Here is a 57,671-nt window from a genome sequence, read left to right as displayed (position 1 = left end):
TCCCGATAGATCGTTGCGGTCGTTTCCGTGCCGTCCCGTTCGCTGCGGTCCATACCCTTCACCTCGGAATCGAAAATCCGGTCAGCGCGCCCTCTGTCCGATCTCTCCGTGCTCACTGAGAAGACGACACGACCTAGGTCCGCAGCAGCCCTGCGGCCCGCGCCCAGCGGTACTTCGCGCCGAGCACCGCCACCGGCTTCTCGGTCGTATAGGGATAGGCGACCACCCCGCGCGCGAAGAGCCGGGCCGCCGCCTCCTCGACCTCAGTGTCGCCGGCCAACGACGCCACCACCGGTTTTTCGATCCCGCGCGCCCGGAACTCCGCCACCACCCGCCCGGTCAGCTCGGCGAAGACCGCCGGCGGGGTGACGATGGTGTGCCAGTAGCCCAGCACCAGGGCATGGATCCGGGGATCCGACAGGCCCAGCCGGAGCGCCGCCTCGTAGGTGGCCGGCGGCTCCCCGCCGGTGATGTCGATCGGGTTGCCGGCCGACCCGAACGGCGGGATCAGCCGGCGGAACGCCGCGTCGAGGTCGGGCGGGACGTCCATCAGCCGCAGCCCGTTGTCGACCAGCGCGTCCGACAGCAGCACCCCGGAGCCGCCGGCGCCGGTGATCACCACCACGTTGTCACCCCGGGGGACGGGCAGTACGGGCAGCGCCCGGGCGTACTCCAGCAGGTCGTTCAGGCCCGGCGCCCGGATCACCCCGGCCTGCCGCAGGATGTCGTCGTAGACCGCGTCGTCGCCGGCCAGTGCGCCGGTGTGCGACCCCGCGGCCCGCGCCCCGGCACCGGTCCGGCCCGCCTTGAGCACCACCACCGGCTTCTTCGGCACCGTCTCCCGGGCCGCCGCGACGAACGCCCGGCCGTCCTTGAGGTCCTCAAGGTGCATCGCGATGCAGTCGGTGTGCGGGTCCTCGGCGAAGTAGGTGAGGAGGTCGTCCTCGTCCACGTCCGCCTTGTTGCCGAGCCCGACGATCGCCGAGACGCCGGTCCGGGTGGTCCGGGCGAAGCCCAGGATCGCCATCCCGATGCCGCCGGACTGCGAGGTCAGCGCCACCCCGCCCTTGACGTCGTACGGGGTGCAGAACGTCGCGCACAGGTCCTGCCAGGTGGAGTAGTAGCCGTAGATGTTGGGCCCGAGCAGCCGGATGCCCCACTCGGTCCCGATCGCCACGATCCGCTGCTGCAGGGCGTGTTCACCGGTCTCGGCGAAACCGGACGGGATCAGCACCGCGTTCGGGACGCCCTTGCGACCGGCCTCCTCCAGCGCCGCGGGCACCAGCGGCGCGGGGATGGCGAACACCGCCACGTCCACCTCGCCCGGCACGTCCCGCACCGAGCGGTACGCCTTGCGGCCGAGGATGTCGTCGGCGGTGGGAGTCCTGCGCCTGCCAGATCGTCAGGGGAAGCTGCAAATCGGCCGGATTAACCTCAGTGTAGATCTATTCGCCATGCAACCTTGTTGTTATTATTATTATTATTGCTTATTGTATTATTGTATTATTGTAGTGACGTAATATTAATATTGTATTATTAATATTATTGTGTATTATTGTTATGTTATTATTGATATTATTATTGTAGTAGTAGTGATGGGACATAAATGTGTGCTGCATGTAAACAACTTCACCATATGTACTGTACCGTGCCTCTTTCTCACCATTCTCTCCTTTATTCATTATATTCATGGGTCTGTAATTCTCTTAACAGGATCCTTTCGCAATGGCGTGAAAATGATGCACCTCTTACAAGAGCTGTTTTTGGGTTTCAGGACTTCCTCAACGTCCGAAGTATTTCGGTGGAAGGTATTTTTGGGAAAACGTTTGTTGGTTGGCTCAGGATCTGTTCTGGTGTCAGACACCGCGCGAGCGCATCTGCGCCTGCCGCCTTGTGGAGTGACACGTAGCGGCAGGCGGCGGCAGCGCGCGCGCGGCGTCGCTACCTCAGCCGGAAGACCGGCGCAGACGGAGGTGTCTGGCAGCATATGAGCACCTCATTAGGATGCGCCCAGCCAGGCGCGCGCCGATGCCAGACGTCGGATCGGTGACCTTGATGCCTCTACCTGCTCGGCAAATCTGCTGCAGCCGCGCGCTGCGCGCCGCCGCAGATCGGTCGGATAATGGTGGTGAACACTAACACCTCGACGCCGCCAGACCAGGCTGATCACTAGAAATGATCTCTTAAGTGGCGATCTGAGGAGCGAAAGATCAGTCATGACCATCTGATGATCTTCCTCAGTCCCTCCGCGGGCTGGATCGTCACTGGGTAGATGTAAGCAGTAGATAACCTTAGGCGGAAAACGGCATTGGCGGTGATCCATATCTCACGGATCATCAGCTCATCCAGATATGAACATATATATGGGCAGATGGCCCTCGATCTTAGTCAGATAATCAGAAGTACAGATGCAAACAGAGTCAAGGAGAGAGCTTCAGCGAAGCTGGCAATCAGTGTCTGGTGAAAATTACCGCTGGATGTGCTCTCTGACCTCAAACCTGCCGTCGGCGGCCAGTGAGGATCCTCATTAGTTTGATGATCTCAGCCAAGTCAGCCTGCACGGGGATGACCACAGGGAGATGTCTGTGGGCGAGTTATTACTCTAAAACACCTCCGCCACGGGCGGCGGCGTTATTCACTCCTTATCGATATTTGCTTCATTGTATACAGCAGCCTTTTATTAATGGCATGGGCGAAATATCCGTCCGCGATCCGGATTAATCATTATTGGCTCAGGTGATGTCAGTGAGCAGCGCCAGCCGACCGGCTGCACGATCACATAGACGTAGTCGTTGGGGAGCGCATCTGCACCTTGCCGACTGCCCTGCTGCCGGCGTTGCCGCCGCTGCCGCGCACACCTCGTCGCCGAAGCCCTCGTTCGGATACTCCGTCAACGGCCCATGCGCAAGCCGCTGTTGGTCCCGCAGTTTCACCCGGCACAGGTTGAGCACCGCATGCTGCATGGCGACGTTGACCCGCTGGCCGCGGCCGGTACGGGTGCGTTGGAAGAGCGCGGCGAGGACGCCGGCGACGCAGTGCACCCCGGTGCCCGAGTCGCCGATCTGCGCGCCGGTCGCCAGCGGCGGCCCGTCCTCGAACCCGGTGGTCGCCATCGCCCCGCCCATGGCCTGGGCCACCACTTCGTACGCCTTGAAGCCGGTGTACGGGCCCTCGCCGAAGCCCTTGATGCTGGCGTAGACGATCCGCGGGTTGATCTCGCGGATGCGTTCCCAGGTGAACCCCATCCGGTCGACCGCGCCGGGCCCGAAGTTCTCCACCAGGACGTCGCTGCGGCCGATCAGCTCGGTCAGCAGCTCCTTCCCCCGCGGTGTCTTGGTGTTCAGGGTGATGCTCCGCTTGTTGCAGTTGAGCATCGTGAAGTAGAGCGAGTCGGCGTCCGGTACGTCCCGCAACTGACGGCGTGTGATGTCGCCGCCGACCGACTCCAGCTTGATCACGTCCGCCCCGAGCCAGGCGAGCAACTGTGTTGCGGACGGCCCGGACTGAACATGCGTCATATCGAGGACGCGAATGCCGTCGAGTGCCTTGGACACGGCCGACTCCCTCCTACTTGTACATGGTCTGGTTCATCGTTCCGGGGGCGTAGGCGTCCGGATCGATCCACACGTTGATCAGCGAGGGCTTCCCCGACTCCCGCGCCCGCCGCAGCGCCGGCCCGATGTCCGCCGGGTCCCGGACCTCCTCGCCGTACCCCCCGAGCAACTGCGCGAACTTGTCGTAGGGCACATCGCCGAGGGTGTTCCCGACCCGCTCCCGCTCGGCGCCGTACTTGGCCCGCTGCCCGTAACGGATCTGGTTCATCGAGGAGTTGTTGCCGACGACGCCGACGAACGGCAGGTCGTAGCGGACCAGCGTCTCGAAGTCCCACCCGGTCAGGCTGAACGCGCCGTCACCGAAGAGCGCGACCACTTCCTTCTCCGGCCTGGCCTGCTTGGCCGCGAGCACGAAGGGGATCCCGACGCCGAGCGTGCCGAGCGGCCCGGGATCCATCCAGTGCCCGGGCGCCTTGGGCTGGACGACCTGACCGGAGAAGGTGACCACGTCCCCGCCGTCCCCGACGTAGATCGAATCCTCGGTCAGGAACTCGTTGATCTCGCTCACCAACCGGTACGGATGGATCGGACAGGCATCCGACCGCAACTGCGGCAACCGCTTCTCGACCGCCGCCTGCTCGGCCGCCCGTAGCTCGTCCAGCCACTCCTTGCGCTTGCCGGCACCCCCGTTGATCCGCCCGGACGCGGCCTCGGCGACCGCCTTCAGCACCAGCCCCGCGTCACCCACGATCCCCAGATCGACGTCCCGGTTCTTCCCCACCGTCCGGTAGTCCAGGTCGATCTGGACCACCGTCGCGTCCGGCGACAGCCGCCTGCCGTACCCCATCCGGAAGTCGAACGGCGTCCCCACGATCACGATCACATCGGCGTTGGCGAACGCGTACCGCCGCGACAGCTGGAAGTGGTGCGGATCGCCGGGCGGCAGCGTCCCGCGCCCGGCCCCGTTCATATACGCCGGGACGTTCAGCGCCCGGACGAGCTCCACCGCGGCCTCGTTCCCGCGCGTCGTCCACACCTGGCTCCCCAGCAGGATCGCCGGCTTCTCCGCGCGGACCAGCAGATCGGCCAGCCGCTGGACGTCGTCGGGGTCGCCGGCCGAGCGGGTCGAGGCGCGGTAGTGCCCGGCCCGCGGGACCCGGGCCGCGTCGGCCGGCACCTCGGCGTCCAGCACATCGCGCGGGATCTCCAGGAACGACGGGCCGGGCGCACCGTGGAAGCACTCCCGGAACGCCATCGAGACCATGTCCGCGGCCCGCGCGGTGTCCGGCACGGTGGCCGCGAACTTGGTGATCGGCGTCATCATCTCGACGTGCGGCAGGTCCTGGAGCGACCCCATCTTGTGCTGGGTGCGCGCCCCTTGGCCACCGATCAACAGCATCGGTGACTCGGCCCGGAAGGCGTTGGCGACGCCGGTCACCGCGTCCGTCGTACCGGGCCCTGCGGTGACCACCGCACACCCGGGCCGCCCGGTGATCCGCGCATACCCGTCCGCAGCATGCGCGGCGACCTGCTCGTGCCGCACGTCGACCACGTCGATCCCCTCGTCGACGCACCCGTCGTAGATGTCGATGATGTGCCCCCGCAAAGGGTGTAGATCACCTCCACCCCCTCCGCCTTGAGCGCCTTGGCAACCAAGTGCCCACCGGAAACGAGACCGGGTCCGCCGCTCCCGACCCCCCGGGCACCCCCGCCCTCCCGCCTACCCCGAGCGAGACCCGCGTCCTGACCGTCCTCCGCCATGTACATCGCTTCCCTTCGACTCAACTCTCCGTCGCGCTGATCACCTGCATGCGCACTCCGTGCAACTGCTGCGGTGTGTGAGGTGCATGCGGCGCATGTGACGCGTGAACTGCTGTGACTTGTGTGGCGCGTGAACTGCTGTGATTTGTGTGGCGCGTGAGGCTGATACGACTCGTGCGGTTTGTCCTGCTCCTCCCGCGCCTCCCACACCTCCCGTCTCTCCTACTCCTCCATCTATCTGCATCTGCATCTGCGCCGATCGTCGCTCATGCATACAGAACTCGGAAGACTGTATACAGTCGTCAGTCGACAAAGCTGCATGAACCCGTTATCCCGCATCCCCCGACCGTTGTCCAGGGGAAGCGCGGGGAAGTGCGAGGAACGGCAACGATCACGCCATCCGCCCGCCGGCCGGCCAGCCTCCGCTCCGCCTTCGCGTCGCCCGCCCTGCCCCTGCTTGTGTCGCCTCCGGGTGCGGGTCCGCCGCGGGCGCACTCTCGCGACCCAACCGCCTCGTCCGCCCGTCCCTCATCACCCATAAACGCGCCTTATGTCCGGTGTGGATACGCAGGTGAAGGGCACTCCGAAACCTTGGTATTGTTGTCCATGTCGCCGCGGGGAACGCCCCGCGAAGACCACCTGAGTCCGGGTGGCGGAATGGCAGACGCGCTAGCTTGAGGTGCTAGTGCCCTTTATCGGGCGTGGGGGTTCAAGTCCCCCCTCGGACACACACGCAAAATGCCTGGTCAGCGCGCTGACCAGGCATTTTGCGTGTGGAGACCAGATGGGTGGTCGAAATGGGGTGCGCGGGCTCTTGGCAGAGCGGTGCACTGACCTGGGGTTTCTTCCGAATTCAGGCATGGGGGTTCGTGTCGGGTGCATGTGAAGATCGTGTGCGCTCGGGACTTGCTTTCTCGCGAGGCAGGGCCCTGACCTGCACGCTTATCAGCGTGCGACGTGGGGGTTCGTGTCGGTACGTTGAGGGGTGCGAGTCGCATCCGCCCTTGTTGCCGGGTGTAGTTGGTGCGACGAACTGCCTCCGCCATGGAGGAGTCTGCCGAATCGAGCGGTGGCGGGTTTCGGGGAGTGCAGCTGTGCCGCTGTACAGCTGATCGTGACCAAGCTCTATTAGTTAGTTGGGGCTTACCCAACTCGGTTCTGGAGGAAGTCCAGGAGGTCCTGGTTGAACTTCTCCTTCTCGCCGGGGACGACGGAGATGCCGTGGGAGGCGCCCTCGTAGACCTTGAGGACGGCGTTCGGGATGAGTCGTGCGGCCTTGCGGCTGGTGGTGTCGATCGGCACGATCTGGTCGTCGTCGCCGTGGACGATGAGGGTCGGGACGTCGAATTTCTTGAGGTCCTCGGTGAAGTCCGTCTCGGCGAAGGCGGTCACGCAGTCCACGCCGGCCTTGATGCTTTGGTGCATGGCCATGAGCCAGTACGCGTCCATGTTGCCCTGTGTGACCTGGTTGTCCGGGCGGTTGGCGCCGAAGAACGCCGGTGCGAAGTCCTTCCAGAACTGGGAGCGTTCCTTGAGGATGCCGGTCCTGATGGTTTCGAACACCTCGGCCGGAACTCCCTGGGGGTTGCCCTCCGTTTTGATCATCAGGGGTGGGATCGCCGAGAGCAGGACGGCCTTGTTGATCCGGGTGGTGCCGTGGCGTCCGATGTAGCGGGCGAGCTCACCGCCGCCCATGGAGTGGGCGACCAGGGTGATGTCTCGTAGGTCGAGCGCGGTGATCAGGTCGTTCAGGTCGTCGGCGAAGGTGTCGAAGTCGTAGCCGCCCCAGGGCTGAGCGGACCGGCCGTGGCCCCGGCGGTCGTGCGCGATTCCGCGGAAGCCGTGGTCGGCCACCAGCTTCATCTGGTCCTCCCAGGCGTCCGCGTTCAGCGGCCAGCCATGAAGGAAGACGACCGGGCGTCCGCTGCCCCAGTCCTTGTAGTAGATCTCGACACCGTCACGCGTGGTCAGAGTGGGCACGATTTCCTCCTTGTTGTGGGCACCTGGGCACCAGCTGGCTGGCGGTCCGCCCCCGTGGTGTTCGCATGGGGCCTGATGCCGGTGGGCGGCGCAGCATGGTTCGACGCCGGAAGTACGCGAAGCGTCCGGTACTCCTCACAGCCATCCTGCGAACCTGCCGGTGATCCGCAACGCGACTCACCGGCGGCTCGGTGCGTCACCTGGCTGGTCTCGGGTCTGTCCGGGCAGGAAGCACTTCGCCGCTGTCTTGTGCTGGGCCCGCCGTGCGTGGGCGACAAAGGTCCGCCCTGGCCGATCGCCGACATTTTTTGGCGCGGCGGCGAGCGACAGCGCAACAGCGCAGGCGCCGCCCCATGTAGCGGCGGATCCGCCGGGCCCGGGTGCCGCGCGGTCGATGTCTGCGCTCGTAGCAGGCGCTGCCGGCCTCGTACTGCGTTTGCGGCAGGCCAAGAGTCTGCGGACGGGCGACGACGGCCTCGGGGCGAGACGGCACGGTAGGAGGTGCCGCAAGCGGTGAAATGCGCACTGTCCGTCGAGGAACCTGGAGCAGCCGTGGACCCTGAAGCACATCATGTGGGCGACGGTGCGGACGCCGCCCGGGCGGCCGCCCGAGATCGGCTGCGTGCGGCCGTGGTCGAAGTCGCGCCCGTCTTCGGATTCACGGTGAGCTACGCCCTCACTCACCAGCTCACCGTCGCGCTGGTACTCGCCTTGGCGGCAGCGGCCGGGGTCTGCGTGTACCGGGTGGTGCGCAGGGAGTCGGTGTGGCGCGCGCTCGCGGTCCTCGGCCTCGTGTGCGTCCAGGGTGCTCTGGCCGCGAAGACCGGGCAGGCCACCGACTTCTTCCTGCCGAACCTGGTGATGCACAGCGTCATCGCCTTGGCGAACGCCGTGCTGCTGCTGCTCGGCTGGCCGCCGATGGGCCTGGTGGTGGGGCTGATCACGAAGGAGCGGACCGGCTGGCGCCGGTGCACGGTGCGGCGCCGGGCGTTCATCAAGGGCAACCTGGTCATCCTGGCCGCGAGTCTGGCGATGCTGGCGATCCAGCTGCCGCTGTACCTGTCCGGCCAGGCCGTCGCCCTCGGCACGGCCGACGCCTGCGGACTCCCCGTCGTCGCGCTCAGCGCACTGCTCGGCTGGCGCGTCTACCGACGCGCCCTCGGCAGCCACGACTGCGGCACCAACGACCGCACGAACACCGAGATATCTCTCCCTCTGGAAAGGACTCTTCCGTGACTTCCGTGACGAACTCCCAGCCCACCAGGACGCAGCCCACAGTGCGGAGTTGCCCCTTCGATCCGCCGGAGGAGTACCGGACGCTGCGTGAGCAGGACCCGATCACACCGATGACCTTCCCGGACGGGTCGACCGGCTGGTTGGTCACCAGGTACGAAGACGTGCGCACGGTCCTCGCCGACCCGCGGTTCAGCTCGAAGCGCCGCATCATGCGAGCCGGCGACCCCGCGGCACAGGGCGCACCGGTGCCACCGCCTCCTCCGGGGATGTTCATCATGATGGACGCACCGGAGCACACCCGCTTCCGGCGGCTGCTCACCGGGCAGTTCACCGTGCGCCGGATGCGGCAGCTGGCGCCTGCGGTGGAGCGGGTCGTCGACGAGCAGTTGGACGCGATGGCCAAGGCCGAGGGCCCGGTCGATCTCGTCCAAGCCTTCGCGCTGCCGGTTCCCTCACTGGTGATCTGCGAGCTGCTCGGGGTGCCCTACGCCGATCGTGAGGAGTTCCAGCGCAACTCGGCCACGATCGTCCGACTCGATGCGAGCGCCGAGGAACTCCAGCAGGCTCAGAAGGCGATGCGCGGGTACCTCCACCAACTGGTGGTCGCCAAGCGGGCGAACCCCACCGACGACATCCTCAGTGACCTGGTCCGCTCCGGAGAGCTGACCGACGAAGAACTTGCCGGCGTCGGGGTGTTGCTGCTGATCGCCGGGCACGAGACGACCGCGAACATGATCGCGCTGAGCACGATGTGCCTGCTGCGCAACCCCGAACAGCTGGAAGCGCTGCGTGCCGACCCGTCCCTGATGGACCGAGCGGTCGAGGAGCTGCTGCGCTACCTGACGGTCGTTCAGTTCGGCGTGCGCCGCACGGCGCTGGAGGACGTGGAACTGCACGGCCACCAGATCAAGGCAGGCAGCCTGGTGGTCGCTTCCTTGGCATCCGGAAACCGGGACACGGCACGCTTCACCGACGCCCCGGAGCAGTTGGATGTGGGCCGGCCGTACAGCCCGCACCTGGCGTTCGGCCACGGCATCCACCAGTGCCTCGGCCAGCAGCTGGCCCGGGTGGAGATGAAGGCCGCACTGTCCGCGCTCCTGGAACGGTTCCCGACGTTGCGACTGGCGCTTCCGGTGGAGCAGGTGCCCATGCGCGACAACATGCTCGTCTACGGCGTCCACGAGCTGCCCGTGACCTGGTGAGGCCGGCACACACCAGCGCATCGTCGCACCACACACCAAACACCACACACCACACGGAGAACCACCATGAAGATCCTCATCGATGAGGACAAGTGCGTCGGCGCGGGCCAGTGCGTACTGGCCGCCGCCGACGTCTTCGACCAGCGGGACGAGGACGGCATCGTCATACTCCTCGACGCCGCCCCGCCCAACGCGTCGCTGCCCCAGGTCAAGGACGCCGCCGCCCGCTGCCCCGCCCTGGCGATCGAGGTGGTGGAGTAGTGCCCACCATGGACCACATCGTCCTGGTCGGCGCGTCGGCCGCGGGTCTCACCGCGGCCGACGCCCTGCGACGCGAGGGCTTCACCGGGAAGCTGACCATGGTCGGCGAGGAACTGCGGACTCCCTACGACCGTCCACCGCTGTCCAAACAGGTGCTGGCCGGTGACTGGGAACCGCACAGGTCCACCCTGCGCCAGGACACCGACCTCCAACGGCTGCGCATGGACTTGAGACTGGGCTGCCGGGCGACCGGCCTGGACACGGCGGGGCGCACCGTCACCCTGGCGGACGGGGAACGACTGGGATACGACGGCCTGATCATCACCACCGGACTGCGCCCCCGTCGCCTGCCCTTCGGCCACGACCTGGCCGGCGTGCACGTGCTGCGCACTCTGGACGAGGCCCTGACACTGCGCGCCCAGTTGCTGGCCGGGCCCCGCGTCGTGGTGATCGGCGCCGGATTTCTCGGCAGCGAGATCGCCGCCACCACACGCTCTCTCGGCCTGGACGTCGCCCTCGTCGATGTCGAGCCCACCCCGCTGGCCAGGCAAGTCGGCCCCGGGGTAGGCGGGTTGGCGGGTGACATGCACCGCGACCACGGTGTCCGCCTGTGCATGGGCCGCCATGTCACCGGCATAACCGGCGAGGACGGGCGGGTCACCGCGGTGGTGCTCGACGACGGCACCCGGCTGCCCGCCGACGTCGTCGTGGTCGCGATCGGATCGGTGCCGGCAACCGCATGGCTGGCCGACTCCGGGATCCCACTGGCAAACGGGGTGCTCTGCGACGTCACCTGCCGGGCCGCACCCCGGGTGTACGCGGCAGGAGACGTCGCCAACTGGCCGCATCCCGGGGCCGGCCGCCGAGTCCGCCTCGAACAACGCGCCAACGCCACCCAGCAGGCCATCGCCGCCGCCAAGAACCTCCTGTCCGGCCCGGCGGAGGCAGTGCCCTACGCACCCGTCCCGTTCGGCTGGACCGACCAGTACGACACCAAGATCCAAACCTACGGCTGGTGCCCCTCCGACGCGACTGTGGAAGTCGTCGACGGAGATCCACAGGCACGCACGTTCGTCGCGCTCTACAAGGCGGACGGCGACCGCGTGGTGGGCGCGCTCGGCTGGAACAGCGCACGCGCCCTGCGCGAGTACCGCAGCCACATCAGCGAGGACGTCGCCGCCTGACGCCCCCTGCCCGGAACACCGCCCCTGCCCCGCAGCACTTCCCAGACAGGCATTGCCGACGGGCAACGGACACCGGCAAGCCGCACCAAAGCCCGCGCCTTTCCCTCAAGTAAGGAGGCACCCATGACCTGTCGCGCGGTATCAGCCTGCCCCGCAGCAGGCGGGGCATCGCCGCGGCAACTGCCGTCATCGCCTGAGTCTTCGGCTCCTGCTGCCGAGTCGGAAGTCCCGGCAGACGGGCATCCTCCGGCTCCGGCCATGAGCCCGCGAGAACCGCCTGGCCGGACCGCCGTCATCGCCGGTCCGGCCCGGGCTGCGTACCGTGGGAGCGTGGAAATGATCGACCGGTTCAGGCGGTGGCTGCGGGCAGCCTCGCCGCTCGCGCGCGACCTGACTGTCGCAGTCAGCTGCTTCACTCTGGCCGCCCCGGTGGCCGCCGCCATCGCCTTCCACGACCACACCACGATCTCCTGGTCCGTCACTGCCCTCGCGGTCTCCTGTGTGCCGCTGATCGCCCGGAGCCGCTGGCCGCTCCCTGTGGTGGCCATGACCGTGACCGTGCACCTGGCTCAGTTCGTCCTGCTCCCGCTCCCCAGGCCGACGCCCGCCGCCACGGCCGTCGCGCTCTATACGGCGGCGATCGGCAGCGACCGGCGCAGAGCCTGGCAGGTTGGCGCATGCTCAGCCGTCGCGCTCATCACCGCGTCGCTGATCTTCCGCCCGGGCCTGGAGAACATCCCGCAGGTCCTTGCCCTGATCGCCTGGACACTCACGCCGGTGGCCGTCGGCGACGCCGTCCGCAGCCGCCGCGAAGTACTCGCCGCCGCCATGGAGCGAGCCGAACGGGCCGAGCGCACCAAGGAGGGCGAAGCCCGCCGCCGGGTCACCGCGGAGCGCCTCCGGATCGCTCGGGAGTTGCACGATGTGGTGGCCCACCACATCACCCTGGTCAACGCCCAGGCAGGTGTCGCCCACCACCTCATGCGCACCGACCCCGACCACGCCTACCAGGCGCTCGAACGGATCCGGGACACCAGCCGGTCGGCGCTGGACGAACTGCGTGCCACCGTAGGACTGCTCCGGTACGGCGAAGACCCCGTCGCGCCCCGCGAACCCACACCGGGACTGGACGGCCTCCAAGGTTTGCTGGATTCCTTCCGCCACTCCGGCCTTGACGTCACCCTGGAGCACACCGGGCATCCGGGCGCGCTGTCGCCGATCACCGACCTGGCGGCCTACCGGATCATCCAGGAGGCCCTGACCAACACGCGCAAGCACGCAGGCCCGGCGTCCGCGCGGATCCGCCTGGACTTCCGCACCGACGTCCTGCAGATCACCGTCGAGGACGATGGCTGTGGCATCGCGGCAGACGACCGCGGTAGCGGCCCTACCATCACAGGCATCGACATGGACGGAGCCCGCGACACCAGCACCGGCACCGGGCACGGAATGATCGGGATGCGCGAACGGGCCAAGGCCGCCGGAGGCACCCTCACCACCGGACCGCGCCCCGGCGGGGGCTTCCGTGTCGGCGCCGAACTGCCGCTGCGCGCCGGCCGAAAGGGCTGACCATGACGATCCGTGTCCTGCTCGCCGACGACCAGGCACTCCTGCGCGGCACCTTCCGGATGCTGCTCGATTCCGCCCCCGACATGGAGGTCGTCGCGGAGGCCGCAACGGGCCGCGAGGCCGTCGAACTGGCCCGCAGCCACCGCGCCGACCTCGTGCTGATGGACATCCGGATGCCCGACCTCGACGGCCTCGCAGCAACCAGGCTGATCAGGGATGACGAGAATCTTGCGGGGGTGAAGGTCCTGGTGCTGACCACCTTCGAGAACGACGAGTACGTCGCGGAGGCACTACGCGCCGGAGCCAGCGGCTTCCTCGGCAAGGGCATCAACCCTGACGAACTCCTCGATGCGATCCGCGTGGTCGCCGCCGGCGACTCCCTGCTCTCGCCCACCGCGACCAAAGCCCTGATCGCCCGCTTCCTGACCCAACCCGCACCACCCGACCGGGCCGCGGCACCGCAACTGGCCGCACTCACCCCACGGGAGCAGGAGGTGGTCACCCTGGTCGCAGCCGGGCTGTCCAACGACGAGATCGCCGAGCGGCTCTTCGTCACCCCGCTCACCGCCAAGACCCACGCGAACCGCGCGATGACCAAGCTCGGCGCCCGAGACCGAGCCCAACTCGTGGTCATCGCCTACCAGACAGGACTGGCCCGTCCCGACGCCCCATGACCCTCGCCACCGATCCACCGGCGGCCTGCCGCCCGGATCAGTCCGTATTTCCTGGAGGCGCGGTCGGTGGTGATCCACACCTCGCCGCCCGGCTCGTGGGCATACCAGATGGGGACGCTCACCAGTGCTCGACCCGGATCGCCCGGGGCCACCGACAGGACGCCGAGGTGCGGCTCGGCCAGGAACTGCTCACGTTCGTCAACGGTCATCGGCATGGCGGCACCTCGCGGTCAGATGTGCAGGCCATCGGTGCCGGCCGGGACGGCCCGCGCTCGGGGCGGGCGGCGTCCGGATCGGTCGCGATGGCCTGCGTCGGGCTTCTTTCGGTGTTGGGGTGGTGGTGTTTTCGGTGCGGGGAGGTCACTGCCCGCCGACGTAGTCGTCCTGCGCGGCGATCTTGCCCTCGCGCAGCTGCAGGACCGTGCAGAAGCTGGCGGTGACCCGCTGGCCGGCCGGGGGCAGGGCCGGCACGGCCCCGGAGCTGGTTCCCGCGAAGTCGGTTTCGAGGGCGATGGCGTCCCCGTCGGCGATGATCCGCTTGAGGGTCAGCTTGCGGTCGGGGACGGCGGCCGCGTACTCCTGGATGTGGCCCACGAAGGCATCCCGGCCGTGGAAGGCAAGCTGGTAGGCCCTGACGGTGTAGGCGACGTCGTCGGTGTACAGCGCCCCGAACCGGTCGAAGTCCTGGTCGTTGTAGGCATTCACCCACTGGTGAGCGAGCTCGCGGGCGTCCGCGTGAACGGTGTTGCTGGTCATGACTGCTGGCCTTTCTGTTGCCTTGAGGCGTCGTACCGAGAGGTTGACACGGATATAGGTCGATTCATGTCCTATATCCGCAGAGTCCCCGAATGGTCCGTATAGGACGCATCCTGTCCTATACGGAGGTGATGCTTCCGCTATGACTTCTCGGGACACCACCAAGATCACAGGCGGGAGCACGGGCATGGGCGAGGGGAAGGGGAAAGGGAAGGCGCTGGCCGGGAAGGTGGCGCTGATCGCGGGGGCGACCCGGGGTGCGGGCCGGGCCATGGCGGTCGAGCTCGGCCGGGTCGGCGCCACCGTCTACGTGACCGGCCGCACCACCCACGGCAGCGTGAGCGAGACAGGCCGCCCGGCAGAGACCATCGAGCAGACCGCCGAACTGGTCACGGCGGCCGGCGGCGAGGGCATCGCGGTCGTCGTCGACCACCTCCAGCCGGAGCAGGTGCGGGCGCTGATCGAGCGCATCGACAACGAGCAGGGGCGACTGGACGTGCTCGTCAACGCCGTCTGGGGCGGCGACGGCCTGGTCGAGCACGGCCAGAAGATGTGGGAGTGCGACATGGACAAGGGGCTGCGGATGCTGCGGCTCGGCGTCGAGACCCACTTCGTCACCAGCCGCTACGCCCTGCCGCTGATGATCCGACAGCCTGGTGGCCTGGTGGTGGAGATGACCGACGGTACGGAGGAGTTCAACCGCCGTTACCGTGAGCCGTTCTACTACGACCTGGCCAAGTACGCGCCGATCAGGATGGCGAAGGCGCTGGCGGCGGAGGCCGGCGAGTACGGCTGCACGTCTGTGAGTCTGACCCCCGGTTTCATGCGCACCGAGGCGGTGCTGGAGATGTTCGGGGTGCGTGAGGAGAACTGGCGCGAGGGCTGCAAGGTGGACCCGACCTTCGCGGTCTCCGAGACCCCCGCCTACGTCGCACGGGCGGTGGCGGCGCTCGCCACCGACCCGGACGTGGCCCGTCTCAACGGCCGTTCGCTGTCCGCCGGCGCCCTGGCCAAGGAGTACGGCTTCACGGACGCCGACGGCTCCTCCCCGGACCCCGCACGGTACTTCGAGGACTTCATGACCACCGGCACGGCCCCCGACCCCGACGACTACCGCTGACCACCGCACCATGCCCCAGGTCCCGGGCTCCGGGGCCCGGGGCGGCTCGCAAGGTGAAGGGAGACACCGCCATGACTCCAGCGGATGTCGCGGAGTTCGCTATGGAACTGCCGGAGGTGGCAGAGAACGAGCCAGGCCCCGGGATGACCCTCTTCAAGGTCGGCGGCAAGATCTTCGCCGTCCTGACGGAAGCCAACGCCTCGCGCCCCGACCAGGTGACCCTCAAGTGCGACCCCGATCTCGCCCTGCACCTGCGCGAGCAGTACCCGGCGGTCGGCCCCAGCTACTACGCGCGCCTGCCGCACTGGAACACCGTGGTCCTGGACGGCACCGTGCCCGCCGACGAGCTCGCCGACATGATCGAACACTCCTGGGACCGCGTCGTGGCCCACCTGCCCCGCACCACCCGCGACCGGCTGCAAAGGCTCCACCAGGACCAGCCGTGACCTCCCCAGTGCATCAGGCACGCGGGAGGACCACCACACTCACGACCGGCCCTTTCAGCAAGGCATGCGACCTGGGCACGTACACCTGACGCTCGTCGTGGCGGCCTCACCCGCACCGTCCCAGGGTAGGCGCAGCTGCCGTGGACGACGCCGAACACACATCGCCGCCCCAACCCGCAGGGGCTCGACAGCCCCTGGACAACCGCAACCACCCCCTCTTCTCCCCTCACAAGGAAGGTTTCACCATGAAGATCGCTGTCCTCGGTACCGGAGACGGTGGCCTGCCCTGCGGATACCGTCTCCACCGCGCAGCGCCGCGGCTGCCGTGACGGGCTGGGTTCATTCACCGGGCACGAGATGACGGGTCACGCTGTTGAGCTTCTCGCAGGTTTCTTCGTGTTCGCGTTCCGGGCGGGAATGGCGTACGACTCCTGCGCCGGCGCGCAGCCAGGTTCGGTCAGTGTCCTGGTAGATCGTTCGCAGGACCAGGGCGGCGTCGAGGGCGCCGTCGTCATCGCAGGTGAGCACGGCGCCCGCATACAGGCCGCGGGGAGTGAGTTCGACCTCGCGGATCAGATTGCGTGCGGTCTGCTTCGGAATGCCTGTGGCGGTGACGGCGGGGAAGACCGCGGCGAGTGCGTGCCATGGGCCGTGTCCACTGCGCAGCCGTCCGCTGACCGCGGAGGCGAGGTGCTGGACGCTGCCCCGCTCCTGGACGGTCATGAAGTCCCGGACGTGCACGGTGCCGCAGACCGAGGCGAGTTCGTCGCAGGCGAGTCTGACGGAGATGGCGTGCTCGTGGATCTCCTTGGGGTCGCTGAGCAGGTCTGCGCGGAGTCGGGCGTCGGTGTGCGGCGAGCCGGTCCGCGCACGGGTACCGGCCAGGGGAGTGGTGGTGACCTGGCCGTCTCCGGTGGCCTCCAGGATGGTTTCCGGGCTGAATCCGGCGGCCCGCAGTCCGCCGAGGTCCAGGAGGAAGGACCGGGCCGGCGTGTTGTGGTGGCGGCCCGCGTAGTAGCTGGCGGCCAGGTCGACGGTGTAAGGGACGGTCACCTCCCGCGAGAGGACCACTTTCTCAAGGTGCCCTGCCTCGATGGCGGCTACCGCGGTGGCCACGGCGGCCCGGTAGTTCCCATGGTCCTCGGCGTTGAGGGTGAGGCGGGCCTCCGTGAGCGCGGGCGGGCCAGGGTCCGAGCGGACAAGCCCTGCCAGGTGCTTCAGTCGTTCCTCGTCGGACGCCCGGAGCAGGACCCGGCAGTCCGTGATCCGCACTTCCGAGGCGGGAACCATGAGGAACAGCAGATCGCCCGAGTCCTCCGGCAGCGTTGCGCCCGAGAGTACGTCGGCCAGCTCGAACCTCGCCCAGCCGTACGCCCGCCATCCCCGCAGCGGCAGACCGGCCAGCAGCGAACCGACCCCCGGCAGGCCCTCCGCGAGCGGCAGGTGACGCACCAGCGGCCCGCAGGTCAGCTCCATGCCTGCAGGGCTCAGCCGGAGCTCGGCCAGCCGCCCCGCAGCGAACGACCAGATGCCTTGATTCTCGTAGACCATGTAGTCGCTGAACGCCCCGGATCTGGCCAGGCGGCAGGCGAGCGCCAGTGGCCCCTCCGCGATGTCCAGCGCGGTCTCGCAGTAGTGCGCGGAGACGGGAGCGCTCATGACGTCACCTCCGGACGGTCGAGAGGGCGGCGCCCCCGGGCGGAGACCAGCGGATACGAGGCGACGGCGAACCTCGGATCCCGCAACAGCGCCCAGAACGCCTGGAGATCCTCCTCCGTGACGTGACGGGCGTGCAGCGCGGTGCGCAGCTGCTCGGTGTTGACCTGGTGAAGCCGTACGCCGGTCTCACCGCCCCGCCACGCCTCGGCGTACGTCGTGGCGTTCACCCCCTCCAGACCGCAGGCTGTCAGCGCCGTGAACAGTCTGCGCCCCCACAACGGGTCGGCGCCGGCCGCGCGCAGTTGGTCCATCAGCGCCTCGTGGACCCGCTCGAAGAGCGCGGCCCCGTCCTCTCCGGGGGCGGCCAGTACCGGCACGTACCCGCAGTCGAAGTCCTCCAACAACAGATATCCGCCCGGCCGCAGCGCCTTCACCAGGCGCGAAAGCACCTCCTCGCGCTGCGGCAGGTGCAGCAGCACCAGGCGGGCGTGCACCAGATCGAACTCCCCCTCCGGCAGCGAATCGCGCGTGATGTCGTGCCGCCGGACCTGCACGTCACCGCGGTACCGCAGACCATGCAGATGGCCCGGCTCCACGTCCGTCACGACGACTCGTCCCGTGCTGCCGACCACGGTCGCGAGCCAGGCACCGAGCGAGCCCGAGCCGCCGCCGACCTCCAAGCACCGCCACCCCGGCCCCACCCCGGTCCGCAGCAACTGCGCCCGCGACACCGGGTCGTAGCATTCCTCCAGCGCTGTGAACCGGTCCGGAGCCTGAACCGCCGTGTTCTCGAAGACGTATTGGTTCATCCCACCCCCAAGGTCAATCAACCGGCCGTGCAAGTGGAACTCCCGCCTGCCCCTGATCGCTCACGGCCCGCTGCGAAGCCGTTGATCCTTCCGAGCCGGGCGCGCGGAGGCGATTACAGAGGCTCGCAGGGAGCGAAGAGAGCGCATGCCGTCCCGGGCTGCTCGCGGGCCTTGCGGCCGGGCAACGGCACCTGATGGGCCTCTACGTCTCGCCGCACCAGGTTCACATCGATCTGCGCAGCGTTCGAGCCTGCGGGCATAGCTCAGCTCCCCCACTCGCCAGTGTTCGCTGCGACCGTCGGGTGACAGCGCTCAGTATCGCCAAGCCTGATTCCCGTGCGTAGGAGGCACATTCAGCCAGTCAACTCACGGCCCATCTCACCATGCTTGAGTCGGAGCCCGAGTCTGTTCCCGATGACGCCACACGGCATCCGCAGCGCCTTCCGAGGCCGGCCCGAGCTTTGGCCAGAGAGCGCTTCTGCCAGTCGCTGATCGCGATCGCGGAACGCCCGGAGGTGCCGCGGGACGAACTCACAGCACAGCTACGAACCACGCTTCTGGACTTCGCATCGGAGACTCCCGACAACCAGGAGGCCGCTCAGCACGTCGCAGTACTGCCCATAGAACAGCCGCAGCCAGTGATGCGGATGTGCCTCAGCCCCTCGGGCTTCTCCGTCGCACAAGTATTGCTGAGCGCCGATGGCTGTCCTTTACCTGACTGCGTACTTGACAAATTCCCGGACCTGAACCAGGACGAATGGAACGCCGTCATCCAAGTCAGCGGGCTGGCCCTCTTGGCGTTCGAGGCCGAACCAGGCTGCACAACGGAGTAGCTTCTGCATTGCACCGACAACCAAATCCCTGCAGCAGGCAGTCCGAAATCCCAAGCGTGGACCAGGCCCAGTGATCTTTGGTCTCTGGCACCTGATGCAATTCAAACTGAATATAAGCGTTCACTCATACGAGTGATGCATCGGGCGCCTGCAGAGTAGTAGCTTATGGAGAGTGGGGTTTTCTGCGGCGGCGCGATAATCGCGTATCGGTCGTGCTGGGCTACGGCGGCTGCAGCTCTCCCCGCATTAGTGACATGTGCGTATGGTTCAAGTCCCCCCTCGGGAACTCACTCCAACGGCCTAATCCGTGCGGTGGGCAGGCACTTGCATGAGGAGTCGACCGGCTGGTCGAGATGGGCGGGTGAATTCCCTGCGGCTTGGCCACCAACAAACCCGAGCCCATGCCGGCCATTACCGGTGACAAACCGCATCTCAGATGTGAAGGTCACGATCTACGGCTGGGCCTGAGATTTGCCAGCCAGTCGTCGATCATGATGGCGATGGCGGGCGCGCGATCATGCAGGAGTGAGAAATGGTCGGCGTCGGCCTCCCATACGGTCGTGGCGAACTCCCATGAGGGGAACGGCGCCCTCGTGCCGGGGAGCGGGCGCGTGGCCCTGATCAGCAGGGTGGGGATGGGCAGCGGCTCGGGGCTCCAGTCGGCGAAGAGGCCGAGGTGGGCCCCGCTGACCGTGAGCTCGTAGTCGTCGAGTGTCGCGGTGTCTGGCTGGTCCAGGAGGTGTTGCAGTACTGCGGCTGCGTGACGGGAGCTGACGCGTTGTGGGGAAGGGGTGTCGAGCAGCACGAGTGCTGCGGGTGGAGTCTTCGCTCTGCACAGTTCGGTGGCGATGGCGTGTGCGGCCCAGCCGCCTGAGGAGTGGCCGAGGAGCACGGCCTGCTCGGCTTGCTTGCCCAGTACGCGTGCCTGGGTGCGGGCGAAGGCGGAGACGGTCTTCGGGAGCTGGGTGCCGGATCGGTGGCCGGGGGCGGGCAGCAGATGTACGTCGCGGGAGCCGCGGAAGGCTGTGGCGAGCCGGGCGTAGTGGAAGGGGTTCGCGCCCGCGAAAAGGGAAGGCACGCAGACGAAGGCCGGGCGGGTGGGACCGTGTGCCAACTGCACCAGTGGGGTGGTGCCTTCGGGCTGAGGTGTGGCAGAGACCGGTAGGAGCCGTCCGGCCCGAGTAAGCAGGTCGACAGCGGCCGGTTCGGCGCGTTCCAGGGCTTTGCGGACGAGCAGGGTGAGCAGACTGGTGGGCGCATCGGCAGTCCCGGTGTTCTCCTCGCGGGCGCGGCTGCTCGAAGCGGTCGGCGCAGTCGGCGCTGCCTGCACGCTGCCTTGCCCTGAGGTGACCCGCTCGCCCAGGTATGTGGCGATCATGTGGGCTGTGGGGTGGTCGAGCACTGTGGTGGCGGGCAGTCCGAGCCCGCTGATTTCGCTGAGTCGCTGTCGTAGTTGCGTGGCGCTCACCGAGTCGAAGCCCAGCTCGGCCAGGTGTGTGTGGGGTGGGATGTCGTCTGGGCTGCTGTGCCCGAGGACTGCGGCGATGTGGGTACGTACTGTTGTCAGGAGTAGTGCGGGGTGTTCCTTGGCGGGCAACTGTGCGAGCTGAAGGGCGAGTTCGGGCTCCTCGCGGGTGGGAGAGGGAGTCACACGCTCGATGCGGGGCTCGGGCATTGCCGGCGTGCCGCTGTATTCGGCCGGGCTGAGCCAGAATCGCCGGTGCTGGAAGGCGTAAGTGGGGAGAGGAACCGGCAGGGTACCGTCGTCGGCAAAAATCCGCGGCCAGTCGATGGTGTGGCCGCGCAGGTGCAGCCGGGCCAGGGCAGCGGGCAGACCGGCGTTCATGGGGCCGCGACGCAGTGTGCCGGTGACAGTGACCGCCTCGGCGTCGGCGGAATGGCCGGACGCCCACTGCTCGACGATGTCCTCGACCGTGGGAACAAGAGTGGGGTGCGGGGAGACTTCCAGGTAAGTGGTGTGCCCGTCGGACAGCAGCGCTTCCACGGCGCCCTGGAATCGGACCGGGTTGCGGAGGTTGTCTCCCCAGTAGCGGGCGTCCAGGACCGAGCCTGGTAGAGGATGGGGGTGACCGTCAGTGGAAGGGTGGAACAGGACTGACGCGGTCCGGGGGCGGATGTCGGTAAGGGACTCCTCGAATTGCCGCCGGACGGTCTCGATGTGCGGGGAGTGGGCGGCGTAGTCGATCGGAACCCGCCGTGCCCGGATACCGGCCTCCTTGCAGTGGCGTACCAGCTTCGCCACGGTGTTCGGGGCACCGTAGACGACCGTGGAGCGTGGTCCGTTGACAGCTGCCACCCCGGCCTCGTTGAAGTGGCGGGCGAGCAGCTCACACGCCTGTTCCTCGGACAGTTCCAGGACGGCGAGGGCTCCGGAGCCGGCGAGCGGGCGAAGCACCTGACCGCGGCGAGCCACCACAAGAGCCGCGTCTTCCAGCGTGAGTACCCCGGCGACGTGGGCGGCGGTGATCTCTCCCAGGGAGTGGCCCACCACAGCATCGGGCACGATCCCGTATGACTCCCATAGACGCGCAAGGGCGACCATGACCGCCCACAGAGCAGGCTGCACCACGTCCACCTGGTCCAGCGGCCGCGCACCCGGCCGCCCGCGCAGCACATCCAGCAACCGCCAGCCTGTATACGGGGTCAGGGCTTCGGCGCAGGCGTCCAGATGCTGCCGGAACACCGGCTGTGCCTCATACAGCTCACACCCCATCCCCGGCCACTGCGCGCCGTGCCCGGGGAAAAGGAACACCACCTTGCCAGGGATGCCGCGCGGCGCGATGCCGCGGCTGGTTCGTGGATGCGGGTGCCCCTGCGCCAGCGCGTCGAGGGCCGGCCGCAACTCCCCGGGATGTCCGACGATGGTCGCACGGTGTGGGAAGTGGGTACGGGCGGTGGCCAGCGCCCGGGCCACCGCGAAGGGTTCGGCCTCGGGGCGGGTGGCCAGATGCGCTGCGAGCCGGGCAGCCTGGTCGCGGAGCGCGGCGGGGCTGCGTGCGGACAGGAGCCACAGTGGGGGGCCGGGCGGCACCGCGCGGGCCGGTTCCGGCTCCGGGGGCGGTTGCTCCAGGATGAGATGGGCGTTGGTGCCGGAGAGGCCGAACGACGACACAGCAGCGCGCCGGACGCGGCCCGGGGCGAACGGCCAGGGGACGGGGTCGCGCAGCAGGTGGAGCACGCCGCTGTCCCAGTCGATGTGTGGACTTGGCTCGCCGGCGTGCAGGGTCCGGGGCAACTGATCATAGCGGAGCGCGAGCACCATCTTCAGCAACCCGGCGACTCCCGCCGCCGCGACGGTGTGGCCGAGGTTGGATTTGATGGACCCCAGGTACAGCGGACCTTCGCGTTCTCCACCGTAGGCGGCGATCAATGCCTGGGCCTCGATGGGATCTCCCAGCGTGGTACCGGTGCCGTGGGCCTCCACCGCGTCGATGTCGCCCGGCGCCAATCCGGCGTTGCGCAGGGTGGCTCGGATGACGCGCTGCTGGGCGGGGCCGTTGGGCGCGGTGAGTCCGTTGGAGGCGCCGTCCTGGTTGAGGGCGGAGCCGCGGATCACGGCGAGCACAGGATGTGCGTTGCGCCGGGCGTCGGCGAGCCGTTCCAGCAGTACCAGGCCGATGCCCTCGGAGAGCCCCATGCCGTCGGCGCTGGCGGCGAATGCCTTGCAGCGGCCGTCGTGGGCGAGGACGCCGAGCGAGGCGAGCCCGACCAGCATCTCCGGCGTGGAGTTGATGGTGGCGCCGCCAGCGAGGGCGACATCGCAGTCGCCGGTGCGCAGGGCCTGGCAGGCAAGATGGATGGCGGTGAGGGAGGAGGAGCAGGCGGTGTCGACGCTGACGGCGGGGCCTTCCAGCCCGAGGGCGTAGGCGATGCGACCGGAGGTGATGCTGGGGGTCGTGCCGCCCTGTCGGTAGCCTTCGCCGGGCAGGCCGTCGTCCGGCAGCTGTACCGGTCCGCCGTAGGTGGTCGGCATGAGGCCGATGAAGACTCCGGTGTTGGTGGATCGCAGCCGCGTGGGGTCGATGCCGGCGCGCTCCAGCGTCTCCCAGGTCACCTCCAGTAGCAGGCGCTGCTGCGGATCCATGGCCTGGGCCTCGCGTGGGGAGACCTCGAAGAACGCGGCGTCGAAACCCGCAACGTCCCTCAGGCCACCACCTGCGAGCGATGGCGGGCTCGCGGAGTCCCGGGCTGTCAGTCGGTGCCAGGCGGCGAGATCCCAGCCCCGGTCGTCGGGCAGCGGCCCGATGACGTCGCGGCCCTCGGCCAGCAGTTGCCACAGTTCTTCCGGGGTGGTGACTCCGCCGGGGAAGCGACAGCCCATCGACACGATCGCCACCGGTTCGCGCCAGCTCTCCACCAGCTGCTGCTTCTCCTGCTTGAGGCGAGCGTTCTCGCGCAGGGCGACGCGCAGTGCCCGGAGCACCCGGTCGTCATCCTGTGGCATCACTCACCTCCCGTTCGGCTGTGGGCGGTGCGGGGTCCGGAGTTACGCCGAAGCTGTTGAGGGCGGCCGCCCACATGCGGTAATGGCCGGCCAGCACGGACACCTCGATCAACTGCTGTTCGCCGTAGTGCTGGGCAAGCCGCTGCCAGGTGGCCTCGGAAATGCAGGCATGGTGGTGGAGTTCGTCGGCGGCGGTGAGCAGTGCCGCCTCGTGCGCACTCCAGTCATCGGCGCCCGGGCCCGCCGCCGTCCGCGCGATCTCGGCGGGGGTGAGGCCGGTGAGGTGGCCGATTCGGACGTGCTGGGCATGGATATACGCCGACCCGGCCAGGTGCGCGGTACGCAGGATCACCAGCTCCCGGTCCCGATCCGGCAGTGTGCCCGCGTACAGCAGCATCGTGGACAACGGGAACGAGGCGGCGAGGAGTTCCGGATGGCGGGCGAGGGTGGTGGTGATGTTGGCGGTGCGCAGCGCTGTGTCGGGCAGCGCGTCGAGCAGTTCCCGGACCTTGGGGGCGAGATGCTCAGGGTCGAGTGGGGCGATGCGGGGCGCGGTCATGCCGTACCGCCTGTGCAGCTTGTGCAGCGCGCGGGAAGTGTGGCGACGCCGCACATCAGCAGGCACGGGGATGCCATATGTCCTCCTCGGGGCCAGACCGGGGCATGGTGGTTACTCGTCTTCGAGCGCCAGGTCGACCAGCTCGTCAAGGCTGGCCGTGTCGAACCGGTCCGGCGGCTGCCCGGTTCTGCGGGGCGGTGTGTCCGAGGGCTGTTCCGCCGCGGTGAGCAGGGAGACAAGGTGCTCGCTGAGCGCATGCGGTGTGGGGTAGTCGAAGACCAGGGTCGGCGGGAGCCGTAAGCCGGTGCTTCGAGCAAGGTAATTGCGCAGTTCAACAGCGGTCAGCGAATCGAAGCCGAGCGCGTTGAAGGTGGCGACCGGGTCGATGTCCTGCAGAGAGCTGTGTCCCAGCACGGTGGCCGCGTGGGAGCGGAGCACATCCAGCACCTCGGTGGACCGGCGCTCCGGCGCGAGGGCGGCAAGTCGCGCCGCGAAGCCGTCGCCGCCGCTCCGGGTTTCGGGCAGGGACGCGGAGGTCCGCCGGGTGGGGCAGGCGAGGTGGCGCAGTATGGGCAGCACGGTCGCCGGGTCGGTGGCCCGGAGCGTGGCATCGTTGAGGCGTATCGGTGCCATCACCGCTTGGTCGAGTAGCAGGGCGCGGCTGATCAGCGTCAGACCGCTCACGGTGGACATCGGGGCGATGCCGGCCCGTTGGATCCTGCTCATCTCGGCGCGCCCGAGGTGGCCCGTCATGCCGCTCGCCGGCGCCCACAGACCGGAGGCCAGGGAGAGTGCGGGAAGGCCGGCCGCCCGGCGGTGGTGGGCCAGCGCGTCCAGGAAGGCGTTCGCCGCCGCGTAGTTGCCCTGTCCGGCAGGCCCCAGGATGCCCGAGGCGGAGGACACCAGAACGAACGCGGACAGCTCGCGATCCCGCGTGAGTTCGTGGAGGTGCAGAGCGGCGTCGATCTTCGGCCGTAACACCGCGTCCATGCGCTCGGGTGTCAGTGTGGCGAGCAGCCCGTCGTCGAGGACTCCCGCGGCATGCACCACCGCGGTGAGGGGATGCGCTGGTGGTACGGCAGCGAGGACGGTGGCCAGTTCCGTGTGCACGGCGGCGTCGCAGGCGGCCACCGTCACCTGTGCGCCCCGCACCTCCAGCTCGCGTACCAGTTCGGGGGCGCCGGGAGCGTCCTGGCCTCGGCGGCTGACCAGCACCAGGTGCCGTATCCCGTGAGTGGCGACCAGTTCGCGCGCGATGAGGCCGCCGACCACGCCCGTGCCGCCGGTGATGAGAACCGTCCCCTCGGGATCCCACGCAGCGGGTACGGTCAGCACGACCTTTCCGACGTGCCGGGCCTGGCTCATGTGGCGGAACGCCTCGGGAGCGTGGCGAACATCCCAGGTGCTGATCGGGAGCGGCTGGAACACGCCCCGCTCGAACAGCTCCCTGATCTCGGTCAGCATCTGTCCGATGCGCTCTTCCTCGGCATCGGCGATCAGGTCGAACACCTGGTACACGACGCCGGGATGGTCCCCGGCCACCTGCTCGGGGTCGCGCACGTCGGCCTTGCCCATCTCGACGAAACGGCCGCCGCGCGGCAGCAGTCTCAGGGACGCGTCGACGAACTCCCCTACCAGGCAGTCCAGGACCACATCGACTCCCCGCCCGCCGGTCGTCGCCAGGAAGCGCTGCTCGAACGCGGTGGTCCGGGAGGAGCCGAGGTGATCGGAGGCCAGTCCGAGGGCGCGCAGCGTGTCCCACTTTCCTGGGTGTGCCGTGCCGAACACCTCCGCACCCAGGTGCCGTGCCACCTGGATCGCCGCCATACCGACACCACCCGCCGCGGCGTGCACCACCACGGACTCGCCCGGTCCGAGACCGGCGAGGTCCACCAGCGCGTAGTACGCGGTCAGGAACGCCACCGGTACCGAGGCCGCGCGGGGGAAGGTCCATCCCGCAAGCATCCGCGTGAGCATGCGGTGGGTAGTCACTGCCAGTGGCCCGAATCCCTCCGGCACCAGTCCCATCACCCGGTCGCCCGGCGCGAGGTCGTCGACCCCGTCGCCGACCGCCACGACGACTCCGGCCGCCTCCACTCCCAACGCGGTGTTGTAGGGCGCCATCCCCAGGCGTGTCAGCACGTCCCGGAAGTTCAGGCCGGCGGCCCGGACCGCGACCCTCACCTGGCCGGGGCCGAGGGGGTCGTTGACCTCAGGGCAGGCGAGGCGGGCCAGCTCGCCCCGGTTGTCGTCGGCGCGGACGGCCAACCGCCACGGTGTGGTGACGGTCGTCCCTGCCGGAGGTGCGAGCGCCCCGTCCGGTGTGACCGGCTGCAGGCGAGGCACGACGGGGCTGCCCGCGCGGATGGCCAGCTGTGGCTCACCGGTTGCCACGGCGTCCGTCAGGGCGGCGTACGACGCGTCGGCAGTGTCGACGTCGACGAGGACGAACCGGTCGGGGTGCTCCGCCTGTACGGAGCGCACCAGGCCCCACACCGCGGCGTTGGCCAGGTCACGCACGTCCTCGCCGGGTTCGACGGCGACTGCCTGGCAGGTGACGACGATCAGACGGCAGGCCGCGACGCGGTCATCGGCGAGCCAGTCCCGCAGTTGGCGCACCACGCGGTTGATCTCAGCGCGAACATGCCCGGGTGCGGTCAAGTCGGTACCGGGCCGCAGCCAGAGCACGGTCTGCGGCGCGGGAACACCCCGCACGATGTCATTGGTCAGGCTGCCCAGGTCTGGGTACCTTGGGTGTACCCGCAGCGTCGTGGGCCGGTTCGCGCCGACGATCGCCAACTGTCCGATGGGGACGTTCGCGGGTGTGGGTGCCGGGCGCCAGGAGACGTGGAGCAGTGATCCGGCCCCGCCCGCGGACCGCAGCTGATCCGGGTTGACCGTGCGGAGCGTGAGGGAGTCCGCGCTGAACACCGGCTGACCGGTGTCATCGGTCACCATCACCGACACGGTGTCCGCGCCGAGCGCACGGAGTCTGGCCCGCAGCGTAGCGGTTCGGGACGCCCGGGCGGTCACCCCGCTCCATGTGTGGGGCAGGAGGAGTACCCCGTCCTCCCGGTGACGGGGCAGCAGCCGGCCGGCGAGCACGGCATGCAACAGCGCGTCGAGCGCGGCGGGCTGCACGGTGAACGGCCGGGGGTCGCCGGATGCGCTCTCCGGCACGGTCACTTCGGCCAGGACTTCCTCGCCGAGCCGCCATACTGCCCGAAGGCCGCGGAACGCGGGACCGTAGTCGAGGCCGATATCGCTCAGTCGCCGGTACAGGTCGTCCCAGGACACGGGGAGCGCTCCGACGGGAGGCCAACTCTCGGCCACTGACGCCGGGTTGTGCGTGGTCTCGTCCCGGTGGAGGACTCCGGTGGCGTGCAGGGTCCACGTCTCCTCGTCGTGGTCGGCAGCGTGTCGGGAGAGAACGGCGACTGTCTGGTGTGCGGTGTCCTCGCCCGCAGTGACGACCACCCGCAGCTGAACGTCCTCTTCTACCGAGAGGTCCAGTGGGTTTTCGCAGACGAGTTCTTCCAGGCGGGTGTAACCGAGCTGGCTGCCCGCCCGGACAGCCAGCTCGACGAAGGCCGTGCCGGGCAGCACCGGAGTGCCCAGCACCATATGGTCCGCCAACCACGGATGAGTGCGTAGGGACAGGCACCCCACGAACACGGTCTCTTCGGCGTCGGGACGCTCTTCGACCGCGGCGAGGAAAGGATGGTCCAACGCGGTCAGCCCTGCCGTGTTGACCATCCGGCCGACGGGCTCCAGCCAGTGCCGCTGGCGTTGGAAGGCGTAGGTGGGCAGTTCGATCCGTTGTGCCCCCGTGTCGGCAAAGGCGGCGTCCCAGTCGACCGGAACGCCGTGCACGTGTGCGTCGGCCACGGCCGTCGGGAACCGGCCGCCCTCGTCGCGGTGGAGCGTCCCGATCACCGCCGCGTCGATCCCGGCGTCCTCCGCGGTCTGCTCGATCCCCATGACCAGCACCGGATGCGGGCTGATCTCGATGAAGTGCCGGTGCTCCCGCGCCAGCAGCGCACCTACGGCCGGGGCGAACCGGACGCGCTCCCGAAGGTTGCGGTACCAGTAGTCGGCGTCCAGTCCGGCCGTGTCCAGGAGCCGTCCGGTCACGGTGGAGACGAGCGGAACGCCGCCGCCGCGCGGCACCAGGCCGGACAGCCCCTCCAGCAGCCGGTCACGGATCGCCTCGACCTCCGCCGAGTGCGCCGCGTAGTCGACCGGAATCCGCCGTGCGTCCACGTTTTCTGCGGTGCATTCGGCGACGACCTCGTCCAACACCCCCGACTCCCCGGAAACCACCGTGATCGCCGGGCCGTTGACGGCAGCGACGCCCGCCCGCCTGTCCCACTTGCGCAGTCGCGCCTCGACCTCGCCGGCCGGTGCGGAGATCGACGCCATACCGCCCAGGCCCGAGCAGCGCCGCAGTTCCTTGCTGCGCACGGCCACCACGCGTGCGGCATCCGCGAGGGTCAGTCCGCCGGCTACGTAGGCGGCGGCGATCTCGCCCTGGGAGTGTCCGACCACGGCGGCGGGCCGGACACCGTACGACTGCCAGACCGCAGCCAAAGACGTCGTCATCGCGAACAAGGCCGGCTGGACGACGTCCACCCGGTCCGACTCGACGTCGCCGGACGATGCGCAGACTACGTCGAGCAGTGACCAGTCGAGCCACGGCCGGAACGCTTCCGCACACGCCCGCATGTGCTCGGCGAACACGGGGGACGAGGCCAGCAGCTCCCGCCCCATCCCGTGCCATTGGCCGCCCTGGCCCGGGAAGACGAACACCACGCCTGCGCCGTCGTCGTCGGCTCCCCGAGGTGGGTACGTTGTGCCTTCGTGGGTGAACCGCTCCAGTTCGCGGGCGAAACCGGCGGCATCGCCGGCGACCACGGCCGCGCGGTGCGCGAACGTGGTGCGGGTCGTGGCCAGGGACAGTCCGACGTCCGCCACGTCCACGTCCGGCCGGGCACGCACAAATGCCTGCAACCGCTCGGCCTGGGCACGTAGAGCCGTGGACGTCTTGCCGGAGAACACCCACGGAACAGGCCGACCCGGTGAGCGGCGTGCCCGTCGCGCTGGTCGCCTTGCTGCCGGGGCCTGTTCCAGGATGACGTGGGCGTTGGTGCCGCTGATGCCGAACGCGGAGACCCCGGCCCGGCGCGGTGCTCGCGTTTCCGGCCACTCGGTGGTCTCCCGCAGCAGCCGGACAGCACCCGACGACCAGTCGACCGCGGGCGACGGTTCGTCCACGTGCAGGGTCCGGGGAAGGACACCGTGCCGGATGGCCTCGACTATCTTGATCACGCTGGCTACTCCGGCTGCGGTGGCGGTGTGCCCGATGTTCGACTTCAGCGAGCCCAGCCACAGTGGGCGATCGGCGCGTCGTCCCTGCCCGTATGTGGCGAGCAGCGCCTCGGCTTCTACGGGGTCACCGGTCGGGGTGCCGGTGCCATGGGCCTCCACGGCATCCACTTCGGCGGCGGAGAGTCGGGCATCGTCGAGTGCCTGCCGGATGACCTGTTGCTGTGCCTGGCCGCTGGGCGCGGTCAGACTGCTCCGCCCGCCGTCCTGGTTGACGGCCGAGCCCCGGACGAGGGCCAGCACCGGGTGGCCCAGGCGGAGGGCATCGGTGAGGCGCTCCACCAGGAGCACCCCCACGCCCTCACTCAGCCCCATGCCGTCCGCGGCGGCGGCGAACGGCTTGCACCGTCCGTCCGGCGACAGCGCGTCGAGGCGGGTGAACTCGATGAAGTAGTCGGGGATCGACATCACGGCGGCGCCACCCACCAGTGCCAGCGGGCACTCGCCGGTGCGGAGTGACCGGCAGGCCAGGTGAAGAGCCACCAGCGAGGCGGAACACGCCGTGTCGACGGTGATCGCCGGCCCGCCGAGCCCGAACACATGAGAGATGCGGCCTGAGTTGACACTCCCCATGTTCCCGGTCACCCAGTGGCCGTGGATGTCCGGGCCCGTGCCGCGCAGGCGTGCCGCGTAGTCCTGGTATGCCGTGGCGACGAACACGCCGGTTCCGCTGCCCCGGAGTTCGGACGGCAGGATCCCGGCCCGTTCCACGGCCTCCCAGGAGGTCTCCAGCAGGAGCCGCTGCTGAGGGTCCATGGCCAGTGCCTCACGAGGTGAGATGCCGAAGAACCCGGGGTCGAAGTCGGCCGCGTGGTGCAGGAATCCGCCGTGTCCGGTGTGTGATCGAGGCGTTCCGGCAGCGTCGGGTGCGGTGAGGGTCTCCAGGTCCCACCCGCGGTCCGCGGGGAACGGCGTGATGGCGTCCCGGCCCGACAGCGCGAGTTCCCAGAGCCCGGCGGGGTCCCCCACGTCACCGGGAAATCGGCAGGCCATGCTCACGATCGCGACAGGATCAGTAACGGTCTCCGTCATCTCCGCCCTCCTCGCGTTCGGCCCGGATGTGCCGGATCATGCTGGTGAGCACCGTGGACTCGCCGACTTCGACGAACTCGGCCGCACCCTCGTCGAGTACCGCGCTCACGCACTCCCGCCAGCGGACCGGATGGGTGAGGTGGTCCACGAGCAGTCGTGCGGTGTCCGCGGACGTGTGGGGCCGCGCGGTGCGGTTGGACCAGACGGGGAACTCGGGCTCGGCGAAGGTGAGCCCGTCAAAGGCGTGCTGGAACTCCAGGGCGGCCGAGCGCATGTAGCGCGAGTGGAACGGCCCGCTGACCGCCAGGCGGGTCACCACGCGAGCGCCGGCCGCCGCCAGTTCCCGCGCCGCGGCGGAAAGCTCCTCGTCGGGACCGGCCAGCACCTGGTGCCGCCACGAGTTGAGGTTCGCGATGTCGACTCCGTCGAGACCGGCTCGCCGCAGCAGCTCCCGCAGCTGCTCGGTGGTCGGCCCGACCACGGCGAGCATGCCCCCAGCGGTGCATCTGGCGGTGGCCGCGGCCCGGTCCCGCACCAGGCGCAGTCCGGTCGCGAAGTCGAAGACCCCGGCCGCTTCCAGCGCGTTGTACTCGCCCAGGCTGTGGCCGAGCGCGCCGGCCGGCTCGAAGTCGGGGCGACGCGATCGCCAGGCGAGCGCGTTCGCGACGTAGATCGCCGGCTGCGTGAAGCGGGTGTCGGCGAGTTTCTCCGCCGGGCCGTGCAGGCACAGGTCGCGGATCGAGTAGCCGAGCACCTCGCTCGCCAACGTGGTCTCCTCGGGGAACCGGTCGAACAGGTCGGCGCACATCCCGACTCGCTGGATTCCTTGGCCCGGGAAGCAGCAGACGGTCCTCGTACTCATGACTCCACCGTCCACGTCGGATAGCCCGCCTCGATCCGGCGACGGGTCTCGGGCAGAGCCATCAGCGTCTCGAAAGTCGTCACCTCGTGCAGGCACGCCTCCCGCACGGCGGCCCGGAACCGGGCGGTGCGCTGGCGTTTGAGCAGGATCAGCGAGCGGCGGGGCGCGGCGGCGATCTCCTCGGCGATCGCCATCGCGCGGTCCTCCACCTCGTCGTGCGGAGCCACCTGTACGGGCACGCCCCGTCCGCGCAGCTCGGCGCCCTGGTAGTTGCGTGCGGTCAACAGCATCTCGTTGGCAAGGAACTCACCGAGCCGGGCGCCGAGCACATAGGTCGCACCCGCGGTGGGGCTGATTCCGTAGCGCATGAAGTTGGCTCCGTAGCAGGAGCGGTCGCTGAGCACGGGGACGTCGGCGTAGGTGCCCAGCAGGAGCCCACCGCTGATCGCGTGTCCCCGCATGGCCGCCACCACCGGCAGGGCGCACCGCACGGGAGCCGACACGGCTGATTCGGTGCTGCCTACGCTCGCTCCGCCGGTGAGGGCCAGCAGCCCTTCCCGTGACAGCCCCAGGGAGAACACCTCCGGCAGGCCGGCGAGCACTACGACGTGGGTGTCCTCATCGCGTTCCGCAGCGGCGAACTCGCGCGCCAGGCAGGAGAGCAGCCCTTGGCTCAGCACGTTGCGCCGGGCCGCGTCCACCATGCGCAGTACCAGCACCCGACCGTGCCGCTCAACCTCCACCAGACCGTCGTCGTTCATCTCCTCCATCTCCTCGTCGTTCATCCCAGGAGTCCTTCCTGATGCAGGGTGCGGAGACGCTCGGCGACCGACGGTGCCTGCATCCGCTGGACGAGCAGATCCCGGGCGACGGAGGCCAGCCCGTCGGGGACCGGAGCCGCCGTACGGAGATAGGACTTCAGCGCCCCGACCGCGTCGCGGTCCAGCCTGCGGAGGCTGACGAGCAACCGGCGCAGGAGCGGCGCGGGGTCACCGGTGGCGAAGTCGGCCAGACCGATGGGCACCGCCTCTTCCTGGCTGATCTCCCCGCATGTCAGAGCGAGGCGGCGGGCCACCTGCGGGCCTGTCCGGCGGGCGATGAACGGCAGCGCCATCGCGGGCACCAGGCCGAGGAGGAGCTCGGTCAGCCGGAAGCGGGCCGCTGCGCCGGCGACCACGAGATCGCAGGCGGCCGCCAGCCCGACACCGCCGCCCGACGCCGCGCCCTCGACGACCGCCACGGTGACCACGGGGGCCTGCGTGAGCCGCTGGAACAGGTGCCACGGAGGCGGTTGGGCGGCGTCGTCGGCCCAACCCGCCGGCAGTTCGGCGTCAGCACGCAGGGGCATACCGGAGCAGAAGACCGGCCCTCGGGCGTGGATTACCAGCGCGGCGCATCTGGGATCTGCTTCCGCGGTGTCCAGGGCCGAGAGAACGCCGTACACCAACGCGTTGTCCAGGGTGTTGTGTTCGCGGTCCAGCCGGACCAGCAGGTGTCCCGGCCCCGCTTCGACGGACACGGCTTCCTCGCCAGGCATCACAGCCTCCCCGTCAGGCATCGTGGCCTCCCCACCACTCGTACCGCCGGTGGTAATCGGTGACCCCGGTGAACAGCAGCATCGGAGCGGAGCGCCCCTTCAGCAGCTCTTCGCACGGGGCCAGATCAATCGTCGCGGTGCGGGTGCCGAAGGTCAGGTGTGCGGAGCGCAAGGCGTCGTAGCGTGCGGGATCGACCTGTTGCCTGGCGCTCAGGGCGTCGTCGATGCCCATGGCCGAGACGCGCGGCCGTGCCTGCGGGGTGACCACCATGCTGTAGAACTCCGAACCGCACCCGGAGCCGTAGGAGAACACGCCGATGCGCCGCGCCGAGTCGATCGGGGCGTGCGTGATCGCGCTGATCAAGGCCAGCAGAACGCTTCCTGAGTAGGGGTTTCCCACCTGCCGCGCGTAGCGGATCGACGGCTCGGCCCGGGTGGCGAAGTCGGCCTCCACATTGAGGCTGTCCGCCTTGCCGAGGCGGCGCAGCAGCATTCGGTGCGCTCCCTTCACCATGCCGGGGAACGGCGTGTGCATGGCCAGCAGATCGAAGGTCGTGACGAAGTCGGCGCCGTCAACCTTGCGGGCATAATCGGCGAACGCGCCCTGGAGGCACTCCAGATAGGTCATCAGGGACAGGTCGGTGTCCACGATGTCGAGGTCGGGCGCCGGCCGGTAGGCGTCCATGACGTGGAAGCTGTGGAACCCGTTCGCACCGTGGTCCAGCACGGCCACGTCCGGCTGGTCGCTCACCAGGACCGCGATTCCGCCTGGTGCCTGAGCCGGTTCGTGGTAGGTCCCGATCTTCGCGACGGGCACGTCCGTGGTCACGACGAGCGCGCGTGCTCCCTCTACGGGGCTGGCGGCCACCACCGCGGCCGCCAATTGAAGCGCACCCGTGCCCGCATAGCACGCCTGCTTGACCTCCAGCACCCGGCACCGGCGGCTCAGCCCGAGCAGGTCGTGCACCCAGCTGGACACGGCCTTGCTGAAGTCGATCCCCGATTCGGTGGCCACGAGGACGAGCTCCACCCGCTCCCGCTGCTCGGGCGACAGCGCCGCGATGACCGGCTGGGCGGCGTTGACCGCGTAGGTCACGACGTCCTCGCATGGCAGGGACACACTGCGCCGATGCATCATCAAGTTGGCAACCCGGCTGGTGTCCAGCCCCCGTGCGGACAGCAGCTCGGCCACGTCGACCCAGGCCAACCCGCAGTAGGCGTTCACGGCCTCGATTCCGACCCGACGCATGGACCCTCCGCTATGAGCGCGTGGTGAGGACAAGAGAAGTGTTGATACCGCTGAAGGCGAAACTGTTGGTCAGCGCCACGTCGATCCGGGTTGCCTGCGCTTCCTGCGCGGCGTACCGGCATGTGGTGGGAAGCGGGTCCCGCAACTGCGGGTTCGGGTGGCAGAACCCGTCCCGCATCTGCACGACCGACGCCACGATCTCCTGGAGGCCGGCCGCCGTCATGGCGTGCCCGGTAAGTGGCTTCGTGGAGTTCACGAGGGGGCGCTGGTGGCCCCGTCCGCCGAACACGGCGTCCAGAGCGGCCACTTCGACGGCATCACCTGCCACCGTGCCGGCCGCGTGCGCGTTGACATAGTCGACATCGCAGGCATCGATGTCGGATTCGGCCAGCGCGGCCCGCATCGCGTCGGCCAGCCCGTCACGGGTGGGTTCGACTCCGCGGCGCCCGTCCAGCCGCTGCCCGGTCCCGGCGATGGCCGCCAGCGGAGTGACGCAGCGCTGGGCGGCGCGCTCGGCGTTCTCCACCACGATGGCGGCGGCGCCCTGCCCGTACACGAAGCCCAACCGCGACCGGTCGAACGGCCGGCAGGCCCGAGGCGGCGGGTCGTCGCGGTCGGGGCACGCCAGCACCCCGCTCATGCGGTAGGCGCGAAACTCAAGTGGCGAGAGATCGGTGAGCGGCGCAACCACCAGGCATCCGGCCGCCAGGCCGGCGCGTACGAGGCGGGCGCCCTGGATCGCGGCGAGAGTGCCGCTGGCGGTGGCTCCTCCCACGGTCCAGCCCTCGCCCCGGACACCAGTCGCCTCACTCACCACGCCGATGACGTCGACGTCGGCGTGTGTCAGCACATGGGACGGCGGGAGGCGGTCGGCACCGGCCGTTCGCGCGTAGTAGTCGAGGGCCAGGTTGTTCCCGGCGATGAGGAGAGCTGCGCGATCCACGTCCGCGGCACCCCACTTGGCGGCACGTACCGCCGCGACGGCAACACAGGCGGCAGTCTGCGCGGGCAGCGCACACCGCGCCGTGGCCATCCGGAGGCGCTGCCCGGCATCGGGATCCTCGGCCAAGTGCCGCCGTGCCCAGCCGGTGACCGTGAAGTCGTCGAGCCATGCGCCGACCGTGGCGTGCTCACGACCAGTCCGGGCCTCGGGGGTCATGGCGATGGCGCTGCGCCCGCTGCGCAGTGCGGCCGCGAAGCCGGGCACACTGTCTGCGAGCGGGTTGAGCACAGCCATACCGGTGATCACGGGAGCAGATCCCAGCGCAGTCACGGGCGGCTCACCGGTGCCGGTGGATGATCTCGGCCAGTTCGCCGAGGTCGGTGGCCGCGGCCAACTCGTCGTTGGGCACGTCGACACCGAGATCGGTCAGCGTGGCCACCACGACGTCGAGGCGGTCGAGCGAGTTGACGCCCAGTTCCCGCATGGAGCGATCCGGCTGGACGCCGTCGGCAACCAAGTCGGGGCGGATCGCCAGCAGATGCGTACGCACGAGAGCGAACACCTCATCCGGGCCGCCGGCGCTCGTCATGGCCGCTGCCCCTCGTCGGCCGGCTCGGTAAGGAGGTGCTCGGCGAGCAGTCGACTGCTGGGAAACCGATGCAGCACCTCGGACCGGCGCGTCCCGCCGAGCCGCTTGTTGAGCTTCTGGACGCACTCCACGGCGAGGATGGAATCCAGCCCGAGGTCGTGGAACCGGTCGTCGTCGCCGAGGTCGTCCACTGGGATCATCAGGACCGTGGCCACGGCTTCCTTGACGGCGGCGAGCACCTCGGCCGGTTCCGGCCCGGCCACCGGGGCAGGCATCGCGTGGTCCACAGGGGTGAGGGTCACCCGAGGCTGTGCGTCCCGTGTCATCAGCCCAGAGTCGTGATCGAGGCCGGGGGCCTGGCCCAGCCAGTGGGAGCGCCCCTCGAACCGGTGCGGCGTGCCGGCAGTGCGTGAGCCCGGCCGACTGGCGGGATCGGGTGGCTCCCGGAGGATGACATGGGCGTTGGCGCCGCCGAAACCGAAACAGTTGACGCCGACGAGCCGTGGTGCGTCGGAGCGCGGCCAGTTGGCGTCCCGACCCGCCAACTGGAGGGGAAGACCGTCCGTTTCGAGCGTCGGCGAGACGGCCGTGAACCCCGGCATGCGGGGAATGCGCCCACGTCGCAGCACGCCGACTCCCTTGAGCAGGCCCAGAATGCCGGCCGCGGACTCGGTGTGGCCGACGTTGGCCTTGACCGTGCCGACCCACAGCCGGCCCTCGGGCCCGGCCATGCTCCCGTGATCGCGGAGGCCCAGCCCGTCGACGATCCCAGCGATCTCCGCCGGATCACCGGCCTCCGTGCCCGTGCCGTGCGCCTCCAGGTATCCGATCGCCGACCCAGGCACCCCGGCGTCGGCCAGCGCACCGCGGATCAACGATGCCTGCGCCTGCGCACTGGGGGCGGTGAGGGTCGCCGACCGGCCGTCGTGGTTCATCCCCACACCCGCGATGACGGCGTGCACCGGATCGCCGTCATCGAGCGCCGCGCCGAGCGGTTTGAGCACCACGCACCCCACACCGTCGCCGCGCACGTACCCGTCGGCGGCGGCGTCGAAGCCCACAGACCGCCCCGTGCTCGACAGCACCCCCGCCTGCTGGAGTGTGGCGTGGTAGAACCCGTCGCAGATGATGTTCGCAGCCCCCACCAACGCCATCGAGCACTGCCCGGCCCGCAACGCCATGACGGCGAGCGCGAGGGCGGTGAGACCGCTCGAACAGGCGGTGTCGACGGTGACGCTGGGACCGCGCAGGTCGTAGTGGAAAGACAACCGGTTGGCCAGAAACGCGTGCAGCGAACCCGCGAGGGTGTGAGAGCTCACCTGGTTGCGACGCAGCGCCAACTCCCGGTAGTCGTAAGACGACACCCCGGCAAACACCCCCACCGGTTCACCGGCCAAACTCGCCGGCGCCAACGCGGCACTCTCCAGCGCGTGCCAGCTGCTCTCCAACAAGGCACGTTGCTGTGGATCCATCGCAGCGGCCGCGGTGGGCTTGATGCCGAAGAAATCCGCGTCGAACCGCTCGGGGCGGTCGATGAGCGCGGCCATGGGTGCGGGCACCTCGTCCACAGTGGTTTCGTAGCCCGGGACCCGCACTGTCGGCACTGGTGCAATCCGCCGCTCTCCACGGTCGAGGAGATCCCAGAAATCCTCGACCGTATCGGCGCCGGAGGTGCGGCACGCGACGCCGATGACGGCGATCTCCCGTTCGTCCCCTGCCCTGATCCCGTAGCTTCGCGCAGTTACCACGATCACCGCCCTCAGGAGAACTGATCACGTTCCGCGGGCACGGCCCACAACGCACATCGGCGCCAAAGGCCATGACGATGTTCCGTAACGGTGCTGCCTGCACGATCTCCTGTCCACAGCACCCTGCCGACTCCTTGGCATTCTCACGCCACATCAGGGATGCCTGGAAAAGGCGGTCTCACCGGCCCTCAGAAGATGCTCCACGACGTGCACACCGCACCCCTGCCGACCTGCCGTGACCCCGATGCCGACCTCCTGCCCTCGCCCGCCTCGCGCAGTCGTCGTGGCCTGTGTAACTGCGCTGAACCGGCCAGTGTTCGACCTCAGGCAGGTTGGCAACGGGGCCGGAACACACTACCCACTCGGGCACTCCGCGCCCCGGCAGCTCCGGCGAAACAACTCCAACCGTGGCTCACGGGTTCGCGGCGGAGGTTCGTCGGCGCCATCTCCTCCAGCCGCGTCAGCATCCGGCAGTCGCTGACCGCGTCGTGGGGCTCGCCGGGGGAGCGGTTGCGGTAGGTGCCGTGCTTGACCGGCCACAGGCTCTGCTGCGCTGCATAGGGCACCATCGCGTCCTACTACCAGCAGAGGGTCAGCCATTGTTCGACCGTCGCGCGGTCGCTGTGAAGGTGGCGGGCTCGCGTTCGAAGACGCTGCGGTCGAAGTCCATCTTGCTCACGACGATGGTCCGAGGGTCGAACACCTCGGTGACATAGGGCGGCAGCTCGCCGGAGGGCGCAGCTTGCGCGACCTGATCCAGCGCGATGCTGCGCACGGCCATGACGGCCGGTCGATGACGGCGTTCGACTGGAAGTACTCGTTGAACACTGCGGTGCCCAATGCCGCGCGGATAAGGCTTGCATTGTGTAGCCCAGCATTGCTCTGGCCGGGGCAGTCCTACATGTTTTCGTGGCGGTCGTGATACCGCGTCAACGTTCTGCGATTACGGCAATTGCTATTCACCCCGCATCACTGGCATGTGTGTAAGGTTCAACTCGGTCCTCGGACACGCACGCAAAATGCCTGGTCGGCGCGCTGACCAGGCATTTTGTGCGTGGAGGCCAGATGGGCCGTCGAAATGGGTGCGCGGGCTTTTGGTGGGGCAGTGCGCTGACCTGGGGTTTCTCCCGAGCTCGGGTGTGGGGGTTCGTGTCGGGTTCATGTGGAGATCGTGTGTGTTCGGGGCTTGTGGCCTCGTGGTCTCAGGGCTGTGACCGCTCCGTCGTCTGCACGTGGCGTGGGGGTTCACATCGGCTGGGGAATACGACTCGGATCCACCTCTCCTACCGGGTGTGGTTGGTACCGCGCACGGACTCCGTCATGGAGATGCATGCGGATTGAGCGGTACCGCGTCAGGGGTTCAAGCTCCAAGGCAGGATGCGACGCAACGAAACGGAAGGCACAGCGCGGCCCGCCACATGGGCCGGCAGCTGCCGAGTTCGATCGGCCCTCACTAGGCTCACAGCCTTCATCAGTGGTCGGACGCTGACCTTTGGATCTGTCCGGCGCGACATGGGCCATGCCGTGGGTGCCGCCTACCGGGGCGACATCTGGCCCTGTGCGCGGTGCAGCTGATGACCCTCTACGTCGATCAGGCCCTGGAGTTGGAGCGGATGGTGTTGCAGATTGAGCCGGGCAACACCCCCAGCATCGCTGTCGCCAACGCTGGCCTGGAACGCCGGGCGCCGACCGGCCCGTAGTGCAGGGGCTGCGTCATCCGGCACTCGACGAGAAGGCCTACGGCCCGGAGTTGACCGGTTAGCATTACCGTGCGTGATTACGATTCCGTCTGTGGGGAGTCGGCGTGTTCGGCACTTCATCGGCCCGTGTCCGCCATCGGGAAAACCAGCGGTCCGCCCACGTGGGACCGAGTGGGCGGAGTCGAGCCGATGTCGAGAGCGGGTCTGCAGGCTCTCGCCGAGCACGAATGCGGCACCCCGCCAAGCAGGGCATAGCCCGAAGGCGCGGCCCGGCTATCGGTGATGCCGCTGGTGAATTCGGGTCCCGGCCGTGACGTCTTCAAGACCTGGGCTTCCGTCGGAGCCGATCAGAGGGCAGTCGGGATGAGGGGGATGGGCTCAGGTGACGTGTGGCGCGGGCGGCCACCTTCCCCGCGGACGCTGGGGTCCGCGGGGAAGGCGACGGCAGACGGTATTCGGCGCAGGAGGCCGGGAGGCGTACACCGGACAGGCGCAGCTGGCTGACCCGGCTGTGGAAGGCGGCGCCGCGCAGGAGGTGTTCGGCGATGGTGGCGGCGTGGCGTTGTTCCGGGGCGGCCAGCGCGCTGCCGGCGGTCCATGCGTTGAACGCGCCCATTGCCGGACCGCACCAGACCTGCCAGTCGCCGGAGCGCTCGGTCTGTCCGGAGGTGGCCCAGCGTGAGGCCATCGCCAGGTACCAGCGGAAGACCAGGGCCATACGGTACTTCGGGTCCCGCTCGGCGCGCGGGAGCTGGTCGGGTTGATGGGCCTTCAGGTAGGCGGTGCACTCGTCCACGACCTGCTCCAACGGGCGGCGCAGGATGCGCTCTTGGAGCAGACGGCACTCGTCGGCCGGGAGGTCGTCCAGGCTGGTGTGCTCTCGGTACAGGCGGTAGAGCCGGGCCGCGTTGCCGGGGAAGAGCGTTCCGCGGGCCAGGACCTGTACTTGTACGCCCTGCTCGAACATGTCGGCCGCCGGGGCCATGGTGCAGTCTGCCAGGCCGGCCTGGGCGAGAAGGCGTTTCACGCCGGGCGAGGTGCCTGCCTCGGTGGTGGCCTGGTTGACCGAGCCGGTGACGACGTAGTCCGCGCCCAGAGCGAAGGCGGCCGCCATGGCGTGCGGGGTGCCGATGCCGCCGGCGGCGCCGATGCGTACCGGGGTACCGTGCGGGTGGGGGTGTTCACGGGCGATCAGGTCGCGCAGGCGGATGAGGGCGGGCAGCAGGATGGCCAGCGGGCGGCGGTCGGTGTGTCCGCCGGAGTCCGCCTCGGCTGTGATGTCGTCGGCCATGGGGACGGTGCGGGCGAGTTCGGCCTGTTCGGCGGGGACCAGTCCGCGGGCCTTGAGATCGGCGACGATCTCGTGGGGGGCTGGGCGGAGGAACAGCTCGGCGGTGTGCGGGTGGGAGACCTTGGCGATCAGCCGGTGCTCGGACCGGACCCCGGTGGCGGGGTCGCGGCGTAGTCCGGCCACCCGGTAGCGCACCAGGTCCGGGGTGAGTTGGACGAAAGCGGATGCTTCCAGGCAGTGCACCCCGTGGCGCAGGCAGGCGTCCACGCAGGCTTTCTCCATCGCGCGCGCGAGGGGGTTGTGGATGAGGTTGCAGGCGAAGGGCGTGTCTGTGGCGGCGAGTTCTGCCGTCAGGCGGCCGAGGGCTTGGTCGATCCGGTCTTCGGGCAGTCCCGCGGAGCCGAACGAGGCCAGGTGTCCGGCGCGGGCCAGTGCGGTGACCAGCTCCACGGAGGCGATGCCGCCGGCCATCGCGCCCGCCATGTAGGCGTAGCGGAGGCCGTGGTGGCGCCGGAAGTCCGCGGAGCCGAGCCGCTGAGGGGCCAGTGGGCCCACGGCGGCGAGCAGGGTGGTACCGGAGCCGGGTGCGGGGGGATGGTGGGTGGCGCCTGGCCGGCCCTCGCTGCTGACGATGTAGCAGGGGCGGTCGAGTGCCGCGAGCACCTCGTACAACCCCTCGGGGTCGTGGCTGACGGTCGTCATCCCGCTTCCCCCCTGTCGTTCCGCCGGGCGGATGTGACCTGTACGGCGATGTTGTCCACTTGGTAGATGCGCAGATCGTCGCGCCAGACGCTGCCGTCGGCCAGGATCCGGACGGCTCGGCCGTCGTGGTGCACCTCGCGGATGTGCACTTCGCCGCGGACTTGTCGGTGCTCGCGGAGGATCTGTCCGCGGTAGGTCCACCGCACCTCCTCGCCGACCGCGATGGCGAAGTGCGGGTGCGGCAGGAGGTGATCCACCAGACCGGTGTGCAGCGCGTAGGCGTGCGCGGCCTGGTAGAGCATCTGTACCCCGGCCGAGCCCGGCATCACCGGGTCCTGGAAGAAGTGCTGTTCGAAGTACCAGTCGTCGGGGCGCACCGGTTTGGTGCACAGCAGATAGCCGGCGCCGTACACGCCCCCGTCGGGAACCAGGACGGTGTCCTCCAAGAGCGCCATCCGCCCGTGGCCCAGCCGGGTGTCCTCGCGCAGATCCAGGTGGCGCACCTGCGCCGGGGGTGGCGGGCAGCGGTCCAGCCAGGGCGGGACACGGCGACCGCCGTCCAGGCCCTGCTGCTGTGCCAGCAGCTCAGGGGTGAAGTACCCGTGCACGGTCTCGCCAGTGTAGAAGGGCTTGCCGCCGGTGCCCAGTGAGAAGTTGTAGCGGTGCATAAGGCCGCCGGGGAGGGGGGTGTGCGAGGTGAGGGTGGTTTGCTGCTCGACGGTCGCGCCGCGCGGATCGACCTCGCGCAGCAGCCGAGCGGTGCCGTCGAGGTTGCGGCAGGTCAGGTCCTGGTCGGGGTACTCTCCCAGGACGCCGAGAAGCCCACTGAAGATGCCTGGGGGCTGTAGCGCGATCTCCATGAGCGCCAACTGCGGCAGGGCGCCGCCGCTCTCACGGACATACCATGGATCCTCCGGTACGTCGTGTTCGCTGGCCAGCCAGCTGCCGGGCCGGTACTCGCGCCAGGCGCCAATCTCCGCTTGGCGGCAGCGGTCCAGCATGAGCATGTCGCCGCGGGGCAGCCGCGGGCGGACCTGCGCCGTGCCGTGGAGGTCGCGGACGTCGTGGAGCGTATGGGCTCTGTAGTTTCCCTCGGCGGCGACGGCCGGCACCAGTTCGCTGCACACCGCCCACTGCCCGGCCGCGCTTCTGCGGCAGCCCTCCCGCTCCAAGCCGAAGGCCAGATCGGCTCCCGGCCTCTCCCGGAGCGTGATGCCCAGGTCACGCAGGTGGGCGACCAGCTGCCCGCCCCCGGTGATGCGGCAGTCGCCGATCAGGTACGGCCGTGGGACCATGCCGAGTTCGGTCACCTCCATCTCCAGGCGGAGTTCGGCCTGCTGTGGCGCGGGGGTGTCAAACAGCTCGACCAGGGCGGGACGGTCGGTCAGGGGGGTGGTCCTGGCACCGGGGAGGCACAGGTGGAACCCGCGGTGGAAGGCGTAGACCCGCAGGAGTTCGCTCGCCGTCACGATGAGCCGCGGCCAGGTGGCGGTGCGCTCGTCCGCGGTCAGGTGCGCGGTGGCCCGCAAGAAGCCCTGTGCGTACACGCCGCCGCGGGGCTCGATGGCCGTGACCTCGGCCAGCAGCCGGGCCGGCCAGGGTGCGGGGAGGGCCTCGGGCGACAGGCCGCGCTGGTCGAACGCGGCGCCGAAGACCGTGGCGAACTCGCCCGCGGCCAGGGCGTCCAGCTCGGCGGCGGAGAGCCGTTCCACCGAGGTACGGGCCAGGGGGCGCGGATCGCGCGGGTAGCGGGGGACTGGCCGTCGTGGCCACGGTGGGGCCTGCGGATGCCTGGCGACGACGGCGATGACCCGGTCCCCGTCACGGACGTACCACTGTGACGGCAGGGGCGGTCCGCCGGAGCCGGTGGCGGGGTGGGCGTCCAGTGCCGTGGGCGCATCCGGCACGGTGTTGCGCCAGGTCAGGTCGATCGCGCCGGTGCCGTCGCCCGGGAGCGCGTTGGCCGCCGTCTCGAGGACCGCTGCCGTGCCGTCGTAGATCTCGTGGCGGGGGAGCGGCGCTGGGCCGTCGTCGGTGGGGTACGGGCCGTCTGTCCGGAGGACCTCCGCGGTGCCGGTGAGCATGGCCGTGCGGGCGAGCTGCCAGGCACTGATGGCCCGATGGGTGTCGAGTACGGCGGCGTGGGCCCGCTGGAGCTGCTCGGCCATCGTCGCGGCCGGCGCCGCGGGAGGGACGGTGATGGGCCTGCTGCCGGGCCGCGCTGCCGGCGGCCTGGTCGACTGCTGAGCCGGCGGGGAGCCGGGCGGGGCTGTGAGTTCGCCGAGGGGGACTCCCTCGAAGGTGAGTTCTTCCATCATGACGTCCCGGGCAGTACTTGGCTGTAGATGGGGGAGCCGGCTCGGGCGGTGGTGCCGCGAACGGCGGTTTCCGGTTCGATCCACAGGGCGCGCACCCCGCTCCAGCGCTGGTGGATCCGTCCGTCGGGCGTGCAGGCGGTCAGCGTGCCTGTGGCGAAGAGCGGGTTGTCCCCGGAGTCGACAGCGGAGATGATCACGAAGGGCTCGTCGTCGGGCAAGGGGGAGAACAGTTCCACCCGTTCGACGCTGACCGGCAGCGGGAGGAGGCCGTCGCCGCCTTGCCGTAGCAGGTCCAGCAGCGCGGCCTGGAGCAGCAGGTCGGCCAAGGCCGGACTGTAGAGACGGCCCCCGAACGCTCCCTTGCCGAGCGGCGGGTCGGGCATCCGGGCGGTCACGATCAGCCGGTCGGACTCGTCCACACGACCGTTGCGCAGACCGGCCAGAGTCGGGCCGTGGAAGAGCCTGCCGTCGTCGTAACCGGGGTGCAGTCCCTCGGTGATCTCGTAACGCGGCAGCTGCTCGCGCGGCGCTTCCGGTGGCCGCTCCGCCCGTCGGAAGACACCCGCGTAGTGCAGCTGTTCGTCCGCGGTGGTGGCGTCGTGGACGGTCGCGCGTACGGTGTCCGGGCCGGCTTCCGGATCCGGTACCAGGTGGATGCGGTACCGCTCTGGGTGTCCTTCGGGGAAGAAGATCCCTCGGGCGATTCGGAAGTCGCGGAACTCGACCACCGGTTGACTGCCGCCGTGTGCGCGTTCGACCATGTGCAGGGCCCAGCCCGCGGCGGCCGTCATGGGGAGTACCGGCACCTGGCCGATGCGGTGGTCGCACAGGACCGGCTCCTGGCCGAGGCCGGTCAGCACTCGGTAGGCGGTGAGGCCCGCGGGGGGCAGCCGATCCACCCGGCGGTACAGCGGCCCGAGCGGTCCTGCGACGGTGACCCCGGCAGCGTCGCGGTCCCGGCCGCTCATCCGTGCCAGGAAGTAGGCGCACCCGGCTTCCCGGGTCAGCACCGGCACTCCTGCTTCCTTGAAGAGCCGCTGCATCGGGGCCGCCATGCCACCGGTCCACGGGCCCCAGACGAACGACACGACCCGGCACCGGGGGTGGGCGGTCTGGAAGGCGCAGCCGAAGCGGGTCAACGCCTCGCTGGCAAGGGCGTAGTCGGCCTGGCGCAGATTGCCCCAGAGGCCGGATACCGAGGAGAAGAGAACCAGGTGCCGAAGGCGGTCGATGTGCAGCGCGTCGAGCACGTGGTGGATTCCACGGAGCTTTGTGTCCACCACCGGTGTGAGGGACTCCGCGGTCATCTCCGCCAGCGGCTTGTCGCCCAGAACGCCCGCACCATGGATGACTCCGGTGACGCGCGGTGCGTACGGGGCGAGGGCCTGTGCCAGCGCCTGGGCATCGAGTACGTCTGCGGCGACGTACTCGGCTTCGACGCCCTGCGCGCGCAGCTCGTCGAGCGCGGTGCGGATCCGCCGCTGGTACAGCAGCTGCTCGGCATGCTCGTCGAGCCGTGTGTGGATTGCGGGATCGCCGGGATCCTCGCCCGTCTCGCGCGCCCTGGTATCCAGGGCAGCACGCAGATCCTCGGCGCTGTCCGCTCCGGCCGCCCACTCCGGTTCCTCGGTCAGTGGGGTACGGCCAAGGAGGAGGTAGCCGCACCGGTGCTCACGGGCCAGTGCGGCCACGCACCAGGAGGTGATCCCGGAGGCCCCTCCGGTGATCAGCAGCAGATCCTCTCCGGTCAGTGCCGTCGTCGGACCGGCTTCCCGTGCAGCGGCGGGCTCCGCCTCCCGCGGCGAGGGCAACGACGGGCGAAGGTACTCGGGTGGGAACGGTGTGTCGGACAGGAACGGTGTGCGGCGGGCCGTTCCGTCCCGGGCGACCTCGCGCAGGTCGGTGGCGAGGTCGGTGATCTCCGCGATGAAGGCATCGCCGACGTGCTGAGCGAGCAGCCCGGGCATGAAGTCCAACGCACGGCAGAACAGGCTCGTTTCTTCCAAGGCGACCGTCTTGGCCAATCCGCTCAGGCCCGAGGCCAGGGCCAGGGCCGGGGCGCCGCCGGTCCCGGCGTAGCCAAGGGCCCCGTCGAGCTGCGTAACCGTCACCAGCCCGGCCCGCCTTCCGCCCGCAGCCGCCGCCCGCAGGGCGGGACAGACGTGCTTGGCCACCAGCACGGCGTGCCGGAGCTGTTCGACCACCTGGGCGGCAGGCAAGGCAGCGGAAGGACTGATCGGGAGGACACACAGATCGAGACGGGGAGCATCGGCCAAGACCTCGGCAAGTCCACCGGAGAGCGTGGCCTCCTCCCAGTCCCCCAGCCCCCAGGTACGGGTCTGCTCCTCGGCCGTGGCGGGGGCGGCGCAGGGGACGCGCAGGCGGCTGGTCCGCCAACCGCGGGAGCTCAGAGCCGCGTCGAGCGTGGCGGACAGGTCACCTCCGTCGTCCAGCAGCAGCGCGTGCGGCTGGTCCGGATAGGCGTGCGGACAAACATCCGGCTCGGGCAACTCGCGCAACGCGACGAAGGCCCGGCCCAGTTCGCCGTCGCCGAAGGACAACTGCAGCTGGGGTCGGGAGCTGGCGAGGACCTCGTGCAGCTTCTCGGTCAGCTCACGCACTGTTCTGGCTTCGCTGAACTGGTACAACTCGGTCCGGCTGATCACCGGGTAGCGGCGCCACATCTCCGCGCCGATCTCCACCTGTTTCAGTGAGTCGATTCCCAAGTCCAACTGGATGTCCATATCGGGCTCGATCATGTCGATGTCGTAGCCCGTCTTCTCAGCCACGATTTCGCGAAAGACCCGTTCCAACTCCTCCGGATCGAGGCCGTCGATGTCCATCGGAAGCCGTTCGTCTTCGGCGTCGCCCCTTTCCACAGCCCACAGCTGCGCCAGCGCCGACTTGTCCGAGCCCTGCGAATCGCCCACATCGGCAGGCGGCTCACCGGCTGGCGGGGCGGCCGGCGAGGGACTGGCGTCGTCCGCCGTCAGGGGACCCGGCAGCTCCGGTCGTGCGTCGCCGTGCGGGTACGTGCCCGGCAGGGACGCGGGGCCGACGGCGGGCAGCCGCAGCAGGCTGGCGACGACCTCCCCGGCCCTGGTGTGCGCGTTCCCCAACGCCAGGCTGTGCTCGGTGACGGCCCTGACCGCGGCGGCCAGTGACGCGTCCATCGGTCCGTCCGCGGCGCTCCGGCTCAGCAGGCGGGTCAGCTGCTCCGCCGTGTGCAGCTGACCGTCCAGGTAGCGGGTGTGCGCGGCCAGATGCTCGGCGGCGGCGCGGGAGAGGGGGTCGGGTTGCCACTCCCGCGCGGCCGGGTCCGCGGCGACAGCGGGTGCCGGGGACTCCGGTTCCGGTGACAGGGCACGGCGCAGCTCAACCGCGCTTCGAGAGCCTTCCTCGGCAAGCAGCCTCTCGTAGGCGGGGCGGCGGGACACGGTGGCGAAGAGCGGGCCCTCCAGAGTGCGGGCGACTTTGGAAGGGGTGGGGCGCTCGGCCCGCGGCGGGACGTCGTAGCGGTCGATACCGCTCAGCGGCAGCCCCAGGACGGAAAGTCGGACGGCGGCCTGCTTCAAGGCCGCACAGCTGTCGGCGGCGCCGCCGATGTCACAGGAGATCGCCGTCACACCGCGTTCGCCCAGGGTTCGCTCCACGAGACCGGTCAGGGTGTGCCTGGGCCCGAACTCCACGAAGATCCGGATGCCGTCCGCGTACATCTCCTCCAGGCGGGCGGCGAAGTCCACCGGCCGGCACAGCTGCTCGACGAGGGTGCGGCGGTTGGCCTCCGGGTCCTGGCCGTAGGCTGCCCCGGCCGTGTTGGCGTAGACCCGCAGGGCAGGTGGCGCGAACGCGGTCGCGGCGCAGGCCGCGCCGAACGCCTCGACCGCGTGCTGCACATGGGAGGTATGGAACGCGGCGGCGACCGGCAGCCGCTGCGCAGGGACTCCCCGGGTGACGCATTCGCGCACAAACCGCTCCACGGCGGGGGCCGGGCCGCCGACCACGTGCTCGTTCGGGGCGTTGCGGTTGCACACCGTCAGTTCGGTGTGCATGGACAGCGCTTGCCGGAGTTCCGGCTCCGGTGCCCGCACCGCTGCCAGGGTGCCGACGGCGTCCTCTCGGCCCGGCGGGGGCGTCATGGCCTGCCCGCGAGCGCGGGCCAGCGCCGTGAACGTCTCGTCGTCCCAGACGCCGGCCGCCCACAGCGCGGTCAGTTCCCCGAAGCTGTGGCCGAGCAGGCCGTGCGGAACGAACCCCAGCTCCCGCAGGTAGCGGTACTGGCCCATGGACAGCGCACCGATCGCCGACTGCGCGTAGGCCGTGCGCCGCAGCCGGTCCTCGCAAGCCCGGCCCTCCGGGTCGCCGGGCGGCGGGAAGACCGCACGGGCCAGACTGTCGGAGGAGGGGAAGAGCACGTTTGCGATGTCGAAGGCCGCCCGCACCGGGGGCACGGCCAGCGCGGCATGCAGGCCCATCTCCACGTACTGGCTGCCCTGACCGGTGAAGAGTGCGCCGACCTTCGTCTCTGGTGGCAGCGCACGGCGGCGGTAGTGGATGCCCCGCGTGTGGCTCCAGCTGTCATGGTCGGAGCTCACCCGAAGCTGCTGGATGGCCGTGGCCACCAGTGCGTCGCGGTGTTCCGTGCTGGTGGCCACGAAGCCGACCCGGGCGTGCCCGGCCGGTACCGGACCGTCGTCCGGGGCTTCCTCCCGCTCCAGGCGCCTCCGCAGCTCGTCCGGGTCGGCGGCATGCCACAGCCAGGCCCTCGGAGTGCGGTGCAGCGCGTGCTCCGGCGCTCCCGCCCCACCGCGATGCTCCTCCAGGACGGCGTGATAGTTCACCCCGCCGAAGCCGAACGCGGAGACGCCCGCCCGACGCACCTCCCGGGAGGCGTCGCGCACCCACGGACGGGTGGTGGTGTTGAGGTAGAGCGGGCTGTTCTCACCGGTGGCCGCCGGGCTGGGGGTGTCCACATTGATGGTGGGCGGCAGCACCTTGTGATGCAGGGCCAGCACGGCCTTGATCATCCCGGCGATCCCGGCCGCGGCCTTGGTGTGGCCGATCTGCGACTTCACGCTTCCCACGGCGACGAAGCGGTGCTCACCGGGTGCGCCCAGCAGCTCGCTGAGCGCGTTCAGTTCGACACCGTCGCCGGCCGGGGTGCCGGTCCCGTGAGCCTCGATCAGCCCCACTGACCGCGGCGGACAGTCGGCGTCCTCGTACGCCCGTCGCAGTGCGACCAACTGGCCCTCACCGCAGGGCGCGTAGATGCTCTGCGCCATCCCGTCGCTGGAGCTGCCCAATCCCCGCAGCACCGCGTAGACCCGGTCCTCGTCCCGCTCGGCGTCGTCCAGGCGCTTGAGCGCCAGCATCCCGACACCCTCGCCCACTAGTGTGCCGTCCGCCTCCGCGTCGAAAGGCCGTACCCGTCCACTCAGTGACAGCGCGGGCGTCTTACTGAAACACATATAGGGAACGATGGAGTTGTCCGCATCGCAGCCTCCAGTGAGCATCAAGTCGGCGCGGCGACAGAGGAGTTCATCGACGGCTGAGCGCAGTGCGGCCAGCGAGCTGGCGCAGGCCGCGTCCACGGTGTGGTTGGCGGCCCGCAGGTTCAGCCGATTGGCGATCCGGCCGGAGACGATGTTTCCCAGGACTCCGGGGAAGGAGTCCTCGGTCCAGGGCGGCAAGCCGGCCAGACGCGTGCGCATGACCCGGCGTGCCTGCTCCTCCGGGATCCCGAAGGCGACCATCGTCCGCACCATCTCGGGAGCGAGCAGCCGGGAGGCGAGTGGGATCAAGGTGGAGTTGGTCCCACATACCCCGAGCACCACCCCGGCATGCTCAGGATCGAGCCAGTCCCGACGTCCGCGGGCCGCATCGGCCAGCACGTCCTTGGCCACCATCAGGCTCAGCAGTTGCACCAGGCCCACGGAGTCGACGCTGTTCGGCGGCATCCCGAACTCCCGCGGATCGAACACCACCGGAGCCAGGAACGCCCCGCGGCGGCAGTAGGTCCGGTCCTCGGCGAAGGGGTCGGGGTCGTAGTGGTCGTCCGTGCTCCACCACGCCTCAGGGACCTCCTCGGAGCAGTCCCGGCTCGCGACAATGTTGTCCCAGAACTCCTGTACGTCCCGCGCTTTGGGGAACATCCCGGCAACGCCCACGATCGCAATCGGATCGTTGGCCAGGCGGCGGTCGACGGCATCGGTCCGTGTCAATGGGCACCCCACTCAGACAGCGACCAACGGAAAGAAGCAGCCAAGCACCCATTGCCGTTTCGACGGGAACGGGAATATCAGGCTTCTCGTTTGAGGCTAGCGCTTTTGTGATTCCCCCGGTAGGCGCCGAGCAAGATCGCCCGTAACGGATATTCACTTGAGGGACGGGTATCGATCCACGCTGAGGAGCTGGCCGGGAGTCTCTCCAGTACAGCTGCCACCGGCGATCCGCTCAAATATGCTACGGAATTCCGCTCGATGAGTGCATCGTATTCCAAGGAGGCCGCCGACTATTGGTGCCGTACACCAGGCGATCTCTTCGGCCCGGAGGGATAGAGGGCAGGCTCAACCGCATCAGGAAAATGGGCCTACGAGGCAGTTGAGTCGAGGCACTATCCCATGAAAATCGCTCCGTGCTCGATGTTCTGCGTGTCCTCTTGGCCGCCATCGTCGTCCAACCGCACGAAGGCGTTCTGCGCCCCCAGCCGGCAGGGTGCGAACCGGGCTGCTTCCTCATCCGCGCTCTTCGCCGTCCCTGGGTCTTGGGCGTGATCCGATGGGTGTCCGAGTCCAGGGGCTGCTTCTGCACTGGTGTTTCGGTACTCAGGGCGTGAACTCGTCGGAATTTCCGGGCACTTGAGGCCGAGTTTTGCGTGTTCCAGGTAGCCACCAGTTGGCTCGCCCCAGCATCCGCATGGCAGCCGGAACGAGCAGCGCCCGGACGAGGCCGGCGTCCACCGCTACGGCGATGAACACGCCGACGCACAACTCCTTGACCAGGATCACGCCATTGGTGGTGAAGATCGCGCTGACGACCAGAACCACCGCCGCGGACGCCGTGATGATCGGCGCGGACCGCTGTAGCCCGGTCGCGACCGCAACAGCGTTGTCTCCGGTGGCGTCGTACTGCTCGCGGATGCGCGACAGGAGAAGGAGCTCGTAGTCCGTCGAGAGGCCGATCAGCAGGATCAGCATGGTCACAGGTTGGGTGACGTCGATGTAGCCGGTGCGGCCGGCGCCGACCAGCCATGTCAGGTGCCCGTCCTGGAAGATCCATACGAGTGCGCCGAAGGAGGCGCCGATGGACAGCGCGTTGACGAGCAGTGCCTTGGCCGGCAGGACCACCGACCGCAACGCCGTCAGCAGCAGCACATAGGTGAACGCCGCGATGGAGAACAGGACCCACGGTAGTCGGCGGCCCAGCATTTGGAGGGTGTCCTGGGCCATCGCCGACAACCCGCCCACCAGCACTTCCCCGCCGTCCGGCGGGTGCAGCGCGCGGATGCGCTGCACCAAGGTGCGGGTGACCGGGTCTTCGGCGCTGCTGTCGTGGGTCAGGTAGATCACTGCGCTGTGTTGGGACGTCGCAGCGATGAGCCCGGCACCGGTGCCAGGAAGACGGATGAGTTCCTCACCCCAGGCCCTGAGTGTCCGCTGCCCGGTGGGGGTGTCCAGCCGGTGCGGAACGGAAACCACCACCTGCACGGCGTCGAGTCCGCCGAGTGCGAAGTCGTGTTGCAGGGCGTCGGAAGCCAGGCGGGCCGGCGCGTCGGCGGGCAGGGTTCGCTGGTCCGGGAACCCGAGGGTGATGTGTGCGAAGGGTGCCGTCATGACGAGCAGGGTCAAGAGGACGCCGATCGTGTAGTGCCCTGGCCGAGCCATCACCGCCCGGGCGAGTCCGGCCCAGGGGCCCTCCGCCGGGTCCGCGCGCCTCCGTCGTGGCGTGCGGAGCCTTCGTGTGGTGAGGCGCGAACCGACGAGGGCCAGCGCGGCGGGCAGCGCGGTGACGCTGAGGGTGGCGCTGACGGTGATGACAATGGCAGCGGCGACACCGATCGACCGCAGGATGCCGATGGGGAAGAGCAGGAACCCCAGAGCGATTCCGCTCATGGTGGCCCCGGAAAGAAACACCGTGCGGCCGGCGGTCGCGCAGGCGGTCGTCACCGCGTCCGGCACGCCGGCACGGCCGGCAAGCTCTTCGCGGAACCGCCCGACGACGAAGAGGGCGGCGTCCACTCCGAGAGCCAGTCCCAGCGCGGTCACCAGACTCAGGGTGATGGCCGAGATCTCCACCACGTCGTTGAGCAACACCAGAACGCCCAGCGTGATGCTGATGCTGAGCCCGCCGATGACGACCGGCAACAGGGCCGCCACCAGACTTCGAAAGATCAACAGGAGCAGGGCGAACACCAGGGGAAGCGCGATGAGCCGGGCGCGGTTCAGGTCCGTCAGGGCCCGCTCTGCGACTCCGTCGACCACCGCGACCGGCCCGGTGTACTGGACGCGGAAACCCTCTGCCCGCAGCGCTGGGCGCAGTTGGTGGTAACTGGCCGTGCGGCTGGTGTCGTCGGACCCGGCGAGCATGATGAGGACGGCCGTCGCGTGGTGGTCCTTCGATGCCAGCAGGGGCAGATCGCGCGACCAATACGTCATTGTCGAGACGATGGTTCCCTTCGGCGCAGTGGCCAGCGAATGTTCCACCGCACGGCGGAACATCGGCTCTTCCACCGTGTGGTGGGCGTTGCGGTAGATGGCGATCACGTCCGCGCCACCACGCCCGATGCGGTCGCGGATGGCCATGGCGGCCCGGTTCGACTCGGCGTCGCGCGCGATGAATCCCCCATAGCTGAGCCGTTCGTGGATGTCTGACGCCACAGCCGCCGCCAACGCGGCCAACACCAGGGGCACCACGAGAAAGACCCATCTGCGGCGGGCGGCGGCACGGCCGAGCGTCACGAACACGCGCCCTCCCCGATGGCTTTTCCGTCCCCGAACGCGATCAGGAGCCGGCGGCAGCAAGCGGAGAACCCGCGCAGGATCGGATCGTGGAGGCCCCAAGGGCTCGGTGGTCGAGCTAGCCGGCCGGCTCCTGGTGTGCACGGCTCGGCGCTGCGGCCCGGATTCTCACGCGGCTCTGAAGGTACGGTTGCGGGCGCGAAGATCTCCATGATTTCCACCGTCTGTCATGGGTGAGGGCGTTCGAACACAGGCCACGACGTGTGCTACTGAGGGCGAGTTCGGTGCAAGCACACTGTCGGCTTCGCACCTCGGCCCCAGGTGGCGCACGCGCACCGTCGGCGTACAGTCGCTGGCGTTGCGGGGCGGGACGCACTGCGTCGGCTCCGTCAGGTACCGACTTCGGTCGCAGGAGGGGTCCCGGTGTTCTCAGCGGATCCCGGGATCCCGTTGCTGGAACCTGCGCCGGGCAGGTGGTAGTGCCCGGCGCAAGCCTGCTGAACTCCTCAGGTGGGGCTCACCGCCCCGCTACCGGAGCCGGTGGCCCCGGCGAAGGTCCCACTTGTAATGCAGTCGAGCCGAACCTGCTCGGGCGCGGTGCCCTCACCCTTCACCAGCGCGCCGGTGAAGGCGCCGCTTGTGATCGAGCCGCTGACGATGCTGGCCGAGATTCCCTGGCCGGCGGTGGCGACCCACACCACGGTTCCCGCACCGGAGCTCTTCGTTCCGTCGGGCCACGTGACGCTTGCCGTGACGTTCGTCGACGCGTTCGCGCAATTGTTCCGCGCGATGGAAAACATTGACTTGCCGATGGCGGTGCCGTTCTCCGCGCCCGTTACCTCGCACGAGCCCGTTGCCTGGTACTTCACCGGTTCGCCCTGCTCACCCGGGTCGTCGGTTTTCGTCACGGCCCCTGAGCCGTTCGCACAGATGATGGCGCCGGCAGCGGTACCACCCGCCCGCGGCGGCGCCACGGGCGCGGCCATGGCCGTCACCGCGGTTCCAGCCAGGGCCGCGAACAGTCCGTAGACACCGAGACGAATGAGACGGCGGCGCCATTTCGGCGTCGTGTCCGTGACCTCCCCGACGTCATCCTCCAGGCTTCGCTGAGTACCCTTTTCAGTTGACATGCCTCCTCCTTTCACGAAGAAATAGATCTGCATCGACGGTAGTAACCCCGCACAAAAACAAGAAGAATGGCGCCGCGCGAAGTCGAACAGACGCACTTCACTCCTCCGGGGATTCAAAATAGAATTACTGGTACGCGGACGGAGGAGCGTCTTCTGGGGAAATGGAGGAATGGCGTTGCCGAATTTCTTGCCTCGCGCAAGCGACCTGTAGAACGAGGCCACGGACCCCTTCAGGCAGGTCCCTGTGCAAACCCCTGGGTTACGAGAATCGTACCGTGATGTACGCCGAACGGGAAGGCATCGAAGCGAATTAGCCTATTCCCTTTTCCCTCTTTGGTAACATGTCGCGACAGGGCAAATGTCTATCGCACGTCGTTTCGATAAAACATGCCGGTGGGACTCACGTAATCAATATCTGATCGGCGCGAGATCCGTGTGTGACGGGGGTGTCGCTAGCGCTTCCGTAATTCGATCGACAAAAGGAAGAAGCACCTGCGCCGTTCGCGCGCCACGCTTCCAGCTCTCGTGATTTTCACTGCGGGTGCCAGCGGTGGCCAGAGCCTGGGGTCGCAACGATGGCCACGTGTGGCGGCCGCAGTTCCGTGAAAGTGCAGGTCGCGGCGGGAAAGCAGCCTCTTTCGCCTACGCGGTGGCGGTCAATGCGGTTGGGGACGTACGGACGGCGGGCGGCTGTCTCGTGCTGATCCGGCGGCTCGGCTGGTTCACGCCTGGAACTCGGTGAGATCGATGGTGTGAACGTGCAGCGGAAAGTCGTACACCGGGTGTGCCGTCTCGCGTTCCGGCCCCATGCCGAGCTTACGGATGACGTTCTCGGAGGCGTTGTCGCCCACCCGGTTGATGCTGATGACGCGATCGAGGCCACGGTCCTGGAGCGCGAACTCCAGCGTGGCTTGGGCTGCTTCGGATGCGTATCCCTGGCCCCAGAACTGTGAGCCGAGCCGCCAGCTGATCGCCACGGCGGGCAGCGCCTCCGGAAGGAACTCGGGCACGGACAGACCCGTGAAGCCGGCCAGTTCACCTGAGGCCAGCAGCTCGACGGCGAAGAGGCCGAAGCCCTCCTCGTCCCACTCCTCCTCCCACCGTTCGATGTCCTCTGCCGTCTGGTCCGGGTCGCGCACCGAGCCGTCGTCGATCCAGTGCATGACCCGCGGGTCGGCGTTGATCTCGGTCATTGGCGCGAGGTCGTCATCACACCAGCGACGGAGCAGGAGACGGGGGGTGTGGATCTCGGTCATGGCGCCCATCCTGCCGAAGGCAAGGGCCTCATCGGTAATCGGCGCTGCTCCCGGACTCTCGAAGCGTTACGGCGTGCCCGACGGACCCAGTCAGGTCCACACCGGGCAGGGCATGGGCAAGGTTGGGGGACTCTCAGCGCCACCGCCTCCGCGGCGGTGCCAATTCGCCTCGCGGCCATCGGCGGCCTTATCGCCCTCGCCAACCGCCGGTGCGTCCCGTCGGCCGGCGCCGAGTTCCGCGTGAGGTCAGTCGAGCGTGTGTACGTACGGGGTGGTGGTGGCCAGCGGTACGAACCCGAGCCGCCGCAGGATCGGACGGCTCTGGTCGGACGCGTCGACCTGGAGGTAGCGGTAACCGTGTTCGGCGGCGATGCGGGTGCGGAAGGCGACCAGGGCCCGGTAGAGGCCCCGGCCGCGCCACTCCGGCACTGTGCCCCCGCCCCACAGGCTCGCGAAGGAGGTACCCGGGTGCAGCTCCATCCGTGCGGCGCTCACCGGCACGTCACCGGCCATGGCGACGACCGCGGGAGGCAGGCCGGCGGCCAACTGGCCGAGCAGCAGCTGCCGGTGGTACGGCCGCGCTTCGCCGAACGCCCGCTCCTGCGCGGTCACCGCGAGCTCGACCTCGGCAGCATCGGTCACCGGGAGCAGGCGGACGCCCTCGGGCAGTTCGACGTTCGTGGGCAGGTCTTTGATGTAGGCGACCATCAGCGTCTCCTCGGGCTCGGGCACGAAACCCGCTGCCCGCAGCCGTCCGGGCAGGTCGGCCGGCCGGTCGTACCCGTACAGCTTCCACTCGAACCCGCGCCCGAGCGAGGTGAAGTACTCCACCTGTTCCGCGATCACGGCGTCCGCCGTGGCTTCGTCCAGCTCCGACCAGACGATTCCGTTCCAGCCGTCGGCGTCTGCGCCGACATGGCGTACGACGCCGCCCACCCGCTCTACCCGGGCTCCTGGCTCATCGGCCCGGATGCCCTGCCGCATCTCGCGATCGAAGACCGCCAGCACTGTGTCCTGATCCATCCGCTCACTCCAGCATCACCAGACGCACGAGGCAACGGAAAATGAGCAGGACAGGCCTGGCACGCCTACGCGTTGCTGCAACTGCTCAGCATCGGCAGCGCTGATGGCGCATGGCCCTGCCCGGCAACTGGCGGATCCAGGATCCTGAAGCAGTGCTCTGGCTGCCGGTGCTGGGACCCCGCGCCCGACGGCACCGCGAGGTTTCCTGCCTGCGGGACCTACACTTCTGTGATGAATTGCGGGGATATAGAGCAGGCGCGGCGCTGGCTGGAAGCGCAGGGGGTCAGGCAGGTCAGCGACGGTGTCTGGGCCGAAGGCGGAGTTCCCGCGGGGACGCTGACGTCGAGCGAGGTGGCGCACACGTGGACGAGCGTGGCGCTGGAGGAACGCGGCCGCGACGCGGCTGCTCGGTTGCGGCTCGCCTTCGGTCTGCTGGATCTGCTCGGTGAGTACTGGGTGACTTGCGAGATCCGCGCTGCGCTGAAGGACAACCGGGACCCGCTGCCAGCTGAGGCGTTCTGGGCGGGATACCGCCATCGGCTGGAAGCCCCTGATGAGCCCGAAGCGGTGATCTACTCTCTCTGGGTCGACTGGTTCGAGGACCCGGCCACGGCCGAGGCAGCCTTCGCCGAGGTGGTGGGCCACGACCTGGCAGAGATTCTGGACGGAACTGCGCTAGCCGGGATAGCCGGCGGTCCCCTGTTCCGCCGTGCCCGGCGCGTTCTGTGTGCCTCGGGCCCCGTGTCCTGGCCCGTCAAGTACCCGGTCTACCGGACAGCGGCGACGTTCCCCGAGCTCCAGCCCGCGGTATTCCGCGCCATCTTGGGCAGCTATCACGATTTCTACGGAGACCTCGAACCGCACTCCGCCCTCGCCCTGTTGCGGCAGCTGAGCATGCCCTCCGACACCGAGCACTTCACGGCCCTGTGCGATGCCCTCGAGGCCGGCCACACGAGTCACTATCTCTCCCGCCGCCTGGCAGCGGACGCCGGGCCGCCTGAGGCGGTTGATCAGACGGTTCTGTCCGAGCGTCACGTCCGAGGTGGGAGTCACGTCGCGACGACGGTGACGGCGCCATCGGTCTGGCAGGAGGCGATCCGGAGGGCGGGACGAGTCGGTCTGAGGAGGCGGCCGCTCGCTCTACGTGCCTGAATCCGACCACGGCGTGTCTGCAGGGCCTGTCACTTGTCCCAACGGACAGGCCCTACACCGTGACGGGGAACCCTCGAGCCGATGGTCCGGGAATGACGTGTGGCCTTACTACGTCCTCCGGCACACCGATGCCCTCGCGGTGAAGAATGTCGACAGCGAGAGCTGCCGGACGCCACCGCCGTGGAACTCGCGGTGCACGACCCAACCCCTGGACCCTGGCGGATCGGCCATGACTTCGACAGTGCGGTCGAGAGTTGAGATCGAATTCGTCGGCAGTCTGCCGCAGCACGAAGATCGCTGACGGAATCGCGGTCAGACCCAATATCGCCGTCGTCGACAAGAGGCCAACGGCAGATACGCAGGAAGCTGATGGTGTGTCCGGAGAGCGAGAAACCCCGCCCGGCCGTCGTCACCCATCACCAGCGGTCGTATCGATGCTGTTTAGCTTGGCCAGCCCCCAGCGGAGGCTACGCAGTTCCCACATACCCGGCGCCGGTCGAGGACATCGATCGTGGTCCCCGCTGCAAACGTCGTCACCGGCCCATTTTCGACGAGGAATGGGACTCCGCACAGCGGTTGGAGGGGGTTGCGCCCCTCCGGCCGTCGCTTCTGTGGAGCGTCCTGGTAGACGATATGCGGCGTGCCTTTCCGGGGGCGGCAGGCGATATCCACGGCCAAGTGAAGACGCGCACGGCCGATGCTCGACTCCGTGCGCTCCCGCTCGGCCGA

At 69.0% G+C, this 57,671-nt stretch carries 35 protein-coding genes, 1 tRNA gene and 4 pseudogenes (2 of these 40 only partly in view); 12 read left to right on the top strand and 28 right to left on the bottom strand.

All coding sequences use genetic code 11. The features are described from left to right. The 4 genes and pseudogenes from MOV08_RS10225 to MOV08_RS10210 form a co-directional block, all read right to left on the bottom strand. A protein-coding gene (locus tag MOV08_RS10225; protein WP_275307156.1) for an OFA family MFS transporter crosses the window boundary here: on the bottom strand, positions 1-53 show its 5' end (the start). 1,351 nt of this gene lie to the left of the window's left edge; only the first 53 of its 1,404 coding nucleotides appear in the window; the start codon lies at positions 51-53; the stop codon falls past the left edge of the window. A gap of 80 nt (positions 54-133) precedes the next feature. Continuing rightward, positions 134-1,381, bottom strand: a pseudogene (locus MOV08_RS10220) (acetate--CoA ligase family protein); the annotation flags it as partial. A gap of 1,371 nt (positions 1,382-2,752) precedes the next feature. Continuing rightward, positions 2,753-3,518 (bottom strand): annotated as a pseudogene (locus tag MOV08_RS10215) (CoA transferase); the annotation flags it as partial. Positions 3,519-3,567: 49 nt separating this feature from the next. Then, positions 3,568-5,210, bottom strand: a pseudogene (locus MOV08_RS10210) (thiamine pyrophosphate-binding protein). Between the two features lie 748 nt (positions 5,211-5,958). Here MOV08_RS10210 and MOV08_RS10205 point away from each other — a divergent pair. Beyond that, positions 5,959-6,043: transfer RNA gene (locus MOV08_RS10205), tRNA-Leu, on the top strand. A 415-nt stretch (positions 6,044-6,458) separates the two neighbouring features. Here the strand turns inward: MOV08_RS10205 and MOV08_RS10200 are convergent. After that, positions 6,459-7,295, bottom strand: coding sequence for an alpha/beta fold hydrolase (locus MOV08_RS10200; protein WP_275307154.1), 837 nt, complete (start codon positions 7,293-7,295; stop codon positions 6,459-6,461). Positions 7,296-7,847: 552 nt separating this feature from the next. Here MOV08_RS10200 and MOV08_RS10195 point away from each other — a divergent pair. The 6 genes from MOV08_RS10195 (at position 7,848) to MOV08_RS10170 (ending at position 13,421) form a co-directional block, all read left to right on the top strand. Beyond that, complete coding sequence (locus tag MOV08_RS10195) at positions 7,848-8,531, top strand: DUF3159 domain-containing protein (RefSeq protein ID WP_239009925.1); 684 nt, start codon at positions 7,848-7,850, stop codon at positions 8,529-8,531. Between the two features lie 5 nt (positions 8,532-8,536). Beyond that, a complete protein-coding gene (locus tag MOV08_RS10190) occupies positions 8,537-9,733 on the top strand; it encodes a cytochrome P450 (RefSeq protein WP_275311748.1) in 1,197 nt (398 codons plus the stop codon). 66 nt (positions 9,734-9,799) lie between these two features. Continuing rightward, entirely contained in the window at positions 9,800-9,994 is a 195-nt protein-coding gene (locus MOV08_RS10185; protein ID WP_039629555.1) for a ferredoxin, read from the top strand. An 8-nt stretch (positions 9,995-10,002) separates the two neighbouring features. Continuing rightward, complete coding sequence (locus MOV08_RS10180; protein ID WP_039640105.1) at positions 10,003-11,178, top strand: NAD(P)/FAD-dependent oxidoreductase; 1,176 nt, start codon at positions 10,003-10,005, stop codon at positions 11,176-11,178. Between the two features lie 336 nt (positions 11,179-11,514). Beyond that, positions 11,515-12,747 (top strand): sensor histidine kinase, encoded by a 1,233-nt coding sequence (locus tag MOV08_RS10175; protein ID WP_039629554.1) that lies wholly within the window; start codon positions 11,515-11,517, stop codon positions 12,745-12,747. 2 nt (positions 12,748-12,749) lie between these two features. Further along, positions 12,750-13,421: a response regulator transcription factor gene (locus MOV08_RS10170; RefSeq protein ID WP_275307152.1), complete on the top strand. Its 672-nt coding sequence runs from the start codon at positions 12,750-12,752 to the stop codon at positions 13,419-13,421. Here MOV08_RS10170 and MOV08_RS10165 read toward each other — a convergent pair. Both MOV08_RS10165 and MOV08_RS10160 read right to left on the bottom strand, forming a co-directional pair. Then, positions 13,385-13,636 (bottom strand): hypothetical protein, encoded by a 252-nt coding sequence (locus MOV08_RS10165; RefSeq protein WP_420834146.1) that lies wholly within the window; start codon positions 13,634-13,636, stop codon positions 13,385-13,387. The two genes, MOV08_RS10170 and MOV08_RS10165, sit on opposite strands and share 37 nt — an antisense overlap. A 145-nt stretch (positions 13,637-13,781) precedes the next feature. Further along, positions 13,782-14,177, bottom strand: coding sequence for a nuclear transport factor 2 family protein (locus MOV08_RS10160; RefSeq protein WP_039629548.1), 396 nt, complete (start codon positions 14,175-14,177; stop codon positions 13,782-13,784). Between the two features lie 187 nt (positions 14,178-14,364). Here MOV08_RS10160 and MOV08_RS10155 point away from each other — a divergent pair, with 187 nt between their 5' ends. Together MOV08_RS10155 and MOV08_RS10150 are read left to right on the top strand one after the other, a co-directional pair. Beyond that, positions 14,365-15,297 (top strand): SDR family oxidoreductase, encoded by a 933-nt coding sequence (locus tag MOV08_RS10155; RefSeq protein WP_275311747.1) that lies wholly within the window; start codon positions 14,365-14,367, stop codon positions 15,295-15,297. Positions 15,298-15,368: 71 nt separating this feature from the next. Beyond that, complete coding sequence (locus MOV08_RS10150) at positions 15,369-15,743, top strand: MmcQ/YjbR family DNA-binding protein (protein WP_275307150.1); 375 nt, start codon at positions 15,369-15,371, stop codon at positions 15,741-15,743. Between the two features lie 339 nt (positions 15,744-16,082). On the opposite strand, the gene MOV08_RS10145 is transcribed toward MOV08_RS10150, so the two are convergent. Both MOV08_RS10145 and MOV08_RS10140 read right to left on the bottom strand, forming a co-directional pair. Then, positions 16,083-17,402 (bottom strand): salicylate synthase, encoded by a 1,320-nt coding sequence (locus MOV08_RS10145; protein ID WP_275307148.1) that lies wholly within the window; start codon positions 17,400-17,402, stop codon positions 16,083-16,085. After that, positions 17,399-18,211: a class I SAM-dependent methyltransferase gene (locus MOV08_RS10140; RefSeq protein ID WP_275307147.1), complete on the bottom strand. Its 813-nt coding sequence runs from the start codon at positions 18,209-18,211 to the stop codon at positions 17,399-17,401. Before MOV08_RS10140 ends, MOV08_RS10145 begins: the two co-directional genes overlap by 4 nt. A gap of 383 nt (positions 18,212-18,594) precedes the next feature. Between MOV08_RS10140 and MOV08_RS10135 the strand changes: the two genes are divergently transcribed. After that, complete coding sequence (locus MOV08_RS10135) at positions 18,595-19,044, top strand: hypothetical protein (protein ID WP_275307146.1); 450 nt, start codon at positions 18,595-18,597, stop codon at positions 19,042-19,044. Positions 19,045-19,489: 445 nt separating this feature from the next. Here MOV08_RS10135 and MOV08_RS10130 read toward each other — a convergent pair whose 3' ends face one another. The 11 genes and pseudogenes from MOV08_RS10130 to MOV08_RS10080 all read right to left on the bottom strand — a co-directional run bounded on the left by MOV08_RS10130 (position 19,490) and on the right by MOV08_RS10080 (position 38,194). Further along, positions 19,490-23,509 (bottom strand): type I polyketide synthase, encoded by a 4,020-nt coding sequence (locus MOV08_RS10130; protein ID WP_275307145.1) that lies wholly within the window; start codon positions 23,507-23,509, stop codon positions 19,490-19,492. Further along, complete coding sequence (locus MOV08_RS10125; RefSeq protein WP_275307144.1) at positions 23,496-24,068, bottom strand: carboxymuconolactone decarboxylase family protein; 573 nt, start codon at positions 24,066-24,068, stop codon at positions 23,496-23,498. The genes MOV08_RS10130 and MOV08_RS10125 overlap by 14 nt, the downstream gene beginning before the upstream one ends. A 111-nt stretch (positions 24,069-24,179) precedes the next feature. Then, positions 24,180-30,473, bottom strand: a pseudogene (locus MOV08_RS10120) (type I polyketide synthase); the annotation flags it as partial. After that, a complete protein-coding gene (locus MOV08_RS10115) occupies positions 30,466-31,293 on the bottom strand; it encodes an ACP S-malonyltransferase (protein WP_476718407.1) in 828 nt (275 codons plus the stop codon). The pseudogene MOV08_RS10120 and the gene MOV08_RS10115, both read right to left, overlap by 8 nt. A gap of 50 nt (positions 31,294-31,343) precedes the next feature. After that, positions 31,344-32,132: a polyketide synthase gene (locus MOV08_RS10110; protein ID WP_275307138.1), complete on the bottom strand. Its 789-nt coding sequence runs from the start codon at positions 32,130-32,132 to the stop codon at positions 31,344-31,346. Then, positions 32,129-32,884 carry an enoyl-CoA hydratase/isomerase family protein gene (locus tag MOV08_RS10105; protein ID WP_275307136.1) on the bottom strand — a complete coding sequence of 252 codons (756 nt, stop codon included), beginning with the start codon at positions 32,882-32,884 and terminating at the stop codon, positions 32,129-32,131. The genes MOV08_RS10110 and MOV08_RS10105 overlap by 4 nt, the downstream gene beginning before the upstream one ends. 13 nt (positions 32,885-32,897) lie before the next feature. Further along, a complete protein-coding gene (locus MOV08_RS10100) occupies positions 32,898-34,133 on the bottom strand; it encodes a hydroxymethylglutaryl-CoA synthase family protein (protein WP_275307135.1) in 1,236 nt (411 codons plus the stop codon). A gap of 10 nt (positions 34,134-34,143) precedes the next feature. Further along, complete coding sequence (locus tag MOV08_RS10095; RefSeq protein ID WP_275307134.1) at positions 34,144-35,370, bottom strand: beta-ketoacyl synthase N-terminal-like domain-containing protein; 1,227 nt, start codon at positions 35,368-35,370, stop codon at positions 34,144-34,146. A gap of 43 nt (positions 35,371-35,413) precedes the next feature. Beyond that, on the bottom strand, positions 35,414-35,665 hold the full coding sequence (locus MOV08_RS10090) for a phosphopantetheine-binding protein (RefSeq protein ID WP_039637764.1): 252 nt from the start codon (positions 35,663-35,665) through the stop codon (positions 35,414-35,416). Next, entirely contained in the window at positions 35,662-37,413 is a 1,752-nt protein-coding gene (locus MOV08_RS10085) for a beta-ketoacyl synthase N-terminal-like domain-containing protein (protein WP_275311746.1), read from the bottom strand. The genes MOV08_RS10090 and MOV08_RS10085 overlap by 4 nt, the downstream gene beginning before the upstream one ends. A gap of 592 nt (positions 37,414-38,005) precedes the next feature. Further along, positions 38,006-38,194, bottom strand: coding sequence for a hypothetical protein (locus tag MOV08_RS10080; protein WP_275307132.1), 189 nt, complete (start codon positions 38,192-38,194; stop codon positions 38,006-38,008). Between the two features lie 784 nt (positions 38,195-38,978). On the opposite strand from MOV08_RS10080, the gene MOV08_RS10075 reads away from it, so the two are divergent. Continuing rightward, positions 38,979-39,113 (top strand): hypothetical protein, encoded by a 135-nt coding sequence (locus MOV08_RS10075; RefSeq protein WP_275307130.1) that lies wholly within the window; start codon positions 38,979-38,981, stop codon positions 39,111-39,113. A gap of 319 nt (positions 39,114-39,432) precedes the next feature. Here the strand turns inward: MOV08_RS10075 and MOV08_RS10070 are convergent, their stop codons facing one another. From MOV08_RS10070 to MOV08_RS10040, 7 genes are all read right to left on the bottom strand, one after another. Further along, complete coding sequence (locus MOV08_RS10070; protein ID WP_102923729.1) at positions 39,433-41,106, bottom strand: PfaD family polyunsaturated fatty acid/polyketide biosynthesis protein; 1,674 nt, start codon at positions 41,104-41,106, stop codon at positions 39,433-39,435. Then, positions 41,103-43,424, bottom strand: a complete 2,322-nt coding sequence (locus MOV08_RS10065) for a hotdog family protein (RefSeq protein ID WP_146051136.1) — start codon at positions 43,422-43,424, stop codon at positions 41,103-41,105. Before MOV08_RS10065 ends, MOV08_RS10070 begins: the two co-directional genes overlap by 4 nt. Then, the gene (locus MOV08_RS10060) at positions 43,421-49,645 is read right to left on the bottom strand and encodes a type I polyketide synthase (RefSeq protein ID WP_275307129.1); all 6,225 of its coding nucleotides are present in this window, start codon (positions 49,643-49,645) and stop codon (positions 43,421-43,423) included. Before MOV08_RS10060 ends, MOV08_RS10065 begins: the two co-directional genes overlap by 4 nt. Before the next feature lie 603 nt (positions 49,646-50,248). Continuing rightward, the gene (locus MOV08_RS10055) at positions 50,249-52,387 is read right to left on the bottom strand and encodes an MMPL family transporter (protein ID WP_275307127.1); all 2,139 of its coding nucleotides are present in this window, start codon (positions 52,385-52,387) and stop codon (positions 50,249-50,251) included. A gap of 500 nt (positions 52,388-52,887) precedes the next feature. Continuing rightward, complete coding sequence (locus MOV08_RS10050) at positions 52,888-53,607, bottom strand: hypothetical protein (RefSeq protein WP_275307125.1); 720 nt, start codon at positions 53,605-53,607, stop codon at positions 52,888-52,890. 626 nt (positions 53,608-54,233) lie between these two features. Then, positions 54,234-54,767: a GNAT family N-acetyltransferase gene (locus MOV08_RS10045; RefSeq protein WP_102923733.1), complete on the bottom strand. Its 534-nt coding sequence runs from the start codon at positions 54,765-54,767 to the stop codon at positions 54,234-54,236. Positions 54,768-55,013: 246 nt separating this feature from the next. After that, a complete protein-coding gene (locus tag MOV08_RS10040; RefSeq protein WP_221907144.1) occupies positions 55,014-55,790 on the bottom strand; it encodes a GNAT family N-acetyltransferase in 777 nt (258 codons plus the stop codon). A 231-nt stretch (positions 55,791-56,021) separates the two neighbouring features. Between MOV08_RS10040 and MOV08_RS10035 the strand changes: the two genes are divergently transcribed. Then, positions 56,022-56,942, top strand: coding sequence for a hypothetical protein (locus MOV08_RS10035; RefSeq protein WP_275307124.1), 921 nt, complete (start codon positions 56,022-56,024; stop codon positions 56,940-56,942). 441 nt (positions 56,943-57,383) lie between these two features. On the opposite strand, the gene MOV08_RS10030 is transcribed toward MOV08_RS10035, so the two are convergent. Beyond that, on the bottom strand, positions 57,384-57,671 hold the 3' portion of the coding sequence (locus MOV08_RS10030; protein WP_275307123.1) for an HNH endonuclease. It continues 888 nt past the right edge of the window; only the last 288 of its 1,176 coding nucleotides appear in the window; its start codon lies off the right edge, out of view — the gene reads right to left on this strand; its stop codon occupies positions 57,384-57,386.

It is taken from the genome of Streptomyces yunnanensis (genome assembly GCF_029011865.1).
In the GTDB taxonomy this organism is placed as follows: domain Bacteria; phylum Actinomycetota; class Actinomycetes; order Streptomycetales; family Streptomycetaceae; genus Streptomyces; species Streptomyces yunnanensis.
This window is presented reverse-complemented; position numbering and strand designations above follow the sequence as displayed.

What these genes read in the sequence shown, in the direction of transcription:
- MOV08_RS10185 (WP_039629555.1), top strand. Translation starts at nt 9,800, where the DNA reads ATGAAGATCCTCATCGATGAGGACAAGTGCGTCGGCGCGGGCCAGTGC.
- MOV08_RS10180 (WP_039640105.1), top strand. Translation starts at nt 10,003, where the DNA reads ATGGACCACATCGTCCTGGTCGGCGCGTCGGCCGCGGGTCTCACCGCG.
- MOV08_RS10175 (WP_039629554.1), top strand. Translation starts at nt 11,515, where the DNA reads ATGATCGACCGGTTCAGGCGGTGGCTGCGGGCAGCCTCGCCGCTCGCG.
- MOV08_RS10170 (WP_275307152.1), top strand. Translation starts at nt 12,750, where the DNA reads ATGACGATCCGTGTCCTGCTCGCCGACGACCAGGCACTCCTGCGCGGC.
- MOV08_RS10165 (WP_420834146.1), bottom strand. Translation starts at nt 13,636, where the DNA reads ATGCCGATGACCGTTGACGAACGTGAGCAGTTCCTGGCCGAGCCGCAC.
- MOV08_RS10160 (WP_039629548.1), bottom strand. Translation starts at nt 14,177, where the DNA reads ATGACCAGCAACACCGTTCACGCGGACGCCCGCGAGCTCGCTCACCAG.
- MOV08_RS10155 (WP_275311747.1), top strand. Translation starts at nt 14,365, where the DNA reads ATGGGCGAGGGGAAGGGGAAAGGGAAGGCGCTGGCCGGGAAGGTGGCG.
- MOV08_RS10150 (WP_275307150.1), top strand. Translation starts at nt 15,369, where the DNA reads ATGACTCCAGCGGATGTCGCGGAGTTCGCTATGGAACTGCCGGAGGTG.
- MOV08_RS10145 (WP_275307148.1), bottom strand. Translation starts at nt 17,402, where the DNA reads ATGAGCGCTCCCGTCTCCGCGCACTACTGCGAGACCGCGCTGGACATC.
- MOV08_RS10140 (WP_275307147.1), bottom strand. Translation starts at nt 18,211, where the DNA reads ATGAACCAATACGTCTTCGAGAACACGGCGGTTCAGGCTCCGGACCGG.
- MOV08_RS10135 (WP_275307146.1), top strand. Translation starts at nt 18,595, where the DNA reads ATGCTTGAGTCGGAGCCCGAGTCTGTTCCCGATGACGCCACACGGCAT.
- MOV08_RS10130 (WP_275307145.1), bottom strand. Translation starts at nt 23,509, where the DNA reads ATGCCACAGGATGACGACCGGGTGCTCCGGGCACTGCGCGTCGCCCTG.
- MOV08_RS10125 (WP_275307144.1), bottom strand. Translation starts at nt 24,068, where the DNA reads ATGACCGCGCCCCGCATCGCCCCACTCGACCCTGAGCATCTCGCCCCC.
- MOV08_RS10115 (WP_476718407.1), bottom strand. Translation starts at nt 31,293, where the DNA reads ATGTGCGCCGACCTGTTCGACCGGTTCCCCGAGGAGACCACGTTGGCG.
- MOV08_RS10110 (WP_275307138.1), bottom strand. Translation starts at nt 32,132, where the DNA reads ATGAACGACGAGGAGATGGAGGAGATGAACGACGACGGTCTGGTGGAG.
- MOV08_RS10105 (WP_275307136.1), bottom strand. Translation starts at nt 32,884, where the DNA reads ATGCCTGGCGAGGAAGCCGTGTCCGTCGAAGCGGGGCCGGGACACCTG.
- MOV08_RS10100 (WP_275307135.1), bottom strand. Translation starts at nt 34,133, where the DNA reads ATGCGTCGGGTCGGAATCGAGGCCGTGAACGCCTACTGCGGGTTGGCC.
- MOV08_RS10095 (WP_275307134.1), bottom strand. Translation starts at nt 35,370, where the DNA reads ATGGCTGTGCTCAACCCGCTCGCAGACAGTGTGCCCGGCTTCGCGGCC.
- MOV08_RS10090 (WP_039637764.1), bottom strand. Translation starts at nt 35,665, where the DNA reads ATGACGAGCGCCGGCGGCCCGGATGAGGTGTTCGCTCTCGTGCGTACG.
- MOV08_RS10080 (WP_275307132.1), bottom strand. Translation starts at nt 38,194, where the DNA reads ATGGCCGTGCGCAGCATCGCGCTGGATCAGGTCGCGCAAGCTGCGCCC.
- MOV08_RS10070 (WP_102923729.1), bottom strand. Translation starts at nt 41,106, where the DNA reads ATGACGACCGTCAGCCACGACCCCGAGGGGTTGTACGAGGTGCTCGCG.
- MOV08_RS10065 (WP_146051136.1), bottom strand. Translation starts at nt 43,424, where the DNA reads ATGATGGAAGAACTCACCTTCGAGGGAGTCCCCCTCGGCGAACTCACA.
- MOV08_RS10045 (WP_102923733.1), bottom strand. Translation starts at nt 54,767, where the DNA reads ATGACCGAGATCCACACCCCCCGTCTCCTGCTCCGTCGCTGGTGTGAT.
- MOV08_RS10040 (WP_221907144.1), bottom strand. Translation starts at nt 55,790, where the DNA reads ATGGATCAGGACACAGTGCTGGCGGTCTTCGATCGCGAGATGCGGCAG.
- MOV08_RS10035 (WP_275307124.1), top strand. Translation starts at nt 56,022, where the DNA reads ATGAATTGCGGGGATATAGAGCAGGCGCGGCGCTGGCTGGAAGCGCAG.